The organism is Rhodococcus sp. NPDC059968 (genome assembly GCF_042738615.1).
GTDB lineage: Bacteria > Actinomycetota > Actinomycetes > Mycobacteriales > Mycobacteriaceae > Rhodococcus_F.
The window spans coordinates 1-57,671 of the sequence record NZ_JBHWUE010000036.1 but is presented as its reverse complement, the minus strand read 5'-3'; the positions used below and the strand labels follow the sequence as shown (position 1 = coordinate 57,671).

Genomic DNA, 57,671 nt, shown 5'->3' with positions numbered 1-57,671 from the left:
GCGACAGAGTCCTTCGTCCACACCGCGCGGCTTTATCACGACAATGCGCGCTATGGCTGGCAACCATCGCACGAACGCCGACCGGTGGTGGAGGCTCCCACCGCAGTGACACTGTTCCGCAACGACCTTCCTCCTGGAGCGAAAATGGACTGGATGAGTTCGTACTTCAATCTGCAAGCGGTAACAGAGTCGCCGACAGGTGGCCATTTCGCTGCGGCCGAGGAGCCGGACCGGGTGGTCGAGGATATTCGAACGTTCTTCAGGGGTCGACACTGACCAGGATTGACCTTGTCCAGGGCCGCCACTGCGCAAGGTCAATCCACTCTCCACGAGCATCCACACCCGTTAGAAGGCAGCGGGTTCGGGGTTGATTCCAGCGACGATTCCTCGAGTACGCCGAACAACGGAGTTCGCGCGACTAGGGTGGGTCAGTACCCAAAACTGGTCTGCAAGAATGGCATTTCTGATCATCTCTGCAACTCGTATGGGTGCAATAGCGCCCTTTAGCGACTCGTCGACAGCCCGGGTGATTGCTCTGTCTATCGGCCCTTGATCTCCCAAAGTGGCTGCCGCAACCGATGAAGGCATCGCGGTTGTGACTGCTCCGGGACATACCACAGAGACTCCGATTCCAGAATCCTCGAGGACGAGTTCTTTGTATATTGCTTCACTCAATGCCACGACGCCATGCTTTGATACCGAGTAGGGCGCAAGCCCTGCAGCACTTGTCAACCCAGCCATCGAGGCGGTGTTGACGACGTGTCCTTCACAATTGCTTTTCATCACTGGCACAAAGGTTCGAATCCCGTTGATTACCCCTATCAGGTTGACCGAGAGCACTTTTTCCCATGCCGAGACGGGGATCGTCCAAGCAGCCCCGGTAACCGTGACGCCGGCGTTGTTGCACAGAACGTGGACGGAGCCGAAGTGTTCCAGAGTGCAATCCTTCAACCTGATGACCGATTCCTCCGACGTCACATCGGTTGGCACCGCGATGACTTCGGCGCCTGCGTCAGCGAGACGATCACGGGCAGCGATAAGGCCCTCCGCATCGATATCTGCAAGGGCAAGCTTCATGCCTGACGCAGCTAGAACGGATCCAAGCGCTTCACCGATACCGCCTGCGGCACCCGTGATGACGGCAACCCGACCGTGTAGCGATTCCACACTGACTCCCTTCGCGAACTCGGCGGTACCGGGTTCCAAGACCCGTCACCGAACCCAACAGTCGACTCGCATTCGGTTGAGTCGAATGATTTTCGATACTAGAGTATCACTGGCATGAGAGATGGATTATAATTCGACCTTCTAGGCGACGATCCCGGGTTCGAATCCTTCAGCAGCGATCGGAGAACGCTGATGCCCGTCAACACCGCAGACCAGTGGCTGCTTTTCCGATGCCGCACCCGGCTGCCCGAGACGCCAAAGGACAGGGCTCATCGTGACCCGGCCAGGTGAACAAGTGTCTCGTTCGCAATACATGGTCACCGGTGACGGCGTCGGCGGCCCGTCGCGGGAGGACACGACGGACCTCGCCCACGCCGACGGTCCGTTGAGTACCACCGACGATCTGGCGCGCACACCGTTCAAGTTGCAGGTTTCGCTGGGACTTGCTGCTTTCGCCTTCGCCGTTTTGCAGTCCATGATGGCCCCAGTGCTGCCGTGGACCGAACGGCGCTTCGATAGCGATCCCCAGACGACAACATGGGTACTGACCAGCTTCCTGCTTGCGTGCGCCGCAGCAACGCCCATCGGTGGACGCGTCGGTAGCGCAAAGGGCAAGAAGAAAGTTCTGCTCGCCGCGCTCGGGGTAATGGCAATCGGACTCTTGGTATCGGCGTTCGCTCCGACACTTGGGTGGATGATTTTCGGGCGTGTCCTGCAGGGCGCCTCGGGGGCGCTCTTCCCCCTCGCGATAGCTCTACTTCGAGAGAACCTGCCAGCGGCGCAAATTCCGACAGCCGTTGCGCTGTTCACCGCGACGGTCAATGCCGGCGGCGGAGTCGGTCTCGTCATCGCCGGTCCACTCATGGACCGCCTGGGCTACACGTGGCTCTTCCTCGCCCCGCTGGTCGTGGTCCTCATCGCTGCCGCCCTCGTCGCGCGGTTCGCGATCGACAACCATGACAAGACAGGTGAGCCGATCGAGTACGCAGGCGGCACGCTTCTCGTCAGCTGGCTCGTCGCGATCTTGCTGCCTGCGAGCCAGGGCCAGAGCTGGGGGTGGAGCGCCGCCCCTACCCTCGTCTGTCTCGCTTTGTTCCCAGTCCTCTTCGTCCTCTGGATTGTCACGGAACGACGCGCTGCGCATCCTGTCGTCGACTTGAGCCTGATGCGGCGACGCGGCGTCTGGCAGGCGAACCTCGTGATGTTCCTCAATGGCGCATGTTCGGCATGTTCTCGCTCCTTCCGATGCTTCTACAGGCACGCCATGCCGACGGCGGCCTGGGTGAATCCGTCGTCATGTCGGGTCTGCTGATGCTGCCGATGCCCGTCGGCATGTTCGTCTTCGGAACGCTCTCGGGTTCGATCATCAAGAGGTCAGGTCCGCGAGCACCGGTGATAGCCGGGTCCCTGATCCTCCTGGCCGGCTGTATAGTCCTGACTCTTCTGCACGACAACGCGGGGCACATACTTCTGTCCTGCGGGATCATCGGCGTGGGATTTGGATTGATTCAGTCTGCGCTCGCTAACACTGTCCTGGCCGCGGTAGAGCCCTCAGAGACCGGTGTGGCGATCGGCATGAACACCAACATGCGGATTGTCGGCGGCACATTGGGGATTCAGGGCTCGATCCTGGTTCTGACAATGGTGGCCTCCGGCAATGCTGTCAGCTCCGCTGCCGCGTATCTGGCCGCCCTTGCATTCTTGGCGTTTCTCGGTGCAGCAACCACTGCAGCGAGCCTGCTGCTGCCGAAGTCACGCACTCAGGCTCGGGACCTGTCCAACGAATCCCGGTTCTCTACACCCACGAAAGGTCTCAAATGACCAGCACGATCATGTCCCGACGCGACATCGACTTCCTTCTGTTCGAGTGGTTGGACGTCTGCACACTCCTGAGCAGGGAACGTTTCACCGCCCACTCGCGCGAGACCTTCACCGAAGTGCTCGACCTGAGCGAACAGTTGGCCGAGAAGCGCTTCGCACCACACAACCGAAAAGGTGACCTTCAGGAGCCGCGCCTGGTCGACGGGCAGGTCGAGCTGATCATCGAGATCGAAGATGCGCTGGGCGCATACGCCGCCGCAGGTCTGATCGGATCGACGATGGACGAATCCGTTGGTGGAATGCAACTACCGCAGTGCGTATTCAATGCGTGCACGGCCTGGTTCTACGGGGCGAACATGTCGACGGCCGCTTACAATCTCCTGACAGTCGGCAACGCGAACCTCCTTCTTGCGCACGGCACATCCGAGCAGATCGACGCATTCGTCAGACCCATGCTCGATGGTCGTCACTTCGGGACGATGGCGTTGTCCGAGCCTCAGGCCGGCTCCAGCCTGGCGGATATCGCCACTCGGGCGCTCCCCCAGCCAGACGGGAGCTATCGCCTGTTCGGAAGCAAGATGTGGATCTCCGGTGCCGACCACCAGATGGGTGAGAACATAATTCATTTGGTTCTCGCGAAGGCACCCGGAGGCGGCGGGGGTGTCAAGGGGATATCCCTTTTCATCGTGCCCAAGTTCCTGATCGACTCGGACGGCCGCCGGGGTGCCCGCAACGACATTGTGGTGACTGGCCTGAATCACAAGATGGGGGCTCGCGGAACCGTCAATACCATTCTGAATCTCGGCGACGGCACATTCTGTCCCGACGGTGAGGCCGGCGCGGTCGGTTATCTCGTAGGAGAGGAGCACCGAGGTCTCCAGTACATGTTCCACATGATGAACGAGGCTCGGGTGGGAATTGGACTGAGCGCGACATCTCTTGGATACACGGGCTACCTCAAGTCACTGGAGTACGCGCGGAGCAGGCCACAAGGGCGCCCAGCGGGTCGCAAGAATGCGCGCACGCCGCAGTCTCCGATCGTCGAGCATGCCGACGTACGTCGGATGTTGCTTGCGCAGAAGTCGTATGTGGAAGGGGCGCTGGCGCTGAACCTCTTCTGCGGCCGGGTGCTCGATGAGCAGAAGACTGCCACCGACCCATCCGCGCGCGAACGTGCGGGAGTTCTACTCGACTTTCTGACCCCCATCGCAAAGAGTTGGCCTTCTCAGTGGTGCCTTCAGGCGAACAGTCTCGCGATCCAGGTGCACGGGGGTTACGGCTACACCCGCGACTACGACGTGGAGCAGCACTACCGGGATAATCGGCTCAACCCGATACACGAAGGAACCCATGGCATCCAAGCACAGGATCTGCTCGCTCGAAAAGTCCTCGGCGACGACGGAAAGGGACTTCATGAGCTTGGACGCATGATCTCGCTTACCGTCGAGCGCGCGAGTGTGGACGTCCAGGCGAAAGAGATGGCACTTCATCTCAACCACTCGTGGGAGCGTCTGGTGGCGGTTGCAGCGCACCTGCAGACAGTGAATGATCCGGCCGCGCGACTCGCGAACGCATCGGTGTTTCTCGAAGTCGCCGGTCATGTGGTCGTTGCTTGGATTTGGCTAGAGCAGGTTCTCGCGGCCCATGGCAAGGCCGGGGACTTCTACATCGGTAAGCGGTTGGCCGCCCAGTACTTCTTCCGGTGGGAGCTCCCGCGGACGGCGGCTCAGCTTGAACTTCTCGCAGTCAATGACGGCACGCTCTTGGAGATGAAGCCCGAGTACTTCTAGAGCAGGGCCTGTCTGCTTGTCGGCGAAGCCGATGAGGGGATGCGACGAGGACACCGGCGAGGTAGATGACCGCATTCTTGTCTCACCAGATGACGATCCCGCGCCACTGTACGAGCGGATTGGTTCTGTGCACCGCTTCATGTATATCTGACCACCGACTGTGACCGGCGCACCTTCGTCGAACAGATCGAAGGTGTAACGATGCGATTTGCGCGCCGCACACCGCTGCTGCGGGGCATCCTCGAGAAGATCGAACGAGCGTTGGCCGGGACGCGCGGGCGCTCGGATGACGCCCACGCTGGGCATCATGCGGGGCGGTGGGTTATCGCGGTTCAGGTCCTCGGTCTCGACGACTTCGCGCTGCGACGGCGTACCGGTACGGCGCCGTGCTATTTGACCTGAGTACACACCATCCCGCCGACGTTCTCGCCGACCGCAAGCCGCCACCTTCGCTGACTGGCTCAGCGCGTCGGGGTACCGAGGTGGTATGCCGTGACGGCTCCGGTGCCAACGGGAAAGGCGCTCGGGCGTGGCACCCGCTGATCGCTGGCGCCTGTGGCACAACCTCGCCGAAGCGGTGGAGAACCGTTGCCGTCCATGACCGGCGCGATAGAGCCCGAACAGTCATCGAACTCACCGCGGCGGAACAGCTGAGGCAAGCCGCCGAGCAGGCACACACGACACGCCGGGAGACCTCCATGCCGTCCGTTCGGACGAAACAGCGTTTCGAGGCGGTCGCGGTGCTCAAGACCCAGGGATTGGGAATCAAGACGATCGCACGTCAGCTCGGGCTGGTCCGGAGACTTCTGCAACGCCGGAGGTGTCGACGGAGTTCGGGGCGCCCCGCGGGCCGGATTGCGCACCGTGCTGGACAAATGCATCGCGCACATGCACGAGCGTTTCAACGACGGACAAACCTCCGCTTCCCGACTCTACGAGAAACATTGGGCAAGGGAAATCGCGACAGCGGCACCGACCGCGACTACCTTCGCCCGTCCCGCAGAACAGGTTCAGCGTCGCCGTCCACACCGACAGTGCCGTCGGTCCGGCGGATCACCTTCTGGATGCTTCTGCCCCGACGAGAAGCAGCACCGGCACCAGCCTCTGCTTAATCGTGGTATTCGCCGAACCGGAACCGGAATCGAGCGACACGACGTTTTCCCTCGGTGGCTGGGCCGTTCGGTCAACTCCCGCACATAAATACCGATACAGCCACGGCTGGTGGTGAGGGGATCGACCGCCTCCCGCTCGCACATCTGCAGATACTCGGCAAGCCCGCGAGCGTAGGCGTCGATCGTCAGGGCCACCAGCCCGAATCGGTCCACAGCCGCAGCCCACCCGGGCGCCTGCACGTGCCGGCACAACACCGGCCACTTGTCCACCACCGTGCCGGTTGAGCCATCTCGTCAAGTTCCGTGGTCAACACCGAGGAGACATGATCATCCGCACGGCCAGATTCCGCGTAACTTCTAAGATGCTAGAACGGCAGATATACGAACGCGCCGGATACGATCTACTTCGCAACCGAATACTCCTCAGCCACTGACAACACTCAGGAACCATCGTGGAAAGCGGCCAGAACCAGCCGATTGAATCCGCTCGACGGTGTTGCGGTGCGGGCAGAGGGCGGGGTCGAACACGGGCGGTCTTCCTCGAGGATCCTTCGCATTGCGTTTCTCGATCCGATGCGGCCATTGCAGGATAGTCTGTGTGATGTGACTGCTACGCAGCAGCTTTCAGGTTCAATGGCGCGAGGGTGTCTGATCCGGGAATTAGAGGGATGGGGTCGCCATGTCGTTGCGGGCACATCTTCGAGCAGAGGTTGCGTGCTGGTGGGCGAGGATACTGGTCGAGCCGATCGCCGCCAGCGCCGCACCGCGTCATCGTCGACGGCGTGGGCGGCGTGGGCGGCGTGGAACCGCCGCAACCATCGCTTCATAAGTTCCGTTGCTCGACCAGCGCCTGTGCCGTTCCCCGATCGACTGCCACGCCCCGACTCGACGGATGCACCTTCCAGGGCGAAACGGTGTGGAACCGCCAGCAAGCCGTCTTGGGCGTGAACCTGTGGTCATTCCACAGCCGGCCACGGGGTACCGAGGCAGGCATCACCCCAGCGAGCACGTCAGGAGGGCTGACCTGCAGTGACTGGTGGTATCACGGTCGTTCCGCTGGTAACCATTGCGTCGATCTCGTCGGCGCTGAAGCCGACCTCGTCGAGAATCTCCCGAGAATGCTCGCCTAGATTCGCCGGCAGCTGACGGATCGAGTTCGGAGCGTTCGTGTATCGAACGGGATTATTCAGGAGACGGATGCGTCCCTCGGTCGGGTGCTCATGCTCGGTGAGGAGCCCAGCGCTTGCGAGTGCCTGATCTTCGACAAGTTCCTGTGGTGTCTGGACTTTGCTGCACGGCACGTCCGCCTCCTCCAGGAGGCGCAGCCATTCATCGCTGGTCTTGGTCTTGATTACCGGAATCATGATCTCATATAGCTCATTCAAATGGGATGAACGGGCGTGGACAGTCGCATATCGCGGATCGTCGAGCAGTTCAGCTCTGCCGATCAGCGGTAAGAAGCTTCGCCAGGCCTTGTCCGTGTACGGCGCGACGGTGATGACACCGTCTGCGGTGTCGAACGGCTTTCGATTCGGAGACACACTGCGCGGGTAACGCGCCGGCCCGAGCGCCGGCACAAAGGACTCGCCCGCCAGGTGGGGGCTGAGGTTGAACGCGGCCATCGAGTCGTACATTCGCACTTCAACCTCATCACCTTCTCCCGTCCGACTCTTGCGGTAGAGGGCTCCGAGGATGCCTCCCAACGCAAACAAGCCACAGGTGAGGTCGGCCATCGGCAATCCAACGAAGCTCGGATGGCCCGTCAGCTCTCCCTGAAGTGCCACCGAGCCAGTGAGCGCTTGAATGACGTCATCGATCGCCGGCTTGGCATTGTTGGGGTTGTCCGCTCCATATCCGACGACTCGGCAGTACACCAACCCTGGATTAATCGCGGTCAGATCCTCGTAGGTGATGTTCAACTTCGCCAGCGCTGCGGGACGATAGTTCACCACAAACACGTCGGCGGTCTCGATGAGTCGCCTGAGCGCTTCCTGACCCTCGGGGTGCTTGAGGTCGAGAACGATACTGCGCTTGTTTCGGTTGAAGATGAGGAAGTTCGCAGACATGTCCGCATGGCGCTGGGCGCCGACCGAGCGAGTGAGGTCACCGACAGGGCTTTCCACCTTGATGACATCTGCGCCCATGTCGCCGAGGAACTGAGTGGCGTAGGGTCCGACGATCACCCGTGTGAGGTCGACGACGCGCAGCCCAGCCAGTGGACCCGGCGCCTTTCCGTCGGGACTCATCGTTCCCTCGCTCCGGTAGTTACTTCGGTGATCGTGGAGTCGACGCCCGCGTTGCGAAGCTTCAGTGCTGCCGCCATACCACTGTCCCGCAGAGTTCCGTGGAAGTCGTTTCCGTGGCTTCCGGCCGCGTGTGCATTGATGTTGTTGCCGACGCCGATCATGCTGTGCAGCCCGGCGATCTCGTACATGCGGTGGATGCCTTCCTTGTACGCCGCGATCGTCTCGATCGTCAGACCCGAGGCAGATTCGGCCCAGCTGGCGACCTCGGCGGGCAGCGCTTCTTGTGACACCACTCGTTGAACAAGATTGAGCTGGTGTGCGGTCTCTGCGTCGAACCAGCCGCCCATCAGCAAGAGTTGCTTCAGTACGCGCATCGGAAGTTGGAAGGAATAGATCGCCAGCGGGTGATTTTGGCTACCGGTGCGTGCCTGTTCCCAGCTGAAGCGGGTGCCATCGGCGGCGAGAATGAAGTCGAAGGGAGCAAGCATGCGCTGCGCATATGGCCCGACGAATCCGTGAACCCCTGCGATGAGCGTCTTACGGAAGTACCAGGAACGAGGCAGCGACGGGGTGTGCATCGCCGGCGGGGGCCACAGACGACGATTGGCTCCGTCCCGGCGGTCGGGCCGATCGAACATCTTTACGCCATCGCCGTTGTCGCTCTGTGCCGGCGGTTCAGGATCGCGGAAGGTGTTGGCGAACTCCTTCATGTCCGCGCCGGCAGAGAACACCGGCCCTCGCCCTTGTAGCGTCACCACCTTGATGTCGTCGTCGCCTTGGGCGAGTTCGAGCACGTCATCCCATTCGTCCTCGACCTCCGTGGAGATGGCGTTCCGCACCTCTGGCCGGTTGAGCCAGCAGTCTAGTACTGCCCCCCGCTTCGTCACCTCGATGAATTCGAACTTAGCCACATCGAACCTTTCGCTCAGGTCGTGATGATCTCGCTGTTGGACCTGGACAGCCCGAGCAAGTCATCGCAGTCAGGAGCGCACCTCGGACGGTTGTCAGGATCAACCCGGACATCAGTCGATCGTATGCGTTTCCATTTTTAGCCTATCACTTCAGCCTAACTTCGAAGTCAATTGGATGTTTCCTCATTTCGCAGACGAGACACTGGGGAGGATCGCCGCAGCGCCGAAACCCGCAAGGAGTTCTTCCAGCTCCGGCGTCGGATCACCGTGCACCTCGAGCGACACGAGGTCCACCATCGTCATGTACCTCGCGGCATGGGGGTTGTTACGGCTGTGCGAGAGCCATCCTTCGACATCCCGGTACACCGCCATTTGCACCAACCGATGAGCAGACTCGTCGGCATAGATCTCGTAGACCAGGGTGCCCGGGCGTTCGTTGGCGTCCCGCACTTGCTCGCGGGCAACTTCTTTTGCCGCATCCCAGTGACCCGTCTTCACTGCAACCACTGACCGACACTGCAGTAACGCCATCTCGTCCTCTTCTCTTCTGGCGTCGGGTCCGGACCGCTCAGGTCGAGGGGTGGGACAGACGCATCTCCACCTCATGCGATGGGAGCGTATGGGATTCCAAATCTACAATTATCGTGCTTCACTTTACGAATCATATGCTCAAATTCCGAATGCTGTGGCGCCCAGGGATGCGGATCGCTCGCATCACAGGGCAGGAGTAGGAGAACCGTGGGAACTGTGCCCTGGCGTGACGCGGTCAAGTCCGCAGTCATCTCGATGGACGGCAAAGGTCCAGCGGACGCGCTGCTGGAGGTCGAGTGCTTAGAACACGGCGGCGCCGACATCGCGTTAATTCGATTCAACCGTCCGGCGTCTCTGAATCCGATGGACAAGAACACGATCGGTGCGTTGGGAAGCCTGCTGTCATTATTGGTCTCGGAGAAGATCGATCGCGCCCCCGATGCAATCGTGCTGACCGGCAAGGGCGCCAGCTTCTCAGCTGGTGGAGACTTGAAGGGTTACCAGGCCCTCTACCGGGATCCGGGTCAACTCAGGATCTTCATGCAGAGTTTCGCCGAGGTCTGTCACTTACTGGAATCTTGTCCGTCGTTGACGGTGGCGATGATCAACGGCACATGCGTCGCAGGAGGACTGGAGATCTCGCTTGCCTGCGATCTGATGACCGCATCCGAGACTGCGAGGATCGGCGACGGTCACCTCAAGTTCGCACAGCTTCCCGGTGCCGGTGCCAGCCAGCGCCTTGTGAAAGCGGTCGGAAGTGCACGAGCGTCGAAGTGGCTCCTTACTGGTCGCCTCTTCGATGCCGCTGAGGCCGAGTCGGCCGGATTGATCTCATTGCGGGCTCCGCTGGAAACACTGCAAGACGCGACATTGGATCTGGTCGCGGAGATCGCGCAGCACAGTCCGCTGGCGCGGCGTCGGATGAAAGAACTGATCACGATCGCGGAGACCACGGACCTTACAGAGGGCCTCGCGCGCGAGGCCGACATCTTCTTTGAGCACTGCACACAGTCTTACGACGTGTATGAGGGCCTTCGCGCATTCGCCGACAAGCGCCCTGCCCGCTATTACGGACGATGAGCACGCTCACGCGGTGCCGAGCAGGGCTGTGGGGCTCGACTCGACCGCACTCAACATTGAAATCTACTGCAGCGGAGGTTGCACGGTCATGAGCGTTATACGTCCAATCTCACTCGAGGTACCCGAATCAGACCTCGTTGATTTGGCTGCACGCCTGCAGCGCCCACGCTTCCCCTCCAACTGCCACGGCGACGGATGGTCACACGGCACAAGCACGACGTACTTGCGCGAACTGGCCCACTACTGGCGCGATGAGTATGACTGGCGGACCGCGGAAGCGACGATCAACAGACTCCCGAACTTCGAGTATTCGTCTTCGATGGGCCCGATTCACTTCGTCCACACGCGAAGCACAGTCCCCGACGCGGTACCCCTGATTCTTACCCATGGCTGGCCGTGGACCTTTCTGGACTATGCACCGCTTCTACAGATGCTCACCGAGCCAGGTCCCGGCAAGCCGGCGTTTAATCTCGTGGTGCCGTCGCTACCAGGATTTTGCCTGTCGGCGCGGGCGGCCGGCCCGAACTGGTGGGAAACCGCCGACATCTGGGCAGAGCTCATGACTGCGTTGGGGTACGAAACGTTCGGTGCGGTGGGCGGCGACTGGGGCGCGTGGGTCACTGCCCAATTGGGGCACAAATATCCCGAACGCCTCATCGGCATTCACCTCTTCGATGCCGCACGTCTCGACGCATGGGGGACGAACCGTCCGTGGGACCTGTTCGAACCAGCTCGTCAGAACATGTCCACGCAGGAACTGGACACGTTCCTCGCATTCGAACGCAAGGCCGCCTCTCACGTCACGGTCCAGGTTCTCGATCCCCTCACGCTCGCGCACGCACTGAACGACTCACCGATCGGCCTCTGCTCCTGGCTGGTCGAACGCCGCCGTTCGTGGAGCGATTGTGGGGGCGACCTGGAATCCGTCTACACGAAAGAAGACTTGATCACCACCACAATGCTCTACTGGCTCACGGACTCGGTCGCCAGCAGTCTGTGCTTCTATCCGTCCGCGGTGGAGAGGCCCTGGACGCCCGTGCACCGAGGTTCACCGCTCGTTCAGGCCCCGACCGCTATCTCGACGTTCGAGCACCATGCTCGCAAGCCCGGCCCCTGGGTGGACGATTACTACAACATGCAATGGAGGAGCACCCACCAGAAAGGTGGGCACTTCTCACCGAGGGAACAACCCGGTCAGGTCGCCGCGGACCTGCAGCGAAGCTTCGGGCACTTTACGCGCAAGAAGAACGGGCGCCGTACCGCACAACCCGCGCGGATGTGGTGATCACGTTGCGATCAGCGACTGACCAGCACTCTCGCATCGGCGACGCAACTCGGCTTCTCGGTTCCCTCGACCTCGCCGATCACACGTACCGTCACCTGGAGCCCGCGTGAAGACGGAATGACTTCTGCGATCTCCGCACGCGCGCGAAGCCGTGATCCGACAGGTACCGGTGCAGTGAACCTCAGTTTGTCGAGCCCGTAGTTGACCAGAACAACATCGGGTTCGACGTCGAGCAACTCACCCAGCAGCGTGCCGACGAGCGAGATCGTCAGGTAACCGTGCGCAATCGTCCTTCCGAAGGTTCCCGATGCTGCACGTTGGGGATCGACGTGGATCCATTGATGATCCTCAGTGATGTCCGCAAAACCGTCGATGCGGTTTTGCGCGACGTGAATCCACCGACTGGCGCCGAGATCACGGCCTGCTGCCGTCGCCAGGTCCTCATAGGTCAGCTTGCTTGTGGTCATACGTCAACTCCTGATTCAGCGGTCATACGACATCGCGAAGGCGACTCAAGGAGTAGGAACCCTTCGCCACCTATTGCGAATGTAGTACGAACATATAGTATGGACTACCATAGTTTCGAATTGCTTTTCAACAGGAGATGTGATGATCGGACTCGATGGAGCCGTTGCCCTCGTCGCTGGCGTGGGCCCCGGACTGGGAACCTCGACCGCCACCGCTTTGGCCCGCGCCGGTGCATCGCTCGTGGTAGCCGCACGTAGCCAAGCGTCGGTAGACAGCGCGGTCGATGCGGTGTCCCGGGTGGGCGCCAGCGCGACCGGTGTGATCGCAGACCTCACTCGCCCCGAGGAACGGGAGAGTCTGTTGCACGTGCTGGAGGAGCGCGGCGGACTCGACGTGTTGGTCTACAACGCGTCGTCCACCGGACAGAACGTCGACATCGCTGACGTCGAACTCGATGATTGGCGACATCTCGCGGAAGTCAACCTGTGGAGCCCGATCGCATTGGCGCAATCGGCATTACCCCTCCTCCGAAAGTCGGACCGAGCCTCGGTGGTCATGGTGAGCGCCATGACGACTCGTATGGTGTCCGCCCGCGGTCGCGGAGGTTATGCGATCACCAAGGCCGCACTCAATCAGGCTGTCAAGACGATGGCGTTCGAGTTCGGCGCGGACGACATTCGCGTCAACGGTGTGGTTCCCGGCTGGATGGAAACTCCTACGATTCGTGAATGGCGTGACGACCCCGATAAGCGCCCACATCTCGAGAGGGCAGCCTCTCAGATTCCGCTCGGCGGTATCCCCCATCCCAACGATGTGGCCGGCACCGTCGTGTTCCTCGCTTCGCGGCTGTCAGCCGCGGTGACTGGAGAGTTGGTCGACAGCAACGGCGGGCAGTACATGCGGGGGTAGCCACGGTATCGGCCATCAACCGTCGAATGTTCGATTGAGAGAGCAGAATCAACGGTTCGGCGATGTCTCACAACGCATCCGGCGCCAAACGCAATGACATCTCATCCACCACGAGTCACATTATGCAACACATGCAACTTCAATCACATGAACACGCTCCAATGGTCAGTTTCGATTCGCACCCTACACAGCGTGACATGACCCTCGACATACCTGCGGAGCTCGCCAAAGCGGGATTTGTGGATGCTGAGGAGATTGGTCACGGCGGGTTCGGGACGGTCTACCGCTGCCAGCAGCCATCGCTTGATCGCGTTGTTGCTGTAAAGGTACTAACTCAGAACCTCGAGTCGGAGAATCTCGCGCGGTTCCTTCGTGAGCAACATGCGATGGGCAAACTGTCTGGGCATCCGAACATCATCAATATCTTTCAAATCGGCAAGACCGATGATGATGGCTTGCCTTTCATTGTGATGCAGTACCACTCGCAGGGTTCACTAGAGGCGCGGATCCGCGGGTTCGGGCCGCTTGATTGGACGGACGCCCTTCGGCTCGGCGTCAGACTAGCTGGTGCCTTGGAAACTGCTCACCGCATTGGGATCCTTCACCGCGATGTCAAACCCGCGAACATCCTGCTCACCGACTACGGTGAACCTCAGCTCGCCGACTTCGGCATTGCACACATGGTGGGTGGATTCGAGACCGCGACCGGAGTCGTCACCGGGTCGCCGGCCTTCACGGCGCCGGAGATCATCAGAGGTGACACCGCCCGTCCAGTCTCCGACGTATATAGTCTTGCGGCGACGTTGTTCTCCGCCTTAACCGGTCACGCAGCCGTCGAACGTCACAACGACGAGCGGGTTGTGGCCCACTTTGTGCGCATCACAACTGACGCTGTTTCGGATCTTCGCGGACGAGAAGTACCTGACGACTTCTGTGCCGCAATCGAAATCGGGATGGCGACCGATCCTGATGATCGGCCGGCCTCCGCAATCGAGTTTGGACAGCGACTACGCGGGATTGAGCGGCGACACGACTGCTCCGTCGACGCGATGGCAGTGCCGACCAGGCCGGGTGCCCAGCGACACGAGGGCACAGATAACGACGGCTGGTCTTTCTCCCCTAGCGCTGGTGTCGGAGCAGACTCCCGGACAGGTCCGCAGCCGGAGTCCAGGAGCACATTGACAGGCCGGAGACACCTCCCACTCGAGCTCACCAGTTTCGTGGGTCGGCGCCGGGAACTGGCCAAGGCCAAGACGTTGCTCGCAGCATCCCGACTTGTGACACTGACCGGGATGGGCGGGGTCGGTAAGACCCGGTTGGCACTGCATGTTGCGGCAGAGCTGGAACGAACGTTCGACGACGGTGTGTGGCTTGTCGAGTTGGGCGAGTTGCAAGATGCGGAACTTCTCGCGAACACTGTTGCTGACGCGCTGTCGCTTCGAGCACAGTCAGGTCGACCGGTGGAGAACTTGGTGGACTACCTCAGGACCCGACGATTGTTGATCGTGCTCGATAACTGCGAACAGATCGTCGAGGCGGTCGCCGAACTGGCCGAGAATCTGCTCCGAATCTGCCCTGAATTGCATTTCTTGGTCACCAGTCGCGAACCGCTGGGTGTCGGCGGAGAAACTACGCTGCGTGTGCCGCCGCTGAGCGCGCCCGGACAAGACAAGCCACACTCCCCGCGTGGCCTCGGACAATACGAGGCCGTGGCGTTGTTCACCGATCGGGCAATCACCGCCTTACCAGAGTTTGAGATTACGGACGACAACTACCAGTTCGTGGCGGAGATCTGCCAACGACTCGACGGACTCCCCCTCGCGCTCGAACTCGCCGCCGCACGCATGCGGTCACTGTCCGCGGCACAGATCTTGCAGCGACTCACGGACCGATACCGGCTCCTGACACTGGGATATCGAGGGGCTCCCGCCCGTCAGCAGACACTGAGACTTTCAATCGACTGGAGCTATGACCTCTGTTCTCCGGACGAGAAGTACCTCTGGGCGCGACTGTCAGTCTTCGCTGGAAGCTTCGAGACGGACGCCGCAGAGGACATCTGTGCCGGCAACTTATCGTCCGGGGACCTGTTGGACACCTTGGCCCGATTGGTCGACAAGTCCATCCTGGTTAGGGAATCGTGCGGAACGACCGTGCGCTACCGGATCCTCGAGACGCTGAGGGAGTACGGACACGAAAAGCTACTCGAAAGCGGTGAGGAACGGTCGCTGCGTCGGCAGCACATGAAGTGGTACGAAAGGCTCGTTCTGCGTGCCGAGGCCGAATGGATCAGCCCTTCACAGCGCGAGTGGGCCGCTCGATTGGAACGGGAGCAATCGAATCTCCGCGATGCCATGCAGTACCGCTGTTCGGAACCAGACGAGATTGGCACAGGACTGAGTATCGTAAGTGCGCTGTATCCGTTCTGGCTTGCACGGGGCCTCATCAACGAAGGACGGCGCTGTCTCGACCTCGCCCTGTCGTGCCAGGACGATCATCCCACGTTGTCAAGGGTTAAAGCGTTGTACGCCAACAGCGTCTTAGCGGGGTTGCAGGGAAACATTCGCGCAGCGACGAAGATGGTTGAAGAAGCGATTGACATTGCAGAACAGCTTGACACGACAGCCCAAGCGTTGAGCTTGAATGCAGACGGTTTGCTCGCATTCCATACCGGTGATCTCACGCGCGCAGTCTCCTGCTTCGACAGGGCTCTCGAAACATTTCGCAGCGAAGGAGATCTGCTGCGGACGATTGAGATCCTCATCGGGCTTGCCCTGGTTGGCGAACTGAACGGTGACACAGCAAGCGCGATTGCATGTAACGAAGAGGTGCTGACAATCACAGAACGCACTGGCGATTCATTCCACCGTGTGTACTCCCTATGGTCTCTCGGACTCGCGCTCAGGCACTCCGACCCCCGACGAGGAGTCAGTCTGCTGAAAGAAAGTCTGAAACTCGCACGGGTGCTCGATGACCCGCTCGCGACGGCGTGGTGCTTGGAAGCCCTTTCGTGGATCGCGTTCGACGAGAACCGCTTCCGCCGAGCAGTGGTCCTGATCGGCGCCGCGGAAACTCTGTGGCACACGCTCGCTGCACCCGCGATGAACATTCCCGCCTTTCATACCAACCATGATCAGTACAAGCAGCGGAGCCGATCACTTCTCGGGGAGAAACCCTTCGAGGCGGCGTTCCATGAGGGCGAAAGCCTCAATCTCCCATGCGCTGTCGCGTACGCACTCGAAGAAAAATCCCCGGCTTCCTCGCCGGTGGGCGCCGACGGTTTGCCGAGCTTGACTCGGCGCGAGGGTCAGGTGGCCGAGCTGGTAGCCCAGGGGCTAACCAACAGGGCGATCGCGGCCAAGTTGGTGATCTCGCAACGCACCGCTCAGGGTCATGTCGAGCACATCCTCACCAAGCTCGGGTTCACCTCGCGGACACAGATCGCGGCGTGGGTCATCGAGCAAAAGGCCACATGATGACGCTGTAGCGCCATCATGTTGGGTGGACCAGGCTGGCATGCTGACCGGAGCCGTATTCTGGGCCCACAGCACTGGGATCTGTTCCACAGAGACAGTTCGATCGCGGTGTAGGTTCCAATCCCTCTTTCCTGCAGGGCGGGTTACGGCTTCGATTCGCATCTGCACTAGGAACAATTGACTCGACGTTGTCGAACAGGGGCGTTAGCAGGGAGCTGCACGTTGTGCCGAGCACCTTATTCGGAGTGATTTGCGCAATTTCGGCATGCAACCGCCAGTCAGCCTGGAGAAACTTCACCGGATCCCTCAACTGACGTGTGTGCTATCCCGCCGAGCAGCCGACGTAGTTCCCCGATGTCTTCTTTCGTCGCATACCGAGCGGCGTCTGCAACCAATACCGGCTCGAGCGCGTCACGCACGACCAATGTGTCCGCGCCCGAGACCGGATCGGTCGCCGACGACCGCATCGATGATCCGATAGCAACCTTGGACTGTGGTGCCATGAGGTCCTCCGCGACCTCTGGAGACAGCCCCTGGAGGACCAGGTCAGCCCACTTTCGATAGCTTCCGCCTCGCTCGAGGTCAGCTTGTCACCGAACCAATGCTTGACCCCGGCAATGTGTACACGCGCGGCGCGGGCGCAACCGCTCTCGGCCACGCTTGGTGAGCTGGCCCGAGCGGTTCCGCCGATCGCTCTCGAGCTCCCCACGCTGCACCAGCTGAGCATCCTCCATCTTTGCCAACACGCGGCTGAGCCACTCTGCCCCATCAGCGTGCGATCCTGCAGTTCGCGCTGAATCAGTGCCCCATGGCGTCAGCGACATGTAGCAAGACTTCGTACCAGGCCATGTCGAGGCCCTCAACGCGTTGGAGTTCCTCCGCGAGTTTCCTCATCAACCGACCGTGCGCGTACAGCATTGCCGCCACGCGGTCACCTGCGCATTCGCCTCGCTGGTGCTCACACACTCGCCTCCGTTCCTCCCGCACCGCCACGCAGATCCTGACAGTCCACGCTCGCCAGATGGCCAATGAGACAGATCTCTGCGCACGCATAGAACAACTAAGGTAGTGAAACCGATAATCTACCGAGCGAGGCGCCAGCCACGATACTTGACGCGCTCTGACGTGGAATTATGCCGAATCAACGCGTACTTCAGCACCGATTTCAATCCTTGCGCAGGCATTGAATTTGTGGTTTACTGATTGTGGCAGCAGCCACACCCGCAAGGAGGCATCCACAATGACCGGAGGCATCTGTGTAACCGTGGACAACCTCAGCCGTGTCCGCGAGGTTGGCTTAGGCGAGGCCTTCCGCCCGGATCCGACCGAACCCGGGCTTCAGATCGGGGTTTCTCATCGAGACACGATGCAAGCTGAAGGTCACCACCGCGGGACGAGGTATCAGCCTCGCGGAAGCCGACCAGTACTCGCGGCACTTCAGCGAATCTCAGCTCGCCTAACAGGCTCGCCTGGACGGGGGCAGCGGTGGCCCCGTCCAGGCCCTTCACATCGACATAACGGTGAAAAGACCATGCGGCTACCCACAATGACGAGTCAACCGACGTTGGTTCATAGCCGGACCGCCAGGACCCCACAGCTACGTTTCACCTTGCTAGGAGAAAGTCCGATGCTCGACCGCACATTCTGGATTCGCATCCAGCTCGAAACGGATGATGATCTACGCGCGGACATATCGAACCACGAGTGGACCGATGAACAACACGTCGCCATGGTGCAAGCACTTCATACTCGTGAGGACGCACGGCTAGCGGCCGAAAGGTTGGCGGGACAAGTTCGATGGACGGAAGTCCACTCCCACCATTACGAGTGCACAACCGATGAACTCGACACCGCAGCAGTGGCGTAGGACCGGGACCCATGACACACGGAGCGAATCGGTGTCGGATGCACACGGGCCCCTCCTCGTCGAGGGTCGTCGAGGGGTCGGTGCACCTCGCCACAAGCCATCGCCAAACCGAGACGAGTTGCGGACTTCACTGGGCGCGACACGACGGCAGTACGAATGCCTCGCCGCGGTGGATGAAATCGGCCGCACACAACGTCTCAGCACCGTGTGGTGTCGCCGCCGCGCATCCCACGTACATCGCCTCATCCAACGGAGATCGCGTGCCGTGCAACAGATCCGATGTATCCGTCCCACCGAGCATCCTGAACGACGTTGAAGACGCTGCGAGATATCTAAGGCAGCGAGGCCTGGTGCCTCCCGGCCCCATCCCGGCCGGCCGCCTTCGCCCCGGACACCGTGGTGCAATTCGTGTCGGAAAGCCGGTACTGACGGTCAGTGAACCGTCAGCCCTCACTCGGGCGGCGGATTCGATGGCCCGAGTCGAAGAGGTTACACCCGAGATCGTGTGGTTGGATCTGGACTACGGCGTGCTTGTCACCCGCTACGTTCCTGGAACGAACTGGGATCAGCATCTGCCGGCAGGCAGGATTGCCGCGCGGATGTTTGCGATCGCCGGCGCCGCTCTGCGCATGATCCACGAAGTACCCCTCGGCACTTCTGCCTACCCCGAACACGTCCTACGCTTAAGCGCTACAAAGGTCTTTGCGAACACCGAGACCGACACCGGCGCCTACGTCGCCGATCTTCACGAACACCTGCTCACGTGCGGGCGTAGCCTCCTCCACGGAGACTTCAGCCCCCATCATGTGCTGATCACGCCAGGCCGGCGACTGACCGTACATGGGATGGAAGGCTGTTGTGCAGGGTGCCAGCATCAGCGATGTTGCGCACTTCCTGGCGTCGTCGCTGCTCCGGAGCCGCACACAGCCGTACACCGAGAACTCGTATATCGATGCTGGACGCGCCTTCCTCGGCGCGTACGGAGACCACGACGAATCGCTGCTTGCACCCCTTGTAGGCGTCGAGATTCTCGATCTCATCAGCCGACTGCAACAGATGTCCGTCGCGACAATCGACGCGCTGAGGACCCTCGCACTCGGACTTCTTCGCCAGACAGTCCCGCTGCCCTGGTAACCCACCAATGCACACAACCCCACGGGAAAGCATCGAGAACGATGAAACTGGTAAACCTGCACGGTCGGCCCTCCCTCGTTCGTGACGACGGACATGTCGACATCGAGCGCGTCTCGGAAGGGCTCTTTCCGAGCTTCGAGGCAGTCTTCAATCACTGGACGGCATTTCGCGACTGGGCCGACACCGATCGCACTAGCCCGGTGCCGAGCCAAGCCCCCTTGGGGCCCGCGGTTCCTCGACCCCAGCAGGTCTTCGGTGTCGGCTTCAACTATGCCGCCCACGTCACCGAGGCGGCCGCCCACATCTCTACTTCGGCAGGACCACCACCGCTCCCACTGATCTTCACCAAGTTTCCCTCGCCCATCACCGGCCCCACCGATGACATCGAGCTTCCCAACGAAACCGGTGACTACGAGGTTGAACTAGTCGTAGTGATTGGCACACGTGCCGATCGACTGAGGGTGGAGAACGCCTGGTCTCATGTGGCAGGACTCGCCGTTGGCCAAGACATTTCCTCTCGTGGCGTCCAGTTCCTCGGCCCAGAGCAGCACACCGTCGGAAAATCGTTCCGGGCTTTTGCGCCTATCGGACCCTATCTCGTCACCCCCGACGAGCTCGCCGACCCTACGAACTTGATGATGTCGTGCTGGATCAACGGCGACCTTCGGCAGAAGAGTACAACGTCCGAGATGATCTACAACGTCGCCGAACTGGTGGCCTTGCTATCGGCCGTCACCCCTCTCGAATCAGGCGACCTGATCTTCACCGGAACCCCCGAAGGTGTTGGTGGACTCGAGAATCCACCACGCTACCTCGTTGCCGGAGATCTGATCATCAGTGAAATCGAAGGTCTCGGCCGTATGGAGAACCGGTGCCGGACCGCAGCACCCGGCGCCGGACTTCGGCCAGCGCTGGCACCACTAAGCCCCGTACCCGCACTCTCCGGACCTTCGAGGATCGATCATGTCAACTAAAGTCCTTGTCACCGATTACGCGTGGCCCTCACTCGACATCGAACGCGGCATCCTGGCAACCGTCGGCGCCGAACTCCTGGTGTCGCCATCACCTGTCGAAAGCGCTTTGGTCGAGCTTGCGCCTCAAGCCGACGCCATCTTGACCTGTTGGGCACCCGTGACGGAGGCAGTACTCAACGCCGCTACACGGTGTCAGACCGTGGCACGCTACGGGGTGGGACTCGATAACATCGACGTCAACCGGGCCGACCAATTAGGCCTTGTGGTCACCAATGTGCCGGATTACTGCGTCGATGAGGTCAGTGACCACGCCCTTGCGCTATTGCTGTCCCACTCACGGCACATCGTCCCGTTTGCCCAACAGACACGGTCGGGGGCATGGGACAACACTGCCTTCGGGCCCATGCGCCGACTGCGGGGCCAAACCCTTGGACTAGTTGGATACGGCCACATCGCACGCGCCCTCGCAGACAAAGCCACCGCTTTGGGCATGCGGGTCCTGGCGTACTCGCGCGGTCTCACGACGGCTGGCACGGTCGGCACCAAGGTCGGCTCGGCCACCGCGGTCGGCAGCCTCGACGAACTCCTCGCTGCGTCGGACGTAGTGTCCCTGCACGTTCCACTGACGGAACACACCCACGCGCTAATTGGTGAACATGAATTCGCCATGATGAAGGACACCGCCTACCTGATCAACACCTCACGCGGGCCTGTCATCGACACTGATGCCCTGAGTCGAGCACTCCGCAGCGGCACCCTGGCTGGCGCCGCGCTCGACGTGCTGAGCATCGAACCGCCAGCCCCGGACGATCCGCTGCGCATGATCCAAAACCTGGTCCTTACTCCACACGCGGCATTCGACTCCCTCGAATCAGTGGCCGAACTGCGGCGCAAGGCGGCGAGCAATGTCGCGGATGTGCTCAGAGGCGCTCGCCCACACTATATCGTCAACCCCAGCGTCTATGAATCGATCGCACATACCGACCGCGCCCGGTCAATCGAGGTGCGGGCATGACAACGACTCCAACGACCGAGGCATCACCGTGGATCCGCATCGACCAGGACACATTGCCTCCTACCTCTCCCAGCGAGGGCTGATCGCGGCCGACATCGCAAGCACGGTAGAGGTACTCGCTGGCGGCGTATCCAGTGACGTCTTCGCCATCACCGCCGGGGAGAGACAGCTCGTCGTCAAGCAAGCGCTCCCCCAACTCAAGGTGACCGATGTCGTCTTTTCCCCACGCATCCGGGGTGATCAGATCACACGCCCGGCGGGACAGTGGTTCGACTGCCGCCACATATCCCACGGCGAGGTGGCCGATGAACTGTTGCAGGCGTTGGTGATCGACCCGCAGCCGCTTCGCCATCGGCTGCATCGACTTCCGCGCCCGTCGAGCATCAACCCCCGCACATTCACTCCCGCCGTCGCCCGCTGATCCTTGCGCGCCAGCGACGAGAACACCTCACCGGCAAACGTATCCAACTGTTCCCCGACACGGGCGAGACCGGCTGTATCCAGGCCGCACACTCTCGAGAAAGCCACGCAAACTCGAGCCGACACGCCGAGCTAACAAAGTACTCCCTAGTCCTAGTAAAGCCGCGCGGACAACCTGGTGAAGACCCGCCGGATGCAGCGCAATTCCTCGGCATCGAGGTCGTCGAGGAAGAGGTCACGGGCAGCCTGGGCATGAGGCGGCGCCGCATCACGCAACGCCTGCAGACCGACCGCGGTCAACACTGCACGACTGCCCCGCCCGTCGTCCGGCGCCGGTTCCCGCGCCACCAGACCCCGCTTGCGCATCGAGGTGATCTGGTAGGTGATCCGACTGCGGGAGAAGACCATCTTCGCGGCGATCTCACGCATCCGCAGCCGCTGCCCCGGCGCCTCGGACAGCAACAGCAACACGTGATAGTCGATCATGCTCAGACCGGTCGACGCCCGCAGCGCCTCATCGAGCCGGGTCTCGAGCCGCAGGCTGCCCTCGATATAGACCCGCCAGGCCTGACGCTGCTCCTCGGTCAACTCGTTCCGCTTCGGCACCGCACCCCTTCCATCCAACCCACCACCAAATACTTAAGAACTGTACTACCGACGTTTGCGATCTACCCGTACGGGCGCGAAACCAATGGGAATAAAAGGAGATTGGATCATGTTGATGATAGTAGAAATTTAAACTATAGGGCTCGCGCCCCCGAACCGAGGAGCTGGACATGACGAAGAACCTGGGTCTGATCGACCCCACTAACGCGGTGCCGTTGGCAGGACACCGCGGACTCGGCACGGCCAGTGCCGGCGGGCCGCTCGGGAAGCCAGCGGCCGCGAAATCGAAGACGGCCTGGTTCGCCGCGCTGGGTGCCGCCGCCGTGCTCCTCGTCGGTGCGGGCATCGACGCCGCGACCACGCCCTCGGCGGAGGGTGCGGCCACGCCCGCCGCCACGAGCATCGCCGCGCCCGGGGTCAACACCCCCGGCGACGACAACGACAGCCGTGACCGGCACGAGCGGCGCGAGCGCCGGGAGCAGCAGCGCGCCGACACCCTGCCGGACGCCGTCATCCTCGGTCAGATGGTGGCCGCGGGAATCGCCGATACCCCCTTCCAGGCCACTCCGGCCTGGGGCCTGGAGCGCCCCACGATCGGGGAGGGCCTGCAGACGGACACGCTGGGTTGAAGCATGCGGGAGCGGTTCGCGGGATGCGCCGATCGGCGACCGGTGCAACCGTGACGCAAGCGCCGCCGGACGGGCTGGGCGACGGCGCACGAGGTGCTCATGCCCGGATTCACCAAGGAAACCATGGTCTCGTACCACGGGGTCATGGCCGCCGCCCGTCGATGATCTGTGCGCGAGCACCGACCGCCACGACGGCGCCTACGTCCCACAGTCGAGGAGATGGGCAAACTCATGCTCGACGTGACCGGGCCAGCACCACGGCCAGTCGGCGGCCGCGCGCCCCATCCAGGCGCCGCAGCAGCGTGATCAGCGCCATGACCCCGCCCTCGCCGTCGGGCGCGCATCACCAGCAAGACGTAGGTCGGGGTGACGACGATCATCACCGACCAGAAGATCAGCGACACGCCGCCGTACACGCTGTCCTCGCTGACCGGCACCGGGTGCGGATCCTCCGGGTTGAACACCGTCTGGATGGTGTAGATCGGGCTGGTCCCGATGTCGCCGAACACCACACCCAGTGCGCCGACCACCACGGCGGCCCGAACCGTATCTCGACCACCCACCGCGCGAACCGGCGGACTGACTCCGGGCTCTGTGTCCACCGCGCGCTCCGCGTCTGCAGGTCCGATCCCATTGTCTGTCTTCCTGGACGTGCTGACCGCGGAAGTCGAGTTTCTCTCCCCTGGGTGTCGAGGAAACCCAGGCCCAATCTGAAGACGATCAACTGACGGATTCACGAACACTAATCTCGTGATGCCCTAGATTCACTGATATTGACCAACTTTCAGGCAAGGAGACCAGCATGAGTGCAGCAGAAAAGACCGTCGTTCTCGTTCACGGGGGATTTGTGGACGGATCCGGCTGGAGGGCCGTCTACGACACACTCACGAAGGACGGATTCGGCGTCCGCGTCGTGCAGAATCCGACGAAATCGCTCGCGGACGATGCCGCCACGACACGACAGGTCATCGACGACGTCGACGGCCCCGTCATCCTCGTGGGGCACTCCTACGGGGGAGCCGTCATCACCGAGGCCGGCACGCACCCCAACGTCGCCGCCCTCGTCTACATCACGGCATTCGCGCCGGACACGGGTGAGTCCGTGAACACCCTCCTCGGCGGCTTCCCGCAGGACGGACCCCAGCCCCCGATACTGCCGCCGCAAGACGGCAACCTCTTCCTCGACCGGAACAAATTCTCCGACTCGTTCGCCGCGGACGTATCAGCTGAGCAAGCGGCGTTCCTGGCCGACTCCCAGGTTCCATGGGGTCTCGACGCCCTCGGTGGGACCATCAGTGACGCCGCCTGGCGCGTCAAGCCGAGTTGGTACCTGCACGTCACCGAAGACCGGATGATCCCGCCCACTGCACAGGAGTCGATGGCCAAGCGGATCGGAGCGACCGTGATCGAGACACCCGGAAGCCACGCCGTGTACGTGTCACGACCCGACGTCGTCGCCGACATCATCCGACAGGCAGCATCCGCAGCCGAACAATAGCTACTGACCGCGAACCCACACGGGATCTGCCTGTTCCAGTGCGACAACTACGGCGCCGCGTCGGCGGTGAATCCGCCGGCACGGCGCCTTACCCAGAAGCATTGACAGGCTCCCCGGCGCGGCGGCCGTGCCGGATCGGGTGCGGAACCCGTAACCCCGCACATACACGAAGGCGGCGCCGAGCACTCGATGGTGTCCGGCGCAGCGTCCCCCGCACAGGATGCCGCACGAGAACTACCTCGCCCTCCTCTCCGGACCTCCCGACACCGACGTCCACGAGAATCGTCGACGAACCCCTCCTGCGCCGACGGCGCCGCTGGGGAAGTGCGGGGTCGCAGGAGACACACGGATAGCAGGGAAGCCTCCGCCGATGCGGAGTGCGGTAAAGGTGATTGGGGATCGCCACCCCGAGTGCAAGTTATGGGATCCGATCCTGTGGGATCGGTCAGGCGCCAACGCCGACACTCAGCGGCTCACCTCCGCACGCCTCGCGCGGTCCAAGGGGCGCAGAATCGACATCCTCACTGCGTACGGATTCCTCGATCCGGTCAACTAACTGAACACGTGTTACCTACCGGTTCGCATCCGGATCTGCGTCGACTCGACTCGGCACGCTTCGAGACTCAGCGCCGGCTCGCACGCAGGAACGCCTGTAGTTCGGCACCAGCTACCCAGTCCCACGAAGCCGAACCGTTGCAGTGCAACGGGTAACGGCCCAGCGCCGCCTCGTCGACGGACACGATCAGCGCGTCCTCCCCATCGACACTTACCATGACGAACACCGGGGCACCTTCGGTGTGGACCGTGACGCGGTCCAGGCCACGGCGGGAAAACTCGGCCTCAGCCGGCGGTCCGTCGAAGCCCATCCAACAGGACGTTCTGAGCGGCGCGGCGTTCTTCGGCGATGACGGCGGAATCGGCCATCCGCATGAGGGCAGCGATGTCCGCGACGGTCACGTCAGTGCGCAGCACTCCGGCATGGCGGGCCCGTTCGGCGACGGGCGCGACGATGCCGAAGGTGGCCTGACTGCCGTATTCGGCTGCGGCGGGCGAGGTGCGGCACAGGGTGTCGAAGAGAAACAGGTCAGTCGGTTCCAGCACGCAGCCTTGCGTGAAAACGGTACGGAACGCTTCCCAGGCGTCGTGCATTGTCATGGCGCGCTCGGCGATCCGCCGTGCGCCGTCGCAGAGATCACTCAGGAGCTGTTCGACCAGGTCGTTCTTGGTGGGGAAGTGTCGGTAGAGGGTGGTAGTCCCTACTCCGGCGCGGCGGGCGATCGCCTCGAGGGAGAGGCCCGGGCCGTACTCGGCGAAGGCGGTGCGAGCAGCGTCGAGGAGGCGCTGCCGGTTGCGGATCTGGTCCTTGCGCGGTCTCTGTGCCGATGTGGTCATGCGCGTGGCTCCCTCGGTCAAAAAACGGTAGTGACAGTACCGGTTTACCGTGCATAAAGTAAACCGATAGTAGCACTACCGTTTCAAGGAAGGTCCTCCCATGCGCGCACTCATCTCCACCGGCCGGCCCGGCGACCTCGTCGAGATAGCTGACATCGACCGACCCGTGCCTGCCGACGACCAGGCTCTGGTCCGGGTGACCGAATTTTCCCTCAACCGCACTGACTTCCTGAACCTGAGCAGCCCGGACACCGCTTACCGCCCCGGCGTCGACGCGGTCGGCCTCGTCGAGCGGGCCGCCGCGGACGGCAGCGGGCCCTCCGCCGGACAGCGCGTCGTGATACACCTGCCCGGCGGCGGCGCGGCGGCCCAGTACGTCGCAGTCGCCGCCGACCGCGTCGTCCCGGTACCGGACGGCGTGCCCTCCGACGTCGCCGCAGCCCTCCCTCTGGCCGGCCTGGTGGCCCGCCGTATGCTGGCCAAGGCTGGACCCCTGTCCGGCCGCCGCATTCTCGCCACCGGCGTCACCGGGGGTGTCGGCCAGTTCGTCGTCCAACTCGCCGTCGCCGAGGGAGCACAGGTCACCGCCGTCGCAGCGGAGAGCGCACCCTGGCAGCACCTCCCCGCCCTCGGGGCCCGCGTCACCCACGACGTCACCGCCCTGGACAACGGTTCTTTCGACATTGTCCTGGAGTCCGTCGGCGGTCCTCTCGGCAGCACAGCCGCGAAGAAACTCGCTCATGACGGCCTGTTCCTCTGGTTCGGGCAGGCCTCCGCCCAACCGCTGACGCTCGACTTCTTCAGCCTGCTCGAAGGGGGACGATCACTGACCCTGCACCACTTCGTCTACTTCGCCGCCGACACCCACCAGGACGCCCGCGACCTGACCGCACTTCTCGAACTGGCCGAACAAGGCAATCTACGTGCCGAGATCGGACACCGGGACGACTGGAGCCGCACCGCCACACTCCTCGATGAAATGGCCCACGGCCGCCTGCGCGGCAAAGCCGTCCTGACCATCCGTTGATCCGCGGCCAGGGAGCTTTGAACGCATTCGCAATCACATTCGAAGGCCGCATCACCACGAACGGAAACTAAACCCATGCGCCAGAGCCAGATCCACCGATAATCTGATAGTCCCTGCGAGCAGCGATTGTGGATAGAAGGGTCCACGTGTCTAGGAAGTCGGCTTGGTAGGGATGGTCCTGGATGCCGAGAAGGTCGAATTCAAGGCGGTCAAAGAGCTCGCCGGTGCGCAGTACCGCGCCAGCGTCGGCGGCGGAGGGTGTGAGGAAGTAGCCGAAGTGGATGTCGCGGCCGTAGTCAGAGATGGGAACTCCTAATCATCCGAGGTGCCAGTCTTGTGTCATGGTGCGGAAGTACGGAAACATCGCCGTCTCCTCGTCCGCGAGATGTGCCCTCAGGTGGGTGGCAAGGGTGCCAATTGCCGTACGCGCTCGCGCGACCGATTCGTGGTCGGCGGTTAGATGTAGTGAGGCGGCTTTCGCTTCGTCCACCAACTCTCCGATTGCCTCATGCTGGGCCTTGAGTTCGCCGATTACCGGTTTGAGTTCGGGGAATCGGCGCGCCATGGTCGGGAACATGCGCTGGTCTTCGATCGTGTGATGCAGAGTGAGGTGGTTGCAGTAGAAGTCGCAGTTCACCCGAAGTTGCCACACGAAATTCGCTGCTGTGAGACTGTTGATCATCTTGGGCACCGCGCTGTGGTCCGCTGTTGCATCGAGCAGGATCGTGAGGGCACGGTCGAGCGTGACGATGTCATCCCGGAGCGGAGCGTGCGCCTGCCGCAGTTGGGTGATCATTCTTTCTCCCGCGGCGGTGCTTCTTCCGCTGGCCGTCGCGGTCATGGATGCACCTGCACTGATTCGTCTGCCGCCATTGCGTGTGCCACCGGCAGGATGTCGTTGACCGCCACTTCGATTCGCTCGTATGCTTCTGGGTTCAATATCGTCGTACCGTCAAAATCTCCTGCGCTTAAGTAGATTCCGACGGGAGCGACCAATGCTTGGAAGAACGCAAATAGGGGCCGCATCGCGTGTTCGAGGACTAGGGCATGACGATCGCTGCCCCCGGTTGCCGCGATCAGGACGGGTTTGTTTGCCAGTGCGTATTGGTCGACGAAGTCGAAGAAGTGCTTGAACAGTCCCGTGTAGGAGCCGCGGTACACCGGTGAGGCTGCGATCAGCAGATCGGCGGATTCGACGGCCCGGATGGTTTCGCACGTTGCTTCGTCGAGGTCCTCGGGTGACAGGGCTGAAGTCAGGCCCGTTCCGAGTTGGTGTACTTCGACGATGCGGGTGCTGATCTGTGTTCGCTCCGCCAGGGTAGCGAGAATCAATTCCACCAGTGCGCGGGTTTTCGATGGTTCTTGCAGGCTTCCAGCCACTGCCATCACCGTCAGCTGATTCACTTCGTTGTCTCCAGATCCTTAAGTTTCGCAATTTCTTTGCGTATGACTGGGGCGACTTCTGTGCCGAGGATTTCGATCGCGCGCAGCATGTCCTTCTGTGGTACGTTTCCGAATCCCATTTGGATCATCAAGCGATCGTGCTTGAACAGCTCGTATTGGGACATGACCTTGTCGATGATCTCCTGTGGGCCGCCCAAGAAGAAGGCACCCCCGGCACTCGCCTGTGCCTCGTATGCCTTGCGCGGCATCGGTACCCCGTTCCCGCGTTGGTGGTGATTCTGCATCCAGCCGGCTTGGAAGTATGGGTACGACAGATCCAGTGCGCGCTTACTGGTGTCGGCGATGAATCCCGGCGACGACACCGATATCTTCAACCCGGTCGGGTCGTGCCCGAGATTTGCGACGGTGTCGCGGTAGAGTTCGACGTAGGGTGCGAAGTAGCGGTAACTTCCGCCGATGATTGCGAGCGACAGTGGCAGGTTCAGCTTCGCTGCGCGCACAACCGATGCCGGGGTGCCCCCGATGGCGACCCAGATGGGTAACTCCCGATCGGGTCGAGGCGTTATGTCGGCGTCGATCAGTGGTGCCCGATGATTGCCCTTCCAGTTCACCGGGTTCGTGTCGCGTAATCGAAGGAGTAGGTCGAGTTTCTCGGTGAATAGCTCGGTGTAGTCGGCGAGATCGTGGCCGAACAGTGGAAACGACTCGGTGTACGAGCCTCGTCCGGCGATGATCTCTGCGCGTCCTTCGGATATCAGGTCCAGCGTTGCGAATTGCTGAAACACACGCACGGGATCGTCGGAGCTGAGGATGGTGACGGCACTCGACAGTTTTATGCTCCTGGTAGCTTGCGCCATCGCCGCGAGTACGACAGCAGGTGCGGAGGCCGCGAAGTCGGTGCGGTGGTGTTCGCCCACTGCAAAAACGTCGAGACCGACTTCGTCCGAGATGGTGGCTTGCTCGATCAAGTCCCGGAGATGCTGACCTGGGTTCATCGTGATACCAGTCTCAGGATTGGGTGTCAGCTCTCCGAAGTGGTAGATGCCGAGTTCGAACGACATGTTTTTGCTTTCTCTATGGCGTGTCGGGGATGGCGGTCGGGCGGTGCAGATTGTTGATCGAGTCCCGTGCGCGTGGCGACGGAAGGCCGAGACCACATGCAATCCCCCGCAATGCTGTTCGCGGAGGACGGCGACTACGTGTGCCTTCGTATATTGTTATGTGCGAATCGGTTTCAGTGGTTCATCCGGGGAGCGGGATGGACGAGGTGTTTGATCTCTTGGAATTCCTCGAGTGCCCGCTCCCCATTGAGACGGCCGATTCCGCTCTGCTTGAATCCGCCCTCTTCGAACTGATCAACGACGATTGCCCAGGTGTTGAACCACACGGTGCCTGCTTCGAGTTCTCTTCCCACTCTCAGTGGCCGGTCGACGTCCCGTGTCCAGATTCCGGCGGCGAGCCCGAATTCGGTGGCGTTGGCGCGGAGTATTGCGTCGGATTCGTCGTCGAACACCTCGAACGTTGCGACCGGTCCGAACACTTCCTGTTGAACGATTGGGGTATCGAGTTCGTTCACCTCGACGAGGCTGGGGCGATAGAACGCGCCGTCTGCCAATGGGCCTTTGGTGACCACCCCACCTCTGACGAGAATCGTCGCGTACTTGGCTGCGTCCTCTACCAGCAGGTCGACCCGTGCAGCGTTGGTGCGGTCGATCATGGGCCCCATCTCACTGGTCAGGTCGTCGCCGGGACCCACGCGCACCTGCTTCAGCGCCTCGGTCATCCGGGTGCGCAGTTCGTCAGCTATTCCGCGTTGGGCGAGGATGCGGCTTCCGGTCATACAGAACTGCCCGGTAAAGGTGGTGACCGCTTTGGTCAGAACCGGTACCGCGGCGTCGAGGTCGGCGTCGTCAAAGACGATCATCGGGGTCTTGCCGCCGAGCTCGAGCGACACCGGCTTGAGTGTCGCGGAAGCTTGTTCCATGATCTTGCGCCCCACCGTGGTACTGCCGGTGTAGCTGACGACATCGATGTCGGGGGATTGTGAGATCAGGCGGGCGCCATTTCCACGGCTTTCGGTGAACCCGTTGAAGATACCGGCTGGGATCTCGGAGACCTCCCCGATGATTTCGAATATCAATGCGTTGGTGAGGGCGGTCTGGGCAGGCAGTTTCACGACTACGGCGCAGCCGGCCGCGAGCGCTGGAACGAACGATCGAATCGACAGGATCACCGGCGAGTTCCACGGGGCGATCACGCCGGCTACTCCGACCGGCTGACGGATTGTCATCGAGTACAGGCCCGCTCTGACCTCGGCGGCCCGCCCGGACTCCGTCAATGCCAGGGCTGCGTAGTAGCGGATTTTCGAGATCGACAGATCAACTTCGAGCTCGGCCTCGCTGTGAATCTTGCCGTTCTCCCGTGAGAGAAGGGCAATCAGTTTGTCGCGGTGCGCGAACATGCGGTCGGCGAACGCGGACAGTGCCGCCGATCTCGTTGTTCGGTCGCGCCCCCACGCGCCGGTAGCGAAGGCGCGGCGTGCCGCGTCGATAGCGGACTCGACGTGCTCTTGCTGGGCATCGGCGAAGGTTCCGATCGCTTTGCCGGTGGCGGGATCGGTCGACTCTCCGACAACGGAGGAGTCGACCCACCGTCCGTCGATGAAGTTCGTTACGTGGGGAGGGACTGGATCGGTGGTGGGCATTGGGGGTTCTCCTTCGCGGAAGCTGGTCGCCAGGACTGGTGCCCTGTGCGCTCTGGCTGGGATCGCCATCCGCGGCGCCTTGACTGCGACCCGAACCGGAGTATCGTCCACTGTACATTCAAAGCATGCGCAAGCATTGAATTATTTTGTTTGCACTGTTCAAGCCCCACATATCGGCGGGACAGATCCCATCTGGCCCCCGCGGCAGGAACTCGGAGACGAATTGATGACACGGAACACAGTCCATGGCGCTGGAACGGAACGGATCACCGCGGCCGTGGTGCGCGAGAAGAACGGAGACTTTATTATCGAGACCCTCGAGCGGGAGTCCGATCTGCGGCTCGACGAAGTACTGGTGCGCGTCGTGGCGACGGGGCTGTGCCAGACCGATGTCCATGTTCGAGACCAGAATCTACCCACTCCCCTACCCGCCGTCCTCGGCCACGAGGGCTCAGGCGTTGTCGAGGCGGTCGGTGCCGCGGTGCAGACCGTAGCCCCCGGCGACCACGTGACCATGTCGTACCAGTCGTGCGGTCATTGCCGGTCGTGCCTGACCGGATACCCTGCCTACTGCGAGAGGTCCTTTCCTCTGAACTTCGGCGGAGCGCGGGCGGACGGCACGAACGCACTCCGCGACGACGCCGGCCACGAGATCCACGGACACTTCTTCGGGCAGTCCTCGTTTGCCACTCACGCCGTGGCCACCGAACGAAACGTTGTCAAAGTCCCCGTCGATGCTCCATTGGAGCTTCTCGGACCTCTGGGATGCGGGATACAAACCGGCGCCGGCGCGATAATGAACTCACTTGCTGTGCCCGCCGGTGCCAGCGTCGTGGTCTTCGGGGCCGGCGCTGTCGGACTGTCCGCGATCATGGCAGCTCATGCGGTCGGCGCAAGCCCGATTATCGCGGTGGACGTCGTCGACGAGCGCCTCATCCTGGCCGAAGAATTGGGCGCCACACACACCGTCAACGCACGTACGGCGGATGTGAGCGCATCCGTGCGCGACATCGCCCCCGGCGGAGTGGATTTCGCCCTCGAAATCACAGGGCGACCCTCCATGCTGACCTTGGCGGTCGACGTACTCGCCCCCCTGGGAACAGCAGGCCTGATCGGCGGTGCACCTGCGGGCACGCAAGCGCCGGTCGACATGAACACTCTCCTCGGTGGGCGCACGGTGCGCGGAATCGCACAGGGCGATTCGATACCACAGCTATTCATCCCGGAGCTGATCAAAATGCACCAGGCCGGAAGATTCCCGTTCGACCGCCTGGTCACGTTCTACGACTTCGCCGACATCAATACCGCTGTCGCGGACACCCAGAGCGGGAAGGCGATCAAACCGATCCTGCGCATCCCCACATCCCACACCATCTCCAACTAGACCCCCACCACCCAAGAAAGGCGCTCACAATGAGCAACAATGAGAAGCCCGGCATCTTGCCCGACCGCTACGGCCTCGGCGCCGCCGGCATGCCCTACACCTCTCTCTCGGACTACCGCCCCATCCCGCCGAACGCCACCGGATCGCTCTTTCTGCCGGATCGCCTCGAAAAGGGATACCACGTAGAAGAACTCAACGACGGGGTCTTCTACCTCACCTCCGGAGCGTACGACTGCATGTTCATCGCCACCGGCAACGGGGTGGTAGCAGTGGATGCACCGCCACTCCTCGGCGACAACATCCTCCGGGGAATCGCAGAGGTCACAGACGAACCAGTCACCCACGCCATCTACAGCCACTGGCACGCCGATCACATCGGAGCAGCTGGCGTCTTCGGCCAGGACGTGACCGTCTTCGCCCACGAGTACACCCGCGAGATGCTCGAACGCTGGCCAGACATGGGCCGCAAGAATGGCATTCCACTGCCGACAGAAACGATCTCAACCAGCCAGAGCATCGCGATCAACGGAGTTACTATCGATCTCGACTACAAGGGCGTCAACCACGCACCGGGGAACATCTTCATCTACACCCCGAAGCAGAAGGTTCTTGCCGCAATCGACATCATCAGCCCCGGCTGGAGCGCCTTCAAACACTGCGACGCATCCGAGAACATTCGAGGGTGGGCGGAAGCACACGATTGGATCCTCGAGTACGACTTCGATGCGGTCGTATCCGGCCACGTCAACAGATGGGGCACCCGCGAAGACGCGCTCGCATCCCGCGACTACACCTGGGACATCATCGACTTCGCCAAGCAGGCGTTCGACGAGGTCGACGACTTCGAACTGGTGGAACGGATCGGCTTCAGCAACGGCTGGGTCCTGTGGGAAGACTACTTCAACGACATGACGAACTACGTCACCAAGCAGACGCTAACCAAGACGACCGACAACGGCCAGACCTGGGCCGCACGGCTCGCCGGAGCCGACGTGATGACGAAGTATCACGCGTACTCGATCCTCGAGGCTCTCCGCCTGGAATGGGGCCTGCTCTCCAAGTTCGAACGAACCATCACGGGTGATTGACAGCCACACCATGGCACCTACAAGTCCCACACGTCGAACATGAATTGAGCACACATGAGCGGAAAGATTGCACTCGAAGAGCATTTCATTACACCGGATCTCGTCGACAAGGTGACCGGGGGACTGCCGGACCCGGCCGTCTGGAAGCAGGCTAGACGCCGGCTGCTGGACATGACTGACCTCCGACTGGCCGACATGGACGACGCCGGTATCGACTACTCCCTGCTGTCGGTCACTGGGCCAGCTGTTCAAGGCGAGACCGACCCGCAGGCGGCGGTGCATATGGCCCGGGAAAAGAACGACTTCCTCGCCGAATCCATCGCCCCACACCGCGGGCGCCTCGGCGGACTGGCCGCGGTTGCGCTTCAAGATCCCGCCGCCGCCGCCGCCGAACTCGAACGGGCTGTCACTACTCTCGGATTCTCTGGAGCACTGATCAACGGTTTCACCGATACCGCCGACCCGAACCGCGCTCTCTATCTGGACCGACCCGAAGTCGACGTGTTCTGGTCCGCGGTTGAGCGACTCGATGTGCCGGTGTACCTGCATCCGCGAGACCCGTTGCAAACCCAACGCGAAGCGTATCGAGACCACGAGGTTCTGCTCGGTTCGGCATGGGCCTTCGGCGTGGAGACCGCCACCCATGCCTTGCGCCTGATCACCGGTGGGGTTTTCGACCGTCATCCCGGAGTACAGATTGTTCTCGGGCATCTCGGCGAGACGCTGCCGTATTCGATCTGGCGAGTCCAGCATCGATACGAAGTCACTCATCGCGGCGTCGAGTTGGCCAGACCGCTCGCCGAATACCTCACCACCAATTTTCACGCCACGACCAGCGGATTCTTCGACGATGCGGCACTGCGATTCACAATCGAGAAGATGGGTCACGAACGGGTGATGTTCTCGAGCGACTACCCATACGAGGACATGATCGCTGCGAGCGAATGGTTCGACCGCGCACCGCTAACAGAGCAAGAACACCGGGCAGTCTCGCACTCCAACGCGGAAAAGCTCTTCAAGATTCACAATCAGTGGTGATCGACACCCCTAGCCATCCTTTAAGGAGCCTTCAACAAGACCGAGATTGGCATCATCGTCGGGAGCACTCGACCGGGGCGTCGAGCCGCAGACGTGGCAGCATGGGTGTACACGATCGCTCGCCGCCGAAGTGACGCACAGTTCGAGGTTGTCGATCTACTCGACTTCCACCTCCCTATGCTTGATGAGGAGATCCCGCCGTCATACGGTCAGTACACTCATGACCACACCAAGGCGTGGGCGGCGAAGATCGCATCCTTCGATGGGTTCATCTTCGTGACCCCGGAGTACAACCATTCAATCCCCGGCGCACTGAAGAACGCGGTCGACTTCGTCTACGGAGAATGGAACGACAAGGCCGCAGGGTTCGTCGGCTACGGCAGCGCCGGCGGCACACGCGCGGTCGAACATCTGCGCCAGGTGATGGCGGAGGTAAAGGTCGCCGGGGTCCGGACCGCGGTGGCACTGTCACTTTTCACCGACTTCGTCGAATTCCAGGAGTTTCGGCCCGCCGACTTCCACAAAGAATCGGTGGATGCGATGCTTGATCAACTCATCTCTTGGAGCAGAGCGCTCCAGACCAATCGAACACCCGAAACCATCGGCTGATGAAAGTCGGGCGGTACAAGACTATCCAATCACCAGTGCCGCGGTGAACCCGTGATGCTGAATCTGTGAATCAGGTTCTGCCAGCGGTACTCGCTTCAAACCGCCTCGTTTCACCGCCGCCTCGGGTGGCGGTGAAACGAGGATGCACAATCAGTTCGCACGATGTGCACGTTCGAGCCAACCGACTCGCGTTGGAAACCGGTGCAGTGATTCGCGGTGGCGGAGCCGGCCTAGGCTATGCACCGCCTGGACCATATTCGAAACGCCGCCACTGAGCAATCATTCCTTGCCCGTGGATCGACGTGGTGCTGCCCGCCGAGATAGGGGAAAGGGTCATCAATCCCATACCTAGGTTCAGTTGGCGTGGCATCACGGGGATTGATGGAATCGAGTACACAAGCGTGCCGTCCACGACGAATCGAACCACGCCGGTCTGCGCATCGATAGTGATTGCATACTGGTGGAACGTGCCTGGAGTTGTCGGCACACCGGCCAGGGGCGCGTCAACCACATACGTGAACGCGTCTTCCTCGCTCACTCCGGCGACCGGCAACCGTTCGTAGATAGCCAGGATCCGCGTCCCGGTGCTGACGAGGTCGAAGACCATGCCCGACTCCATGTCAAAGACGTTGAATGTCGCGAATCCGTCGCGGTAGTCATTGGCTGCGCCGCGGATCTTCTCCGCAGCCATCTCGACCGAGAAGGTGATCTGTCCACTCGTAGGCGTTGCAACCGACGATGTCGAGATCAAGAAGTGTTTCGCGTTGTCCGGTGACTGCAACTCGTTGTGGGACCGCGTGAATCGCGGGACTGAAACGACCACAGAGCCAGCCTCGACCCGTATATCGGCGCCCGGTTCTGCGAACACCCAAGGTGTCCCGTCTGGCGTGGGCAGCACCAACGGCTGCCAGAGTGCGGAGTCGAGGGTCGGCCCCACAAACGTATCGTACAGCGTTCTCTGGCCAGTTTCGGCAACGGACATGAAAGCCTCCTTGGAGCGACATCGACACGACTAATTGTGCTGCACATCAGTTTTGACTAAGCCAGCGAAGCCGGCGCGCAACTTGATGATGCGAGAGTAAGCCTGCAACCAACGCTTGCGCAAGCATAGTTATGCCTGCCTTGATGTGTGCCAGGTGATCCAGGCCACATAAGGGAGATGGTGTTCATGAACTCATTGGACGGCAAAGTTGCAATTGTGACCGGAGGTGGCCGCGGCCAAGGACGCTCTCACGCTATCGCTATCGCGCTCGCAGAAGCGGGTGCCGACGTGGCGATCTGCGATATCGATACCCACACCGATTCGGCCCCTACTCGATGAATTCGCCTGGCGAACTCGACGAGACAGTCAACCTCGTGGACAAGAACGGTCGATGCGTCGCCGAAGTGGCCGACGTTCGTGACCTCGAGCAGATGGATCAAGTGACACAGTGTGCCCTCGACGAATTCGGCAAGGTCGACATCATGGTCGCCAACGCAGGAGTCTGGACGGCGACGCCGGTCCATGAGATGTCCATTGCAGAGTAGAGGAACGTGATCGACGTCGACCTCCACGGCGTCTTCAACTCAATCCGCGCCGTTGCCCCGCACATGGTCGAACTGCGTAGCGGCCGCATCATCGCCACCTCGTCGGGCTACTGCCGAAAGGGATGCGGAAATCTCTCCAGCTACGTGTCTCAGGACTTCGAGTACAGTTCCTGATAGCGAGTCGTCCTGTCGAGTGTAAGAGTGTGGGCGATCGTGTCGTCGAAACTGGATCACACCAGCACTCGGGACCGGCCGGCTCGTGAGTCCCGATCGCGCCGGCGGACCGGGTGCGAACCAGACGGGATCTGTTGCGTACCAGCTTGGTTCGTCGTCATTCTGCCGTTGTTCTGGTGACGTTGATTGTGGTAAATCTGCCGGTACCGACAAGGCGATCGTCACCGTCCCCAGGGCGGCGAGGTGGCATTTCCTCGGACATCCCGCCTCGGCGATTTCCGGAGAAGGCGAGCCCATTGCCAGAGAGCGGATACACCGATAGACCCCCGCGCCCGTCCATCGCCCGTTCCATTCCCGATTGTCACGGACGGTCTCGACCACGGGGCCCTGAGGAGTCCCGGCCGAGACTGTATGGCCTGACGGCCAGACTCATCGCACCGGTCAACTAGTCGGAGATCCGGGCATGAGGGTCGGTCTTATGCCCTGGCGTAAGGCGATGCTCATGGGCGAGCGCTTCGGCGGCCGCGACATCGCCTTCTGCGATCGCCTCGACGAGATCGGCGTGCAACTGCAACCGGTCTTGCAAATATCGCGGAAGATCAGCGTTGGGAGAAATCGACTCGACGTTGTCGAATAGTGTTGTCAGTAGCGAGTTGTAAGTCGTACCGAGCACCTTGTTCGGGGTGATCTTCGCGATTTCGGCATGTAACTGCCAATCCGCCTGGAGGAACTTCACCGGATCGCGCAACTGACGCGCCATGCCACCGAGCAACCGGCGCAACTCGCCGACGTTTTCCTTCGTCGCATACCGAGCGGCATCGGCGATCAGCACCGGCTCGAGGGCATCGCGCACGATCAGGGTGTCCGCCACGGAGACCGGATCAGTCGCCGTCGACAGCATCGACGATCCGATGGCCACCTCGGACTGGGGCGCCATAAGTTCCTCCGCGGCCTCCGGAGTCAGGCCCCTGAGGACCTTGGTGAGTCCGCTTTCAATCGCGGCCGCCTCGCCCGGGGTCAGCTGGTCGCCGAACCAGCGTTTGATCCCAGCAATGTGCACGGGCGCTGCGCGGCGCAACCGCTCACGCCCCCGCTTGGTCAGCTGCACCGAACGATTACGCCGATCGCTCTCGAGCGCCCCACGTTGCACCAGCTGTGCATCCTCCATCTTCGCCAGAACACGGCTGAGTCCGCTCTGCCCCATCAGCATCCGATCCTGCAGCTCACGCTGAGTCAGCGCCCCGTGGGCCTCAGCGATGTGCAACAGAACCTCGTACCACGCCATCTCCAAATTCTCGACACGCTGGAGTTCCTCTGCGAGCGTCTTCATCAGCCGATCGTGTGCATATAGCATCGCGCGCCACGCAGTCACGTGCGCATTCGCCTGGTTCGTGCTCGCCATGTCGCCTCCATCCCTCCCATGCCACCCGTGTGGTGGTCCTGCCTCACCGATACGCCACTTCGCCCCCAGGGGTCCGAACTCTGCGCGCGCATGAAAACGTTGAAACCAGACTAGCACCATCGGACCGGATCGAATGCCGGACGCAGGGAAAAGTACCGCTTGAACTGGCCAGACCACATCATTTGCATCTACAGGCGGTTCATAATCAATACTTGCGCAGGCATTGATTAAGTGATCTACTAGTTGTGACAGGAGCCACAACACAGGAAGGGTCAGGACCATGACCGGGCATATTTGCGTGACGGTGGACAACCTGGGCCGCGCCCGCGAGGTTGGCCTCGGTGAGGTCTACCGTCCGGATCGGACCGAGCCTGGGCTAGAGGTCGGGGTTCCGCGGATGCTCGGGCTGTTCGATGAACTGGCCATCCGGACCACGTTCTTCGTAGAGGGCTGGAACGCGCTACACCACCGCGACGTTCTCGATTCGATCCTGGCCGAGGACCACGAGATCGGCCTGCACGGATGGGTGCACGAGAACTGGGCGGAGCTCCCCGAAGGCCAGCAAGAACGCTTGCTATTCGATGGGACCGCGGCGATACGCATGGCGGGCATCACCCCCAGCGGCTTCCGCGCACCGGGCGGATACCGCGGCTCGCGCACGGCCGCCCTGCTCGCCGAACTCGGCTACGCCTACGACAGCAGCGTCGAACCGGCGACGGAAGACGATCCTCTCGTCGTATCGCTGTTACCCGAGGGCCTGGTGAACATTCCCTGGCACTGGCAGTCCAACGACTATTGGCAGTACTACATGCACCCCGCCGGCCCTCAATCCCCGGATCAGGTGCTCGCCTCCTGGCGAGCGGACCTCGAGCGGGTGGCACACGACGACAGTCTGCTGACCATCACCGTCCACCCGTTCGTATCGGGTGCGGACGCGGACAAGTTCTCCGTCCTGCGCGCCTTCTTAACCGAGGCCGCATGCCATCCCGATCTGGAAGTGATCACGACCGGCCAACTTGTGGCCCGAGCCCGTACAGCGATCACCGCAGGCCCCAGCCCGCTTTGACCTACATGGCCGCCGAACAAACACGGCAAACACCGACTAAGGGATTGGAAGAAACAATGACTGAGCCCACCGGCCAGACAACAGTGCTGTACACGCGCAATGGATTCGCCGGCCCCATGGCAACCATGGTGCGCGAGCAGTACCCGCCCCAGTACACCCGTGTCGTCGGTGACTACGCACCGCGCATCTTGGATCTACATGCCCTCGACGAGCAGGCTTTCGACGACGTACGTTCCCTCCCGGTTTCAGTCCTCGAAGGCCCTGGCCTGCGGATGGAAGTGTCCTATCGCAAGCAGGACAGCGTGTTCGGATTGCGCAACGTCTTCGCCGACGAAGTTCACGTGGTTCTCGCTGGCTCGGCCACCCTCGAAACCGAGTTCGGTGTGCTCCGAGTGGCCAAGGATGATCTGGTACTGATTCCGCGGGCCACGACGTACCGGTTCGTCGATGTCAAGGATGAGCTGCGTGAGTACATCCTGGCGTCGGAGACAGAACTGTCCTTTGCGATGCAGCCGGGTCTTGGACCGCTCGAGCGTTTCGAAACGCCGGCGCCGTACGCCGACCCTTCGATCCGACGGGGCGAGTTCGAAACAGTCGTCCGCCACGGCAACGAGTTCACCTCCATTTTTACTGACTACGACCCCCTGCCGACCGTTTCGACGGAGGGAACCCCGTTGGTGACCAAGGTCAACATCAACGATCTGCGCTCGATTGGTATGGAAAGTGGGCTGCTCCTCCCGCCCCTGCTGTTCGACGACGCCACTACCCAGACGTTCATCTTCGACCTCAGCGCCCGCTCGGGCAGCCGACCCCCCGTGCACTACAACGCCGACTACGACGAGTGCATCCTGTTCATGGAGGGCCCCGGCAGCTGGGGAGCTGTCAACACGCCCGGCCTGATCACCCACACTCCCAAGGGGCTTGCCCATCAGGGCCCCGTGGAGAACGTGCCGGAAGGATACCGTGCAATTCTTATCGAGACACGGTGCAAGCTGAAGGTCACCGCCGCCGGTCGCGACATCAGCCACCTTGCGGAAACAGACCAGTACTCACGCCACCCCAGCGAATCCCAACTGGCCTAACCAAGCTGGCCTGGGCGGGTCAGCGGTGGCCCCGCCCAGGCTTTCCCAACCGTCACTCTTTGGGCGAACCCCGACCACGCGGTTGTCCCCCACGAGTCAATCGCAGCACCGGATCACTCCAGCACCGCTGATACCAGAGATACACCGATCTGCCTTGTACGAGGAGATGAGTTCGATGCTCGACCACACCTTCTGGCGCCGCATTCAGCGCGAGACGGATGACGATCTGCGCGAGAGCATCTCCAGCCGAGCATGGACATGCGAACAAAGCGTCGCCATGGTGCACGCACTTCGTGCTCGCGAGGACGCGCGACAAGCGGCCGAAAGGCTTGCGGGGCGCGCTCGGTGGACAGAGGTCCACGCCCACCACTACGAGAGCACAACCACCGACTTAGACACCGCGGCAGTGGCATAAGGGACTGGGACTGATGACGCATGCCGCTCCCCCGCCCGGACACTCCGCGACCCGTACCGGTTACAGGTCGGAAAGGCTGACACAGTGCTCCTCCTCCGATCCGACGACCCCGGCGGCGGCCGCGGCCGGAAGTTCCTCTCGTTTGCCCCGCACCCGTCCGGCAACAAGGCACGGACGAGCCTCCACGAGCAGCGGATCTGGCTCGCCGGTGGCAACTGCGCGCACCCAAAGCGGTGGATACCGGAATTGGCCACACACAACAGGCCGGACAGGAGCGGTGCGGCTCTCAAAACCAGCACGTATGCCTGAATACAATGGAGATCGCATGCCGCGCAGTCATATTGAGTCCGAACGCCCACACTCTGAATTGGACCGCATCGAAGACGCAACGCGGTACCTCAAACAGAGGGGCCTGGTGCCACCCGGACCAATACCGGCCGGACGCCTCGGACACGGACCTCGCGCTGCGATTCGTGTCGGAGACACAGTGATGACGGTCGGCGAGCCGTTGACACTCGCTCACGCCGCGGACGCAATGGCCCGAGTCAAAGAACTGGCACCCGAGGTTCTCTGGCTGGATCTGGACTACGGCGTGCTCGTCACCCGCTATGTCCCTGGAACGAACTGGGAGCAACAGCTGCTGGCCGGCAAGATCGACGCGCGGACCTTTGCCATCGCCGGCGCATCACTGCGCGGGATTCACGAGATATCTCCGGGAACGTCTGACTACCCCGATCACATCCTGCCACTACCCGCTGGTCGGGTCCCTTTCGAGGCAGATACCTCCGTAGCACACCTCCACGAACGTCTGCGTACGTGCGGACGCAGCCTTCTGCACGGAGACTTCAATCCCCGGCATGTGGTGATCACTCCCGACCGGCGGCTGACCGTCGCTAGATGGAGTTCTGTTGCCCTGGGATCCACCTTGAGCGATGTCGCGCAACTTCTGGCGTCGTTGCTGCTTCGCAGCCATCTACAGCCGTACACCGAGGACTGGTACATCGATGCCGGCCGTGCCTTCCTCAGCGCGTACGGAGACACCGACCAGACACTGCTTCCCTCCCTGGTGGGTGTCGAGCTCCTCGCTCTCATCGACAGACCGCAGCAGCTGCCCGACACCACAATCAGCGACCTGACGTCCCGGGCGATCGGACTGCTTTCCCACACCACCCCGCTGCCCTGGTAGCCACTCAGCACAACCCTGACCCCCAGCAGAAAGTACCGAGAACGATGAAACTGGCAAACTCACACGGCCGGCCCTCCCTCGCGCGTGACGGCGGATATGTGGACATCGAACGCGCCTCAGGGGGGCGCTTTTCCAGCTTCGACGATATCTTTCAAGACTGGACTGCATTTCGCGACTGGGCTGCCACCGATCGCACCGCGCCGACACCGAGCCGGGGTCCGCTAGGTCCCGCGGTTCCTCGCCCCCGTCAAATTTTCGGTGTCGGTTTCAACTACGCCGCCCACGTCACCGAGGCCGCCGCACACATCGGCAAACCCAATGAGTCGCAGCCACTGCCGTTGACCTTCACCAAGTTTCCTTCCTCGATCACCGGACCCACCGATGACGTCGAACTGCCCAACGACACCGGCGATTACGAGATCGAACTCGTCGTCGCGATCGGCACCCGTGCGGACCGGGTGAGCGTCGAGGACGCCTGGTCACACGTCGCCGGGCTGGCGGTTGGCCAAGACATCTCCTCGCGTGGTGTGCAGTTCCTCGGCCCAGAGCAGCACACCGTCGGAAAATCCTTCCGTACCTTCGCCCCTATCGGCCCCTATTTGGTCACCCCCGATGAGCTGGCCGATCCCACAAACCTGTCGATGCGGTGCTGGATCAACGGCGAGCTGCGGCAAAAAAGCGCAAGTTCGGAGATGATCTACAGCGTCGCAGACCTGATCGCCCTGCTTTCGGCCGTCACTCCACTCGAGGCGGGAGATCTTATCTTCACCGGGACTCCCGAGGGTGTGGGCGGATTGGAGGACCCGCCCCGCTATCTCGTCGCCGGTGACGTGATCACCAGCGAGATCGAGGGACTCGGCCGCATGGAGAACGTATGCCGGACCGCGGCACCGGCACCGGACCTCGGCCAACGATGGCATCGATAGGACCCGAACTATTGCCTTCCGGAACAATTGAGGAACAGTCATGTCAACCAAAGTCCCTGTCACCGACTACGCGTGGCCATCACTCGATATCGCGCGAGAAATCCTGGCAGCCATCGGCGCCGAATTAATGGTGGCGCCATCAGCTCACGAACGCGATCTGATCGAGCTCGCCCCCCAAGCCGCCGCCATCTTGACCTGCTGGGCACCCATGACGAAGGCGGTACTCAACGCCGCCACACAATGCCGAACCGTGGCACGTTACGGGGTAGGACTCAACAATATCGACGCCGACCGGGCCGGCGAACTGGACCTCGTGGTCACAAACGTGCCGGACCACTGTATAGAAGAGATCAGTGACCATGCACTCGCACTGCTGTTCTCCCATGCACGCCACATCATTCCGTTTGCCCGGCAGACTCGGTCCGACGGATGGGACAACACCGCCTTCGGATCGATGCGGCGACTACGCGGCCAGACGCTCGGTCTAGTTGGGTACGGTCAGATCGCCCGGGCCCTCGCAGACAAGGCGAACACCCTGGGAATTCGAGTCCTGGCCTATTCGCGCGGCCTGTCCGCGCCCGGCACCGTCGGCACCCAAATCGGATCGGCCACCATGGTCGGCAGCCTCGAGGAATTGCTCACCGCTTCGGACGTGGTGTCCGTACACATCCCGCTCACAGAACATACCCAGGGACTAATCGGTGAACGAGAACTCGCCACGATGAAGGATACGGCCTACCTGATCAACACCTCGCGCGGTCCGATCGTCGACACTGAGGCGCTGAGCCGAGCGCTCCGCAATGGCACCCTGTCCGGCGCAGCGCTGGACGTACTGGCCGACGAACCCCCCGATCGGGACGACCCGCTGCGTGCCATCGAGAATCTGCTCCTCACTCCGCACGCGGCATTCGATTCCCTCGAATCGGTCGCCGAACTGCAGCGCAACGCAGCCCGAAATGTGACGGATGCGCTGACAGGGACGCGCCCGAGCTACGTGGTCAACCCCGAGGTTTACGACACGATTGCATTCACCGACCGTGCCAGGGCGATCGAGGTGCGGGCATGACCACGACACCAGCACCCGCGACACGGCCCACCATCCGCATCGACCGGCACAACGTCGCCTCCTACCTCGCGCAGCATGGGCTGATCGATGCCGACGCTCCGCTGTCGGTAGAGATTCTCGCTGGCGGGGTCTCCAGTGACGTCCTCGCCGTCACCGCGGCGGGCAAGCAACTCGTGGTCAAACAGGCCCTCCCCGAACTCAAGGTAGCCGAGGATTGGAAGTCCAATCCAGACCGCATCCTCACCGAGGCGCACGCTCTGAATATCGCAGGGCACATTCGCCCTGGCGCCGTTCCCGCCCTACGCAGCCTCGACGCCTCGAACCACATCGTGGTAATGGACCGGATAAGTGATCGATTCACCCCCTGGAAGACTGAACTACTGAAGGGCCACATCAACCCAGCTATCGCCGACCGCCTCGGTGCAGACCTCGCCGCCTGGCACTCGGCTACCCTCAACCGAAGCGCTCTGGGCACCAACTTCGACGATCTCGACACCTTCATCGAACTACGGGTCGACCCCTTCTACCGAACCGTCACCGAGCGCAACCCGATACTCACCGAACAGATCTCCGATTTGGTGCGGCAGCTTCTCGATACCCGCCAGTGTCTGGTTCACGGCGACTTCTCCCCCAAGAATGTGCTCGTCGACGACGACGAGGCCGTTGTCCTCGATTGGGAAGTCGCCCACTTCGGCGATCCCGTGTTCGATCTAGCCTTTCTGCTGAGCCACCTCCTCTGCAAATCGGCGCACGATCAAGCCCACGCACCCCAATTCCGCGAATGCGCGCAGCTATTCATCCGGAGTTACCGGACATCGACAGCATCTGAACTCGCCCACCTCGACGAGTCCTACCTGGCGGGACATACCGCCGCGCTGGCACTTGCCCGCGTCGACGGAAAATCCCCGGCGAACTATCTCAGCGGCGCCGCACGCAAGAGGATCAAAACCCTCTCCATTGCTGCGCTGTCCACCTCAGCGCCCCGCACACCATCAACTCTCTGGGAGCTACTGTGACTACCCCAACCACCATCGCGTCCCTATTCGCCTGGGAAGCGCTCGATTCACGCGGCAACCCCACCGTCGCGTGCGAAGTCCGACTCGCCGGTGGCGCTGTCGGTACAGCAATGTCCCCTTCCGGTGCGTCGACCGGAACGTACGAAGCACTCGAACTCCGCGATGGCGAGGAGCGATTTGCAGGGAAAGGAGTGCGAAAAGCCGTAGCCAATGTCACCGGACGCCTCGCAGCAGCAGTTGAGGGACGAGACGCTCTCGACCAGCACGACGTCGACCAGGCGCTACGAGCGGCTGACGGCACCGCAGGGCTGCACCGCCTCGGCGCCAACGCGGTCCTGGCGGTATCGATCGCGACATCCATAGCCGCAGCAAACGCCTCGGGCACTCCGCTCTATCGGGCGATGGCGGACAGCGACCAGGACCCACTGCTGCCGATGCCGATGATCAATATCATCTCTGGCGGCGCCCATGCCGGACGGTCCATCGACATTCAGGATCTGCTCGTAGTTCCTGTAGGGGCGCAAAGCTTCTCCCACGCTCTTGAGATCGCATGGCGGGTACGGCAAGGAACAGCAGCGGAAGCGGAGCGGCGTGGACTCACCACCGCGTTGATCGCCGACGAAGGAGGCCTCGGGCCGTCTCTGCCGACCAACCGCGCCGCCTTGGAACTTCTTGCCGCCGGGATCGAATGCGCAGGCTTTGAACTCGGCGAGGATGCCGCGATTGCACTCGACATCGCTTCCACCCAGTTCTTCGATCCCGCAACGGGCACGTACCGCTTTCGTGTTGAAAACCGGGACCTCGATTCGTCGGAGCTCATCGAGGAGCTTGCAGCCTGGTGCAACGACTTCCCGATTGTATCCGTCGAGGATGCGCTTGCCGACCAGGACTGGGATAGCTGGGCCGCGGCGGCCACCCGCCTGCCCGACATCCAACTCCTCGGCGACGACTTGTTCGTCACCGATACCAACCGCCTCGCGCACGGAATCGCGGACAAGATTGCCAATGCCGTTCTCGTCAAACCTAACCAAACAGGAACTCTCAGCGATGCACGTGCCGTCGTCCAGCAGGCCCGCGCAGCGAACTTCGCCACGGTTCTCTCTGCACGGTCCGGTGAGACCGAAGACGCGTGGCTGGCGGACCTCGCCGTTGGGTGGCGCACAGGTCAGATCAAGGTTGGTTCGACCATGCGTTCCGACCGAACTGCGAAATGGAATCGACTGCTACGCATCGAAGCCGAGCTTGGAAGCACCGCAGTCTTTGCCGGGCGGGGCGCTTTGGCTCCAGTTGTCGGTTCAGCAGTGGCCTCGTGATCACGACTGGTGGACTTGTCGCCGCTCATTCATCATCTTCAGCCCCACCCGGCAAGGGAGGATCAAGCACGTTGGATGGGGCATGAACTTTCCAGGTCACCCTGACTGCCGACACACTCTGCGGAGCGGTCGTCACATCGACTCTCGACACCGCGCAAGGAAGCGATTTATATGGACGCCGTCATTCTAGTCGGTCAAATCTTGTTTGGAACAGTATTTCTTCTAGCTGGATTTGACCATCTTACGAAAACCTCACAGGTCGTTTCGTATGCCGGAACGCGCAATATTCGATACGCTCGCACAATTGTTGTGTCATCCGGAATCATCATGATAATTGCGACGATTCTGATCATCCTGGGGGCATGGGCAGATATTGCCGGACTTCTGCTGGCCGTATTTCTAGTCCCGGCAGCATTCACTATGCATAACTATTGGACACATGCGGACCCGCAAGTTCGCGCCGTGGAGCAGATTCAATTCGCTAAGAACATGTCCTTGGCGGGTGCCTCCCTCCTGATTTTCGGTTTCATGGCGACGTTCGGTGACGAGCTGGCGTTTACTCTGACACCACCGCTTACGCACATCCTGGCGTAACAAATGGACAGTTGAGTGTACGAGCTTCGCCGCTTGCCAGCGAGCTGGGGAGCGCCGGGTTGATACTTATCAACTCAATCGTCTGTTCATGTCTGCGTATCTCAAAGGACTCGATAGCGGAAAGAATATGATGAAATCGCACCACTGCTTTGATGATGACATCCTCGATCTAGCGATTCTGCGGACCCCAATTGGTGGGCCGTCCGTCGAGAGGATTCGTTCGATGTTCGGAATAGGAGCCAGTGAGTATCGTCAAAGGCTCGCAAGTGCGGTGACTTTTCACCAGACACGACTCGCAGCTGGAACTCGCGCGAACCTCGATCGCGTGTACGGAGCGGCGATATTGGCCGGCCTCGCGCGCGACCCCGATTTGTAGTTTGTTCTCATCCCGATACAAATTCGCGCAGCGCGCGGTTGGAAACAATTCAGAGTTTACGGATAGGTTCATACATGAAGGAGGGTTGTACAACAGCTGCCCGAATCCCCCGTAACCGTCGACCTCAAGCACTAACGAGGCCGTATAGCAACGCTCAACCCTCGGCGAGCAACTAGCCTCCGCGACGGCACCTATCCGGGCACACCGGATCCCGGCCGCACTGGAACAGGAACGCGCGTCGATCCCGGTCCGGTATCAATGTCGCCGAGATCGGTAGCCAAGGAAGCTCGTCAGCAGTCGTCCGGTCGTCATCGGATTCCCACGAGGAGTCATGTGTAACCGGACTCGGTGGCCGGCTGGACTGACCCCACCGGCCACCGACCCCATCAGAGAGATTCACCAAGTCACTTGTTGACTTTTGTGAAGATCGGCATAGTCTTACAGCGCGGGCCGATCAGCGGCCCGCCCAAGCAAAGGAGCTGGAATGCGAGACCCGCATCAGAAGGAGTCGACCACCCCGGTGCACTTCACGAGCATCGCCGAGCTGGAGGCCGCATCGTACGAGACGACGATGAAGCACTACTTCGGCGTCGGCGACTGGTGTGGCTCGACCGATGTCAACATGCACGTCGCCTACCTCGATCCGGGCGAAGAAACTCGCGCCCACTTCCACATTCGCGCGGACATCGCTCTGTTCGTGATCGAAGGCGAGTCGACGATGCTCACCTGGGACCAGAACTTCGTCCAGACCGAGCATCACCTGAAGCCCGGCGATTTCGCCTTCATCCCGCGAGGGACTATCCACAAGGACATCAACAACACGGATGCGCGATTCGGTCTCGTCGCGGCTTACAACAACGTCGGAACGGGACCCGAGTCGTTGAAGGTCTATGTTGAGGAGCCGATCGGCAGCACCGAGTAGACGCACCGATCGCGCGGCCAGCGTTTACTCCGCGGGAGTAGGCACACGCGGGAGTACGGATAACCGACGCACGAGTGGATAAGGATGGACATGGACCTGCACGTCAACAAGCGTTCGCGCAGCAAGGTGAGCGACGAGATCATCGCCGGCATCCGCTCATCCATCGCCGACGGGACCTACGCGCACGGCGAGCGACTCCCCACCGAGCGTGAGTTCGCCGAAGCCTACGGGGTCAGTCAACCAACTGTACGCGAGGCGATTCGCGCTCTCGACGCGATGGGGCTTGTCGAAGTACGCCACGGCAGCGGCGCCTACGTAAGCGGTGATCTGCATGGCTTCCTTTCGACTGCACTGGACACCTATGTGCAATTCGGCTCGGTTGGCCTGCTCGATACGCTCGATGTCCGTGAGGTGCTCGGCCGTTATTCCGCCCGCCGCGCAGTCCAGTTCGCAACCAACGAGGATGTCGCCCGCATCGCGACATGCGCAACCGCATGCGGCGAGGTGGCCAACGGCGGTTCACCCGCAGCAATCGCTGCTACTATCGCCAACTTCCAGGAAGCACTCGCGATGGCGAGTCACAATCCACTGCTCTACGGAGTCGAGTGCTACCTCATCCGACTCCTCATCAAGCTCCAACTCGAAGGCAAGCGAGAGGATGCGCATTCGTACTGGCGCAGCCGAGCACTCGACTTCCAAGAAGATCGGCTACAGATCGCGCGCTTGCTTGCCAACCGGGATGAGGAGTCAACGGTCACGGCGATGATCGCGTACCTGGATGATCAGCGGACGATCTTCTCCTCCGACCCAGACCTACGTGGTGTCCGGCTGAACGTTCCCAAGACCGCTGCGGCAGATCCCGCCCTCTTCACTCACTCATAAGTCGCGTCGGCCATAGACCGGCGCACCACACTTCCCTCAAAAGTCACTTGGTGACTTGGTGAAAGGTTACACATGGACGACCTGATCATTACCGTGACATGCGATTCCACGATGTCGTACCCCGGCTTCGAGAACATGCCGGAGATCGAGGATGTCGGAGCCATCGGCCAGCAGTACATCGATGCCGTCAACGCCGGCGCGGCCATCTGTCACCACCATGGGGTGCACCACCTCGAAGAGACGATGGCCTCCGACGGCAAGAAGCTCTCGACGATCGATCACGATGGGTGGCAGCAGCTCACCGACAAGATCCGTTCCGTCGGAACGGATCCGATCATCCAGTATGGGATCGCATCGGCGCGGCTGCCGGAGAAGATCAAACTAATGAAGCAGGGGCCCGACATGATGTCGTACGCCTTCAATGTGCACGACGAGTATTTCCGTCCGGACCCGAGTCTGCCTCCGAACGAGATGTATTCGCTCCATCCGCGTGACGAGTTGGAAGAGGCGAGTCGCGCGGCGCTCGCTCACGGCGTAAAGCTCGAGATCGAGTGCTTCTACACCGGCGCCTTCTGGAACCTCGACTTCATTCGTGATCAGGGCCTCCTGGGCGATCCGGTGTGGGCCACCCTCTTCCTCGGCTGGCAGGGCGGGGCGTGGACTCCGCCGACCCACAAGGCGTTGATCTACCTTGTCGATCACCTGCCTGCGAACGTCAACTGGAACGTGTCCGTCATGGACCCAGTCGCCCAGTGGCCGCTGCTAGCGACAGCAATCGGATTGGGCGGGCACGTACGGGTCGGCTGGGAGGACAACCCCTATCTTCCCGGTGGCGCCCCGTCACGCAGCAACGCCGAACTCGTCGAAGTAGTCGTGAAGATGGCCGAGCTCATCGGACGCCCCGTCGCCGACATCAAGACCGCACGGCAGATCGTGTTCGGCGAAACAGCCAGCGATGCTCGCCGAGAAGCGTGAGGGCAAGCAATGAAACTAGTACGGATCGGCGAGCCCGGGGCGGAACGCCCAGCGGTACTTGTCAGCGACGACCACGCGGTTGACGTTGCCGACATCGTCGACGACTTCGACGAGTCGTTCTTCGCCACTGACGGACCCCTGCGCATTCAAGATTCGGTGAAGGACCGGAAGGCGAGCGGAAAAGTATTCAGCATCGCTGGATTACGTCTGGGCGCGCCGATTGCGCGGCCACACCAGATCCTGTGCGTCGGACTGAACTACAGTGACCACGCCAATGAGTCCGGAATGACCGTTCCGACAGAGCCGGTCGTCTTCTCGAAATCACCGAATACTCTGGTGGGCCCCGGCGACGACATCGTACGTCCACCCGCGGCCTGGAAGCTTGATTACGAGGTCGAGCTCGGCGTGATAATCGGCAAACGCTCCCAGTATCTTTCGTCGAAGGACGAGGCACTCCAAAGCATCGCTGGGTTCACCCTTGTCAACGACGTCAGCGAGCGAGAATTTCAACTCGAACGCGAAGGCCAGTGGATCAAAGGGAAGTCGTGTGCCACCTTCAATCCCTGTGGCCCGTACTTGGTGACACCCGACGAAGTAAGCGATCCGCAAGACCTCGACCTGTGGCTAGAGGTGAACGGCCAGCGACGTCAGTCCGGAACAACAGCGGACATGATCTTCGACGTAGCAACGATTATCCAGTACCTGAGCCAGTTCTTCGTCCTCGAGCCCGGTGACCTTATCAATACCGGTACGCCACCCGGCGTTGCGCTCGGCATGAACCCTCCCCAGTATCTGGAACCCGGCGATCTCGTCACACTGGGCGGCGGAGTCCTCGGTGAACAGCGCTCGCAGGTCGTCACATTCGAAGACCTCGCAGAGACCGTGTGAGAGCACCCTGAACCGTCCCGCCGCGCGATTCGCGACAGCGAGTCCCGTGTCGATTTCACATAGGAGTGAAAATTGTCCCTGATCGAAAGCCGTGCGATCCGGCTAGTGACGTGGCGTGTCCTTCCGCTACTCATGATCGCGCAACTGCTGATGAACCTCGACCGATCGGCCATCAGCTTCGCCGGGCTCGACATGATGGACTCGCTGTCGCTCTCGCCAGAACAGTTCGGGTTTGCCGCCGGAATATTCTTCTGGGGATATCTGCTGTTCGAGGTACCGAGCAACTTTGCACTGCGTAGGTTCGGCCCCCGCATGTGGATCGGACGAATCCTTATCACGTGGGGTCTCGTAACGATTCTTCTCAGCGCTGCGTTCAGCTTCGAGTCATTGGCGGTCATGCGCTTTCTGCTCGGCGCCGCCGAGGCCGGACTGACCCCTGGCACTTGGTACCTCTTCACTCGGTGGTTCCCACAGCGCCACCGTGCCGGGGCGGTCAGCAAGATCACCTTGATGTCACCGATCGCAAGCGTGATCGGCGGACCGATCGCAGCTGCCGTTCTCCCCCTCAGCCTCTTCGGACTCGAAGGCTGGCGGTGGCTGTTCATTACGCTGGGAGCCATCACCGTTCTGTTCGCTGCGTTCTTCTACCTGTTGATGCCAACCTCACCCGACAAGGCGAATTGGCTTTCGGCCGATGAACGCGGATGGCTCACGCGCACAATCGATGCAGAGAACAGCGAGACCGCGGGCAAGACCACACACACCAGTTTCCTCGCAGCGATCAAACGGCCGGCGATCTGGGGATACAGCGCGTGCTACTTCTTCATCAGCGTTGCGATCTTCGGCATCTTCCTGTGGCTTCCCCAGGTGATCAAGTTGCAGTTCGCCAACTTCGGATCCGCGCAGATCTCGCTCATCAGCGCAGTTCCCTACATCTTCGGGGTCGCCGCGCTACTCGTTGTGGGTCGTACGTCAGATCGCACGGGTGACCGACGTTGGCACCTGGTCATCATCTGCGCCGTGGGCGCGACTGCCTTCTTAACAACGGCACTCGCGACCGATCCCACTGTTCGCTTCGTGACGCTGTGCGTTGGTGTCGGGGGTGTCTTCGCGTACCTTCCTGCCTTCTGGCCCAACCCAATGAGCGTGTTGACTGGCTCGGCTGCCGTCGGTGGGCTTGCGCTTATCAACTCGCTTGGAACATTTGGCGGTTTCTTCGGCCCAAACATCGTCGGAGTCCTTCGGGGTCTGTCCGGTAGCTTCCAAACAAGCCTTGCGGCATTCGCGGTCTTCTTCGCCCTCGCGGGGGTCCTTCCATTGGTTGCGCCGCGAATGTTCCCCCGCGCGCCGCGCAACACCACTCCGAAGGGGGTTCCGCCGATCGCACAGAGCGGTAAGTCAGAAGTCGTCAAGGGAGCGTGAGATGTCTGATGTCGTGATCCGGGGCGGGCTGGTCGTAAGCCTTGATCCGAACCGTCCCGACGTGTTCGACGGCGACGTGCACTACAGCACGGACGGACAGATCCTTGCGGTCGGCAAGGATCTCCCGAGTCCAGAATCGAGCACCGAACTCGATGCCACTGGCATGATCGTAATGCCCGGCCTCATCGACTCGCACCGGCACCCGTGGCAATCGTTGTTGCGCGGGATGAGCACCGATCAAACTGTGGTGCAGTATCGCAGCGCGATGCGGGCCTCATACGGGAGTCGGTATGCACCCGAGGATGTCTATGCCGCAACTCTGCTAGCGGATCTCGAGGCACTCAACAGCGGTGTGACCACCGTTGCCGACCTCGCACACATCATGAACTCGCCTGAGCATGCGGACGCCGCTATTCAGGCGCATCACGACAGCGGACAGCGGGTGCTCTTTGCCCACGGTGCACCGAACGACGGCGATGCGGCCGCATGGTGGTCGCACAGCTCGCGGACACACCCAGACGATATCCGCCGCATCCGAACTGATGTCCTCAATCACGATGACGCGCTCGTCACGCTCGGGATGTTTATGCGACCGCCGTTCCTGGTAGATCCCGATGTCCTCGCCCACGACCTGGAGCTGGCGCGAGAACTCGACATCCACGTCTCGGTCGACGGCGGCGTCGGTGGGGGATGTTGGGGGTCCCCGCGCTGGGGCGATCGCGGCCTCACTCCTGTAAAGGACATCGCCGACCTCGGCCAGCTCGGACCTCACATCACACTCGTGCACTGCAACAACCTGCCACCGCAGGAGCTCAAGCTTATCGCCGACAGCGGCGCGAACATCTCGATCTCACCCGATCACGAGATGAATTGCGGCCATGGCCTTCCCGCCACCAAGAATGTGCTCAAATTCGGAATCGAGCCCGGCCTATCCATTGACAGTGTCATTGCGGTAAGCGGCGACATGTTTGCAGCGATGCGCAGCGTACTCACGTCCACCCGAGGCATATGGGCGGATCGTGCCTACGAAAACGGTGAAGCGATCGCCTCCTGGGACATTACCTCCCACGACGTGCTCCGCTTCGCAACGGTACGGAGCGCAGCAGCGTGCGGCATGGGAGGGCGCATCGGATCGCTCGTACCTGGTGCCCGCGCCGACATCCTGCTTCTGAAGAGCGACCCCTTCAACCTCTCGTTACTCAACAACCCGGTCGCGACGATCGTCACGACCGCGCATCCAGGAAACGTCGATACCGTCATCGTCGACGGGAAGACCGTAAAACGCGGAGGTCAGATGGCATATCGAGGAGTCGACGACGTTATCGGCGCTGCAGAGCGCGCTCGTTCACGGATCATCGACGACGCCGGCGACACATCGGCAAGCCGCATCGACGAGTGGTCGGTCTTCTCATGAAGACAGAGCATCTCACTCCAGTTCTCGACACAAACATCTTGGGGACCAGTATCGAGGTGTCGCAACGGCCAATCGATCGGTTCGCGCGCGCACACGACGCCTCCCACTATCTGCTGGTTCCGGATGCGGTCGTCGTACCTCGCGACGTCGACGAGATCGCAAGAGTATTCCGCGCCGCCCACGCAAGCCGACGGCCGATCACGTTCCGGTCCGGGGGAACTAGCCTATCGGGACAGGGGGTTTCCAAGGACATCCTCATCGACGTCCGCAAACACTTCCGCCGAATAGACGTCGGCGAGGACGGCCTTAATGTTTGCGTACAGCCTGGCGCCACCGTACGGCAGACGAACGCCCGTCTCGCTCGGCACGGCCGAAAGCTCGGTCCCGATCCGGCAAGTGAAATCGCGTGCACGATCGGTGGCGTAATCGCGAACAACTCGAGTGGCATGACGTGTGGAACCGTCGAGAACAGCTACCGAACCATCGAATCTCTCGTAATTGTTCTGCCCAGCGGCACCGTGATCGATACCTCCGACCCCGCAGCTGAGCAGACGCTGTGGGACAACGAACCCGAGCTCGCTCGCGGTCTTCTCGACCTCCGGTCCAAGCTTCTCTCCGATCCCGCGGCTGTCGCGCGGGTACGGCAACAGTTCGCGATGAAGAACACAATGGGATACGGCCTGAACTCATTGCTGGACTTCGAGTCTCCGCTCGACATCCTGACACATCTTGTGATCGGTAGCGAGGGGACACTGGCATTCGTCGCCGAAGCGACATTCCGCACAGTCGAAGTCCTTCCACATGCAGCGACGGCACTTCTCGTGTTCGATCAACTCAGTGAAGCGGTAACTTCCCTACCCGCGCTAGTGCAGGCCGGCTTCCGAGCGATCGAATTGATGGATTCGCAGGCGCTGCGGGTGGCGCAGTCGCTGCCCGGGGTCTCGGCTCACTTGGACAACCTGATCATCGAGCATCACACCGCTCTCCTTGTCGAGCTGCACGCTCGTACGGCCGACGAACTGGCCTCGATCGAATCCGCAGTAGGACCTGTCCTCGAATCACTGCGGCTCACTCGCCCTGGCACATTCACGAGCGACCCGGACAAGCGCGCAGCGCTCTGGCGCGTGCGCAAAGGACTGTACACCTCGGTGGCCGGTTCCCGGCCCGCAGGAACGAGCGCGCTCCTCGAAGACATAGTGGTTCCACTCGATCGCCTGCTACCGACCTGTGAACGCCTCGTCGACCTGCTACACGAGCACGGCTATGAGGACTCGGTGATCTTTGGGCATGCGAAGGATGGCAACCTGCACTTCATGCTCAACGAGCGTTTCGATGATCCCGCATCCGTCGAACGCTATCGCAGGTTCACCGAACGCCTAGTGGATCTCGTGTTAGAGCACGGCGGATCGCTGAAAGCAGAGCACGGCACCGGTCGAATCATGGCACCGTTCGTTCGTCGCCAGTACGGAGACTGGCTATACGGGATGATGCTCGAGATCAAGCGTCTGTTCGACCCGCACGCAATACTGAATCCCGGAGTCGTGCTGTCGGACGATCCCGAATCGTATCTGCGGGACCTCAAGTCCGCGCCTCCCGTCGAAGCCGAGGTGGACCGATGTGTCGAATGCGGATACTGCGAACCGACCTGCCCAAGCAAGGATCTCACGCTGACCCCACGGCAACGAATCGTTCTGCGCAGAGACATCGCGGCAGCCCAGCGCGACGGTCACGATGCCCTTGTCGCGGAGCTCACTGCCGACTACACCTATGACGCGGTCGAAACGTGCGCGGTTGACGGGCTGTGCTCGATCGCCTGCCCAGTCGACATCAACACTGGTGATCTCGTTCGCCGCCTCCGCGCCGAAGGGAGTAGCGCCGCACTCAACGCGAGCTGGTCAGCCGCGGCGCGTGCCTGGGGTCCAGTGACCGTCGCGGGGAGTATCGCACTCACCGGTGCTAAGCGAGCGACCACATCCGTCGCCACGGGAATCACGAGAGCGGGCCGCGCCGTCCTCGGTGCCGAGACCGTACCGCTATACGACGGCGGACTACCAGCTGGCGGGCCAGCACGACCGAGAGCAACGGGATCCGTCGACGGCGCCGACGCTGTCTTCTTCGCCGCATGCATCGGATCCATCTTTGGACCTGAGGATGACTCGATCGGAGCAACTGAAGCGTTCATCCGCCTAGTCGACCGCGCTGGGATGAAGCTGATCATTCCGGACCGGCTAGCGGGTATGTGCTGCGGGACTCCGTGGAAGTCGAAGGGCCATGAGCACGGGCATCGAACGATGGCAGCCAAAGTGCTGCCTGCCCTCTTCGAGGCAAGTGATAGTGGCCGACTTCCGATCGTATGTGACGCCGCGTCGTGCACGGAAGGTATCCGGGCCCTTGCCGCCACCGCTGAGGATCCAAAGCTCCAGTCTTTACGCTTCGTCGATGCCACTGAGTTCGTTCATGACCGAATTCTCGACGGCCTTTCCACCCACAACCGGCTGTCTACGATGGCAATGCATCACACGTGCTCCACGACGGCAATCGGGGTGAACCCTGCGATGGATGCCATCGCGCGATTCATTGCAGACGAGGTATTCGTACCCACCGAATGGGGATGTTGCGCCTTCGCGGGCGACCGGGGCCTGCTTCACCCGGAATTGACGCACGAGGCAACAGCGCGAGAAGCAGCAGAGGTCTCGGCACGCGAGTTCGACGCCTACGTATCGGCGAATCGAACCTGCGAGATCGGACTCACGCGCGCCACCGGAAGGACCTATCGCCACATTCTGGAGGCACTCGAACTTGCTACTCGCCCACATCACGTCTCAGGATCTAGTGGTCACGGCAACTAGACATGCTGCCCTGCATCGCGCCTTTTCATCTGGACAGCCTGGCCGGATCGGGGTCCACCTGCCCTGGACGCCCCCGCTGGTGGCGCAATCATGCGGAGGGGCAGTACTTCACCATCCCGATTCGATTGCACACGGAAATCGTCGCCGATACGCGCGACACGTACATCACGCAGGGCGGAACACCTGTTGTCGTTGACGTGGTGGCCGAGTCGGCGGGAGACAGTGTTGCGGCGGATGTCGATCTGCCACTCGCCGCTTCACGTCGCCTCGAGTTGTTCGGCGCTCTCAACGTGTCCGACCCCGCCGAACGGGCAGACGGGAGGCTAACCCGAACTGGAGTGCTTACGGCCGTTGGCAGGGTCGGCCGAATCCAGATGATGTCCATCGCGGTCGGGTTCCTGCCGACGCGCCCGGCGGGGTGGGTCGCGAGCCAGTATGTACGGCGAACTGAAGACGATTTACTGACGGATTCATGAAGACTGGTCTCGCGACGCCCCCAGACCGGACTTCCGCAGTTCGTAGGCATTTTCGTGCATGCCGTGGAATGAAGGTGCAGGTCAGAGCGGTGCAGGGTGGGTGGAACGCGAAAATCTG

54 protein-coding genes and 3 pseudogenes (1 of these 57 running past the window's edge) are annotated in these 57,671 nt (G+C 61.6%); 42 read left to right on the top strand and 15 right to left on the bottom strand.

Annotated features, from left to right (window positions below; genetic code table 11):
• Positions 1-276 carry the final stretch of an epoxide hydrolase family protein gene (locus tag ACFWAY_RS26285; RefSeq protein WP_378512713.1) on the top strand. The gene continues 936 nt to the left of window position 1, outside the view, so only the last 276 of its 1,212 coding nucleotides appear in the window; the start codon falls outside the window, past its left edge; it ends in the stop codon at positions 274-276.
• A 69-nt stretch (positions 277-345) separates the two neighbouring features.
• Here ACFWAY_RS26285 and ACFWAY_RS26280 read toward each other — a convergent pair whose 3' ends face one another.
• Positions 346-1,167: an SDR family NAD(P)-dependent oxidoreductase gene (locus tag ACFWAY_RS26280; protein ID WP_378512712.1), complete on the bottom strand. Its 822-nt coding sequence runs from the start codon at positions 1,165-1,167 to the stop codon at positions 346-348.
• 295 nt (positions 1,168-1,462) lie between these two features.
• Between ACFWAY_RS26280 and ACFWAY_RS26275 the strand changes: the two genes are divergently transcribed.
• The 4 genes from ACFWAY_RS26275 to ACFWAY_RS26260 all read left to right on the top strand — a co-directional run bounded on the left by ACFWAY_RS26275 (position 1,463) and on the right by ACFWAY_RS26260 (position 5,180).
• Positions 1,463-2,479: an MFS transporter gene (locus ACFWAY_RS26275; protein ID WP_378512711.1), complete on the top strand. Its 1,017-nt coding sequence runs from the start codon at positions 1,463-1,465 to the stop codon at positions 2,477-2,479.
• Positions 2,464-2,988, top strand: a complete 525-nt coding sequence (locus tag ACFWAY_RS26270; RefSeq protein ID WP_378512710.1) for a hypothetical protein — start codon at positions 2,464-2,466, stop codon at positions 2,986-2,988. The genes ACFWAY_RS26275 and ACFWAY_RS26270 overlap by 16 nt, the downstream gene beginning before the upstream one ends.
• Positions 2,985-4,778, top strand: a complete 1,794-nt coding sequence (locus ACFWAY_RS26265) for an acyl-CoA dehydrogenase (RefSeq protein WP_378512709.1) — start codon at positions 2,985-2,987, stop codon at positions 4,776-4,778. Before ACFWAY_RS26270 ends, ACFWAY_RS26265 begins: the two co-directional genes overlap by 4 nt.
• Before the next feature lie 201 nt (positions 4,779-4,979).
• Positions 4,980-5,180 (top strand): hypothetical protein, encoded by a 201-nt coding sequence (locus ACFWAY_RS26260; RefSeq protein WP_378512708.1) that lies wholly within the window; start codon positions 4,980-4,982, stop codon positions 5,178-5,180.
• 1,720 nt (positions 5,181-6,900) lie between these two features.
• Here ACFWAY_RS26260 and ACFWAY_RS26255 read toward each other — a convergent pair.
• The 3 genes from ACFWAY_RS26255 to ACFWAY_RS26245 form a co-directional block, all read right to left on the bottom strand.
• Positions 6,901-8,136, bottom strand: coding sequence for a CaiB/BaiF CoA transferase family protein (locus ACFWAY_RS26255; RefSeq protein ID WP_378512707.1), 1,236 nt, complete (start codon positions 8,134-8,136; stop codon positions 6,901-6,903).
• Positions 8,133-9,023: an enoyl-CoA hydratase/isomerase family protein gene (locus tag ACFWAY_RS26250; RefSeq protein ID WP_378512755.1), complete on the bottom strand. Its 891-nt coding sequence runs from the start codon at positions 9,021-9,023 to the stop codon at positions 8,133-8,135. Before ACFWAY_RS26250 ends, ACFWAY_RS26255 begins: the two co-directional genes overlap by 4 nt.
• A gap of 207 nt (positions 9,024-9,230) precedes the next feature.
• On the bottom strand, positions 9,231-9,554 hold the full coding sequence (locus ACFWAY_RS26245; protein WP_378512706.1) for a putative quinol monooxygenase: 324 nt from the start codon (positions 9,552-9,554) through the stop codon (positions 9,231-9,233).
• A 231-nt stretch (positions 9,555-9,785) separates the two neighbouring features.
• On the opposite strand from ACFWAY_RS26245, the gene ACFWAY_RS26240 reads away from it, so the two are divergent.
• Both ACFWAY_RS26240 and ACFWAY_RS26235 read left to right on the top strand, forming a co-directional pair.
• Positions 9,786-10,658 (top strand): enoyl-CoA hydratase/isomerase family protein, encoded by an 873-nt coding sequence (locus ACFWAY_RS26240; protein WP_378512705.1) that lies wholly within the window; start codon positions 9,786-9,788, stop codon positions 10,656-10,658.
• The gene (locus tag ACFWAY_RS26235; RefSeq protein ID WP_378512704.1) at positions 10,603-11,943 is read left to right on the top strand and encodes an epoxide hydrolase family protein; all 1,341 of its coding nucleotides are present in this window, start codon (positions 10,603-10,605) and stop codon (positions 11,941-11,943) included. Before ACFWAY_RS26240 ends, ACFWAY_RS26235 begins: the two co-directional genes overlap by 56 nt.
• An 11-nt stretch (positions 11,944-11,954) precedes the next feature.
• Here the strand turns inward: ACFWAY_RS26235 and ACFWAY_RS26230 are convergent, their stop codons facing one another.
• Positions 11,955-12,410 carry a MaoC family dehydratase gene (locus ACFWAY_RS26230; protein ID WP_378512703.1) on the bottom strand — a complete coding sequence of 152 codons (456 nt, stop codon included), beginning with the start codon at positions 12,408-12,410 and terminating at the stop codon, positions 11,955-11,957.
• Between the two features lie 142 nt (positions 12,411-12,552).
• Here ACFWAY_RS26230 and ACFWAY_RS26225 point away from each other — a divergent pair, with 142 nt between their 5' ends.
• From ACFWAY_RS26225 to ACFWAY_RS26190, 8 genes and pseudogenes are all read left to right on the top strand, one after another.
• The gene (locus ACFWAY_RS26225) at positions 12,553-13,320 is read left to right on the top strand and encodes an SDR family NAD(P)-dependent oxidoreductase (protein ID WP_378512702.1); all 768 of its coding nucleotides are present in this window, start codon (positions 12,553-12,555) and stop codon (positions 13,318-13,320) included.
• A gap of 197 nt (positions 13,321-13,517) precedes the next feature.
• Positions 13,518-16,793, top strand: coding sequence for a protein kinase (locus ACFWAY_RS26220; RefSeq protein WP_378512701.1), 3,276 nt, complete (start codon positions 13,518-13,520; stop codon positions 16,791-16,793).
• A 1,627-nt stretch (positions 16,794-18,420) separates the two neighbouring features.
• A complete protein-coding gene (locus ACFWAY_RS26215; RefSeq protein ID WP_378512700.1) occupies positions 18,421-18,660 on the top strand; it encodes a hypothetical protein in 240 nt (79 codons plus the stop codon).
• 11 nt (positions 18,661-18,671) lie between these two features.
• A pseudogene (locus ACFWAY_RS26210) lies at positions 18,672-19,475 on the top strand (hypothetical protein); the annotation flags it as partial.
• 25 nt (positions 19,476-19,500) lie between these two features.
• Positions 19,501-19,794, top strand: a complete 294-nt coding sequence (locus ACFWAY_RS26205; protein WP_378512758.1) for a hypothetical protein — start codon at positions 19,501-19,503, stop codon at positions 19,792-19,794.
• Positions 19,795-19,835: 41 nt separating this feature from the next.
• A complete protein-coding gene (locus tag ACFWAY_RS26200) occupies positions 19,836-20,768 on the top strand; it encodes a fumarylacetoacetate hydrolase family protein (RefSeq protein WP_378512754.1) in 933 nt (310 codons plus the stop codon).
• Positions 20,758-21,783 (top strand): C-terminal binding protein, encoded by a 1,026-nt coding sequence (locus tag ACFWAY_RS26195; protein WP_378512699.1) that lies wholly within the window; start codon positions 20,758-20,760, stop codon positions 21,781-21,783. The genes ACFWAY_RS26200 and ACFWAY_RS26195 overlap by 11 nt, the downstream gene beginning before the upstream one ends.
• Positions 21,784-21,811: 28 nt before the next feature.
• Entirely contained in the window at positions 21,812-22,204 is a 393-nt protein-coding gene (locus ACFWAY_RS26190; RefSeq protein ID WP_378512698.1) for a hypothetical protein, read from the top strand.
• Between the two features lie 152 nt (positions 22,205-22,356).
• Here the strand turns inward: ACFWAY_RS26190 and ACFWAY_RS26185 are convergent, their stop codons facing one another.
• Positions 22,357-22,809 (bottom strand): MarR family winged helix-turn-helix transcriptional regulator, encoded by a 453-nt coding sequence (locus ACFWAY_RS26185; protein WP_378512697.1) that lies wholly within the window; start codon positions 22,807-22,809, stop codon positions 22,357-22,359.
• Positions 22,810-22,979: 170 nt separating this feature from the next.
• On the opposite strand from ACFWAY_RS26185, the gene ACFWAY_RS26180 reads away from it, so the two are divergent.
• Complete coding sequence (locus ACFWAY_RS26180; RefSeq protein WP_378512696.1) at positions 22,980-23,438, top strand: hypothetical protein; 459 nt, start codon at positions 22,980-22,982, stop codon at positions 23,436-23,438.
• Between the two features lie 247 nt (positions 23,439-23,685).
• Here ACFWAY_RS26180 and ACFWAY_RS26175 read toward each other — a convergent pair.
• A pseudogene (locus tag ACFWAY_RS26175) lies at positions 23,686-24,001 on the bottom strand (KUP/HAK/KT family potassium transporter); the annotation flags it as partial.
• A gap of 239 nt (positions 24,002-24,240) precedes the next feature.
• On the opposite strand from ACFWAY_RS26175, the gene ACFWAY_RS26170 reads away from it, so the two are divergent.
• A complete protein-coding gene (locus ACFWAY_RS26170) occupies positions 24,241-24,936 on the top strand; it encodes an alpha/beta fold hydrolase (RefSeq protein WP_378512695.1) in 696 nt (231 codons plus the stop codon).
• Positions 24,937-25,306: 370 nt separating this feature from the next.
• Positions 25,307-25,492, top strand: a complete 186-nt coding sequence (locus ACFWAY_RS26165) for a hypothetical protein (protein WP_378512694.1) — start codon at positions 25,307-25,309, stop codon at positions 25,490-25,492.
• Between the two features lie 67 nt (positions 25,493-25,559).
• Here the strand turns inward: ACFWAY_RS26165 and ACFWAY_RS26160 are convergent, their stop codons facing one another.
• Both ACFWAY_RS26160 and ACFWAY_RS26155 read right to left on the bottom strand, forming a co-directional pair.
• Positions 25,560-25,709 (bottom strand): hypothetical protein, encoded by a 150-nt coding sequence (locus ACFWAY_RS26160; protein ID WP_378512693.1) that lies wholly within the window; start codon positions 25,707-25,709, stop codon positions 25,560-25,562.
• Between the two features lie 67 nt (positions 25,710-25,776).
• Complete coding sequence (locus ACFWAY_RS26155; RefSeq protein ID WP_378512692.1) at positions 25,777-26,328, bottom strand: TetR/AcrR family transcriptional regulator; 552 nt, start codon at positions 26,326-26,328, stop codon at positions 25,777-25,779.
• Between the two features lie 100 nt (positions 26,329-26,428).
• On the opposite strand from ACFWAY_RS26155, the gene ACFWAY_RS26150 reads away from it, so the two are divergent.
• Entirely contained in the window at positions 26,429-27,355 is a 927-nt protein-coding gene (locus tag ACFWAY_RS26150; protein ID WP_378512691.1) for a zinc-binding dehydrogenase, read from the top strand.
• Between the two features lie 163 nt (positions 27,356-27,518).
• The gene (locus ACFWAY_RS26145; protein WP_378512690.1) at positions 27,519-27,671 is read left to right on the top strand and encodes a hypothetical protein; all 153 of its coding nucleotides are present in this window, start codon (positions 27,519-27,521) and stop codon (positions 27,669-27,671) included.
• Here the strand turns inward: ACFWAY_RS26145 and ACFWAY_RS26140 are convergent, their stop codons facing one another.
• From ACFWAY_RS26140 to ACFWAY_RS26125, 4 genes are all read right to left on the bottom strand, one after another.
• Complete coding sequence (locus ACFWAY_RS26140; protein ID WP_378512689.1) at positions 27,672-28,151, bottom strand: hemerythrin domain-containing protein; 480 nt, start codon at positions 28,149-28,151, stop codon at positions 27,672-27,674.
• A gap of 41 nt (positions 28,152-28,192) precedes the next feature.
• The gene (msuE, locus tag ACFWAY_RS26135; RefSeq protein WP_378512688.1) at positions 28,193-28,759 is read right to left on the bottom strand and encodes an FMN reductase; all 567 of its coding nucleotides are present in this window, start codon (positions 28,757-28,759) and stop codon (positions 28,193-28,195) included.
• The gene (locus ACFWAY_RS26130; protein ID WP_378512687.1) at positions 28,756-29,916 is read right to left on the bottom strand and encodes an LLM class flavin-dependent oxidoreductase; all 1,161 of its coding nucleotides are present in this window, start codon (positions 29,914-29,916) and stop codon (positions 28,756-28,758) included. Before ACFWAY_RS26130 ends, msuE begins: the two co-directional genes overlap by 4 nt.
• Before the next feature lie 77 nt (positions 29,917-29,993).
• Complete coding sequence (locus tag ACFWAY_RS26125) at positions 29,994-31,463, bottom strand: aldehyde dehydrogenase family protein (protein ID WP_378512686.1); 1,470 nt, start codon at positions 31,461-31,463, stop codon at positions 29,994-29,996.
• Between the two features lie 226 nt (positions 31,464-31,689).
• Between ACFWAY_RS26125 and ACFWAY_RS26120 the strand changes: the two genes are divergently transcribed.
• From ACFWAY_RS26120 to ACFWAY_RS26105, 4 genes are read left to right on the top strand one after another with little or no spacing between them, the layout of a single operon-like run.
• On the top strand, positions 31,690-32,847 hold the full coding sequence (locus tag ACFWAY_RS26120) for an NAD(P)-dependent alcohol dehydrogenase (RefSeq protein WP_378512685.1): 1,158 nt from the start codon (positions 31,690-31,692) through the stop codon (positions 32,845-32,847).
• A gap of 29 nt (positions 32,848-32,876) precedes the next feature.
• Positions 32,877-33,935 carry an MBL fold metallo-hydrolase gene (locus ACFWAY_RS26115; RefSeq protein WP_378512684.1) on the top strand — a complete coding sequence of 353 codons (1,059 nt, stop codon included), beginning with the start codon at positions 32,877-32,879 and terminating at the stop codon, positions 33,933-33,935.
• Positions 33,936-33,989: 54 nt separating this feature from the next.
• Positions 33,990-34,973, top strand: coding sequence for an amidohydrolase family protein (locus ACFWAY_RS26110; protein ID WP_378512683.1), 984 nt, complete (start codon positions 33,990-33,992; stop codon positions 34,971-34,973).
• Between the two features lie 45 nt (positions 34,974-35,018).
• Positions 35,019-35,582, top strand: coding sequence for an NADPH-dependent FMN reductase (locus ACFWAY_RS26105; RefSeq protein WP_378512753.1), 564 nt, complete (start codon positions 35,019-35,021; stop codon positions 35,580-35,582).
• A 235-nt stretch (positions 35,583-35,817) separates the two neighbouring features.
• Here ACFWAY_RS26105 and ACFWAY_RS26100 read toward each other — a convergent pair whose 3' ends face one another.
• A complete protein-coding gene (locus ACFWAY_RS26100) occupies positions 35,818-36,564 on the bottom strand; it encodes a DUF6081 family protein (RefSeq protein ID WP_378512682.1) in 747 nt (248 codons plus the stop codon).
• Between the two features lie 335 nt (positions 36,565-36,899).
• On the opposite strand from ACFWAY_RS26100, the pseudogene ACFWAY_RS26095 reads away from it, so the two are divergent.
• Positions 36,900-37,283 (top strand): annotated as a pseudogene (locus ACFWAY_RS26095) (SDR family NAD(P)-dependent oxidoreductase).
• A gap of 445 nt (positions 37,284-37,728) precedes the next feature.
• Here ACFWAY_RS26095 and ACFWAY_RS26090 read toward each other — a convergent pair.
• Positions 37,729-38,685: an FCD domain-containing protein gene (locus ACFWAY_RS26090; RefSeq protein ID WP_378512681.1), complete on the bottom strand. Its 957-nt coding sequence runs from the start codon at positions 38,683-38,685 to the stop codon at positions 37,729-37,731.
• Positions 38,686-38,965: 280 nt separating this feature from the next.
• Here ACFWAY_RS26090 and ACFWAY_RS26085 point away from each other — a divergent pair, with 280 nt between their 5' ends.
• From ACFWAY_RS26085 to ACFWAY_RS26005, 17 genes are all read left to right on the top strand, one after another.
• Complete coding sequence (locus ACFWAY_RS26085; RefSeq protein WP_378512680.1) at positions 38,966-39,751, top strand: polysaccharide deacetylase family protein; 786 nt, start codon at positions 38,966-38,968, stop codon at positions 39,749-39,751.
• Positions 39,752-39,756: 5 nt separating this feature from the next.
• A complete protein-coding gene (locus ACFWAY_RS26080; RefSeq protein WP_378512679.1) occupies positions 39,757-40,833 on the top strand; it encodes a homogentisate 1,2-dioxygenase in 1,077 nt (358 codons plus the stop codon).
• 905 nt (positions 40,834-41,738) lie between these two features.
• The gene (locus tag ACFWAY_RS26075; RefSeq protein ID WP_378512678.1) at positions 41,739-42,434 is read left to right on the top strand and encodes a phosphotransferase; all 696 of its coding nucleotides are present in this window, start codon (positions 41,739-41,741) and stop codon (positions 42,432-42,434) included.
• Between the two features lie 44 nt (positions 42,435-42,478).
• Positions 42,479-43,360 carry a fumarylacetoacetate hydrolase family protein gene (locus tag ACFWAY_RS26070; RefSeq protein ID WP_378512677.1) on the top strand — a complete coding sequence of 294 codons (882 nt, stop codon included), beginning with the start codon at positions 42,479-42,481 and terminating at the stop codon, positions 43,358-43,360.
• A gap of 40 nt (positions 43,361-43,400) precedes the next feature.
• A complete protein-coding gene (locus tag ACFWAY_RS26065; protein ID WP_378512676.1) occupies positions 43,401-44,426 on the top strand; it encodes a C-terminal binding protein in 1,026 nt (341 codons plus the stop codon).
• Positions 44,423-45,442 carry a phosphotransferase gene (locus tag ACFWAY_RS26060; protein ID WP_378512675.1) on the top strand — a complete coding sequence of 340 codons (1,020 nt, stop codon included), beginning with the start codon at positions 44,423-44,425 and terminating at the stop codon, positions 45,440-45,442. Before ACFWAY_RS26065 ends, ACFWAY_RS26060 begins: the two co-directional genes overlap by 4 nt.
• The gene (eno, locus tag ACFWAY_RS26055; protein ID WP_378512674.1) at positions 45,439-46,755 is read left to right on the top strand and encodes a phosphopyruvate hydratase; all 1,317 of its coding nucleotides are present in this window, start codon (positions 45,439-45,441) and stop codon (positions 46,753-46,755) included. Before ACFWAY_RS26060 ends, eno begins: the two co-directional genes overlap by 4 nt.
• Positions 46,756-46,926: 171 nt before the next feature.
• Positions 46,927-47,349: a DoxX family membrane protein gene (locus tag ACFWAY_RS26050; protein ID WP_378512673.1), complete on the top strand. Its 423-nt coding sequence runs from the start codon at positions 46,927-46,929 to the stop codon at positions 47,347-47,349.
• An 88-nt stretch (positions 47,350-47,437) separates the two neighbouring features.
• Complete coding sequence (locus tag ACFWAY_RS26045; protein WP_378512672.1) at positions 47,438-47,725, top strand: hypothetical protein; 288 nt, start codon at positions 47,438-47,440, stop codon at positions 47,723-47,725.
• A 484-nt stretch (positions 47,726-48,209) separates the two neighbouring features.
• Entirely contained in the window at positions 48,210-48,647 is a 438-nt protein-coding gene (locus tag ACFWAY_RS26040) for a cupin domain-containing protein (RefSeq protein ID WP_378512671.1), read from the top strand.
• A gap of 90 nt (positions 48,648-48,737) precedes the next feature.
• Entirely contained in the window at positions 48,738-49,529 is a 792-nt protein-coding gene (locus tag ACFWAY_RS26035) for a FadR/GntR family transcriptional regulator (RefSeq protein WP_378512670.1), read from the top strand.
• Positions 49,530-49,601: 72 nt separating this feature from the next.
• Positions 49,602-50,504, top strand: a complete 903-nt coding sequence (locus ACFWAY_RS26030; protein WP_378512669.1) for a 3-keto-5-aminohexanoate cleavage protein — start codon at positions 49,602-49,604, stop codon at positions 50,502-50,504.
• A gap of 9 nt (positions 50,505-50,513) precedes the next feature.
• The gene (locus ACFWAY_RS26025; RefSeq protein ID WP_378512668.1) at positions 50,514-51,392 is read left to right on the top strand and encodes a fumarylacetoacetate hydrolase family protein; all 879 of its coding nucleotides are present in this window, start codon (positions 50,514-50,516) and stop codon (positions 51,390-51,392) included.
• A gap of 72 nt (positions 51,393-51,464) precedes the next feature.
• Entirely contained in the window at positions 51,465-52,814 is a 1,350-nt protein-coding gene (locus ACFWAY_RS26020) for an MFS transporter (RefSeq protein WP_378512667.1), read from the top strand.
• A gap of 1 nt (position 52,815) precedes the next feature.
• Complete coding sequence (locus tag ACFWAY_RS26015) at positions 52,816-54,228, top strand: amidohydrolase family protein (protein WP_378512666.1); 1,413 nt, start codon at positions 52,816-52,818, stop codon at positions 54,226-54,228.
• Positions 54,225-57,077, top strand: a complete 2,853-nt coding sequence (locus ACFWAY_RS26010; protein ID WP_378512665.1) for an FAD-binding and (Fe-S)-binding domain-containing protein — start codon at positions 54,225-54,227, stop codon at positions 57,075-57,077. The genes ACFWAY_RS26015 and ACFWAY_RS26010 overlap by 4 nt, the downstream gene beginning before the upstream one ends.
• A gap of 2 nt (positions 57,078-57,079) precedes the next feature.
• The gene (locus tag ACFWAY_RS26005) at positions 57,080-57,553 is read left to right on the top strand and encodes a hypothetical protein (protein ID WP_378512664.1); all 474 of its coding nucleotides are present in this window, start codon (positions 57,080-57,082) and stop codon (positions 57,551-57,553) included.
• The last annotated feature ends 118 nt before the right edge of the window (positions 57,554-57,671 follow it).

Coding starts and splice junctions, on each gene's coding strand:
- ACFWAY_RS26260 (WP_378512708.1), top strand. CDS start 4,980: ATGCGATTTGCGCGCCGCACACCGCTGCTGCGGGGCATCCTCGAGAAG.
- ACFWAY_RS26215 (WP_378512700.1), top strand. CDS start 18,421: ATGCTCGACCGCACATTCTGGATTCGCATCCAGCTCGAAACGGATGAT.
- ACFWAY_RS26030 (WP_378512669.1), top strand. CDS start 49,602: ATGGACGACCTGATCATTACCGTGACATGCGATTCCACGATGTCGTAC.
- ACFWAY_RS26025 (WP_378512668.1), top strand. CDS start 50,514: ATGAAACTAGTACGGATCGGCGAGCCCGGGGCGGAACGCCCAGCGGTA.
- ACFWAY_RS26150 (WP_378512691.1), top strand. CDS start 26,429: ATGCGCGCACTCATCTCCACCGGCCGGCCCGGCGACCTCGTCGAGATA.
- ACFWAY_RS26160 (WP_378512693.1), bottom strand. CDS start 25,709: ATGGTAAGTGTCGATGGGGAGGACGCGCTGATCGTGTCCGTCGACGAG.
- ACFWAY_RS26120 (WP_378512685.1), top strand. CDS start 31,690: ATGACACGGAACACAGTCCATGGCGCTGGAACGGAACGGATCACCGCG.
- ACFWAY_RS26085 (WP_378512680.1), top strand. CDS start 38,966: ATGACCGGGCATATTTGCGTGACGGTGGACAACCTGGGCCGCGCCCGC.
- ACFWAY_RS26090 (WP_378512681.1), bottom strand. CDS start 38,685: ATGGCGAGCACGAACCAGGCGAATGCGCACGTGACTGCGTGGCGCGCG.
- ACFWAY_RS26255 (WP_378512707.1), bottom strand. CDS start 8,136: ATGAGTCCCGACGGAAAGGCGCCGGGTCCACTGGCTGGGCTGCGCGTC.
- ACFWAY_RS26005 (WP_378512664.1), top strand. CDS start 57,080: ATGCTGCCCTGCATCGCGCCTTTTCATCTGGACAGCCTGGCCGGATCG.
- ACFWAY_RS26180 (WP_378512696.1), top strand. CDS start 22,980: ATGACGAAGAACCTGGGTCTGATCGACCCCACTAACGCGGTGCCGTTG.
- ACFWAY_RS26080 (WP_378512679.1), top strand. CDS start 39,757: ATGGCCGCCGAACAAACACGGCAAACACCGACTAAGGGATTGGAAGAA.
- ACFWAY_RS26195 (WP_378512699.1), top strand. CDS start 20,758: ATGTCAACTAAAGTCCTTGTCACCGATTACGCGTGGCCCTCACTCGAC.
- ACFWAY_RS26140 (WP_378512689.1), bottom strand. CDS start 28,151: ATGATCACCCAACTGCGGCAGGCGCACGCTCCGCTCCGGGATGACATC.
- ACFWAY_RS26070 (WP_378512677.1), top strand. CDS start 42,479: ATGAAACTGGCAAACTCACACGGCCGGCCCTCCCTCGCGCGTGACGGC.
- ACFWAY_RS26265 (WP_378512709.1), top strand. CDS start 2,985: ATGACCAGCACGATCATGTCCCGACGCGACATCGACTTCCTTCTGTTC.
- ACFWAY_RS26170 (WP_378512695.1), top strand. CDS start 24,241: ATGAGTGCAGCAGAAAAGACCGTCGTTCTCGTTCACGGGGGATTTGTG.
- ACFWAY_RS26205 (WP_378512758.1), top strand. CDS start 19,501: ATGGGATGGAAGGCTGTTGTGCAGGGTGCCAGCATCAGCGATGTTGCG.
- ACFWAY_RS26225 (WP_378512702.1), top strand. CDS start 12,553: ATGATCGGACTCGATGGAGCCGTTGCCCTCGTCGCTGGCGTGGGCCCC.
- ACFWAY_RS26075 (WP_378512678.1), top strand. CDS start 41,739: ATGACGGTCGGCGAGCCGTTGACACTCGCTCACGCCGCGGACGCAATG.
- ACFWAY_RS26125 (WP_378512686.1), bottom strand. CDS start 31,463: ATGCCCACCACCGATCCAGTCCCTCCCCACGTAACGAACTTCATCGAC.
- ACFWAY_RS26115 (WP_378512684.1), top strand. CDS start 32,877: ATGAGCAACAATGAGAAGCCCGGCATCTTGCCCGACCGCTACGGCCTC.
- ACFWAY_RS26050 (WP_378512673.1), top strand. CDS start 46,927: ATGGACGCCGTCATTCTAGTCGGTCAAATCTTGTTTGGAACAGTATTT.
- ACFWAY_RS26015 (WP_378512666.1), top strand. CDS start 52,816: ATGTCTGATGTCGTGATCCGGGGCGGGCTGGTCGTAAGCCTTGATCCG.
- ACFWAY_RS26045 (WP_378512672.1), top strand. CDS start 47,438: ATGTCTGCGTATCTCAAAGGACTCGATAGCGGAAAGAATATGATGAAA.
- ACFWAY_RS26270 (WP_378512710.1), top strand. CDS start 2,464: ATGTCGGGTCTGCTGATGCTGCCGATGCCCGTCGGCATGTTCGTCTTC.
- ACFWAY_RS26200 (WP_378512754.1), top strand. CDS start 19,836: ATGAAACTGGTAAACCTGCACGGTCGGCCCTCCCTCGTTCGTGACGAC.
- ACFWAY_RS26110 (WP_378512683.1), top strand. CDS start 33,990: ATGAGCGGAAAGATTGCACTCGAAGAGCATTTCATTACACCGGATCTC.
- ACFWAY_RS26235 (WP_378512704.1), top strand. CDS start 10,603: ATGAGGGCCTTCGCGCATTCGCCGACAAGCGCCCTGCCCGCTATTACG.
- ACFWAY_RS26155 (WP_378512692.1), bottom strand. CDS start 26,328: ATGACCACATCGGCACAGAGACCGCGCAAGGACCAGATCCGCAACCGG.
- ACFWAY_RS26230 (WP_378512703.1), bottom strand. CDS start 12,410: ATGACCACAAGCAAGCTGACCTATGAGGACCTGGCGACGGCAGCAGGC.
- ACFWAY_RS26040 (WP_378512671.1), top strand. CDS start 48,210: ATGCGAGACCCGCATCAGAAGGAGTCGACCACCCCGGTGCACTTCACG.
- ACFWAY_RS26010 (WP_378512665.1), top strand. CDS start 54,225: ATGAAGACAGAGCATCTCACTCCAGTTCTCGACACAAACATCTTGGGG.
- ACFWAY_RS26035 (WP_378512670.1), top strand. CDS start 48,738: ATGGACCTGCACGTCAACAAGCGTTCGCGCAGCAAGGTGAGCGACGAG.
- ACFWAY_RS26065 (WP_378512676.1), top strand. CDS start 43,401: ATGTCAACCAAAGTCCCTGTCACCGACTACGCGTGGCCATCACTCGAT.
- ACFWAY_RS26220 (WP_378512701.1), top strand. CDS start 13,518: ATGACCCTCGACATACCTGCGGAGCTCGCCAAAGCGGGATTTGTGGAT.
- ACFWAY_RS26165 (WP_378512694.1), top strand. CDS start 25,307: ATGCGGAGTGCGGTAAAGGTGATTGGGGATCGCCACCCCGAGTGCAAG.
- ACFWAY_RS26060 (WP_378512675.1), top strand. CDS start 44,423: ATGACCACGACACCAGCACCCGCGACACGGCCCACCATCCGCATCGAC.
- ACFWAY_RS26100 (WP_378512682.1), bottom strand. CDS start 36,564: ATGTCCGTTGCCGAAACTGGCCAGAGAACGCTGTACGATACGTTTGTG.